The following is a 57,671-nucleotide window of genomic DNA, read 5'->3' as shown; positions in this document are numbered from 1 at the left end:
CAGCGTGAACATCGAGCTGCCCTCGGAGATGAGCTTGCAGAACCTGGCGCCGGAGAAAAATTATCAGGAAATCCTGACGCCGATGGCTCAGATTCGGGATGGTATCGTGCAGAATAAGGAGGAAAAGGCCCTGTTCAAGAAAGTGCCGCAGTTTGCCTCGGCCGGCCAGAGTACCCAGCTCATTGTGGGCGCTTCGGCGGAGAACGACCACCAGATCATTCAGCTCACCGACTCGCTCTACAAGGGCTACGGGCTGAAGCGCGTGTACTACTCCGGCTACATCCCCATCACCGACGATGCCCGCCTACCCCAGCTCACGCAGCCGCCCGTCATTCGGGAGCACCGCCTCTACCAAACCGACTGGCTGCTACGCTTCTACGGTTTCCAGGCCGACGAAATCCTGGACCCAGAGCATCCCTACCTCGACCTTGAAATAGACCCCAAGCTGGCCTGGGCGCTGCGCAACCGCCACATGTTCCCGGTGGACGTGAATACGGCTGACTACCAACTGATTCTGCGTGTGCCCGGCATTGGGGCCAAGTCGGCCAAGCGCATTGTGGCGGCGCGGCGCTTCACCTCCCTTTCCCTCGACAACCTGCACAAGTTTGGGGTAGTGCTGAAGCGGGCCAAGTACTTCATCACCTGCAAAGGCATGGCCCTGGAAAAGCGTGAGTACGACGAGCAAAGCATCCGTCGGCAAATCCTGTTCGGCGCGGGCTCCGTCCGTTCGGCCCTCGTCACCCAGCAGCTCGACTTGTTCGCGCAGGCTGGTTAATGAGGTGATGTGCTGAAAATCAACACATCAATTATCAGCACATCACCTCATTAGTCATCAGTACTTTACCTCATCAATAATCAGCACATCCATCACCAGCACATCAAAAACATGACCGTGTCACACCGTGCCCAAGTCCGACAGATGAAAGTAGCGCGCATGGCGTGCTGCTGCAAGTTGAGCGAGCTGCTGCCCCTGGTGCGCCAACTACACGAGCAAAGCCGGGCAGCATATTTGGCTAGCCAGACGCAGACTGGAAACCAGGAGCGTCCGGAGGCTGCTTAGGGTAGGGCAGTGCAACCTGCCGCGGCCATTGCGGTATAGGGTCGTATGACCTACTTGCTGGAACACTACACCGTGCCTACCAACGGGCAGCAGCTGCACGTGGTGCAGTGCGGCCCCGCCGACGGGCCGCTCGTCGTGCTGCTGCACGGCTTCCCCGATTTCTGGTACGGCTGGCAGCAGCAACTACAGGCGCTGGCCGAGGCGGGCTACCGCGTGTGGGCACCCGATCAGCGTGGCTATAACCGCAGCAGTAAGCCGCCCCGCATTCGCGACTACCGCATAGAAGAACTGGCCGCTGATGTGCTGGGTCTGCTGGCGGCAGCGGGTAAGGAGAAAGCCACCATCGTGGGCCACGACTGGGGCGCGGCTGTAGCCTGGTGGCTGGCTACCCACCGGCCTACCTTCGTGGAGCGAGTAGCGGTGCTGAATGTGCCCCACCCGGCCGTGCTGGCGCGGGCACTGCGGCACAACGGCCGGCAGCGCCGCAGAAGCTGGTATGTGTTCTTCTTCCAACTGCCCAGGCTGCCCGAGTGGTGGCTACGCCGTCGGCACTACAAAGCCTTGCGCCGGGTGCTGCAAGGCACCAGTCGGCCGGGCACTTTCGGGCACGACGATATGGCCGCGTATCAGGCTGCCTGGGCGCAGTCGCACGCGTTGCGCGGCATGGTGAACTGGTATCGGGCCGTGCGTTACCAGCGGCGCGGTGCGGCTTCCGCTACCCCGATTACGGTGCCGGTGCGCATTATTTGGGGTAGTAAAGATGTTTTTTTGCTACCCGAGCTTGCGCAGCAGAGCTTGGCGTATTGCGAGCAAGGTGAGCTGTTCTATTTGCCCGAAGCCAGCCACTGGGTGCAGCACGAAGAGCCCGCACGGGTAAACCAACTCCTACTAGAATTTTTAGAGCAGCCGAGCCGTACGTAAAGCTCGGTTAGACATTGGGCGTACTAGCCACGGGTAACGTGTAATGAAAATGCGTTTGGAGTACGGTGTCTATCTTCTCGCGGGTCAGCGGCTTACTCAGGAAATCGGCTACGTGTAACTGCTGGGCGCGGGCAATCTCCTGGGGCTGCAACGAGTTGGTGAGCATCACAATCACAAGGGCTTGCTGCTGGGCCGGTGGCAGTTGCCGGTATGCCTGCAAAAACTCCAAGCCGTTCATGACGGGCATGTTCACATCCAAGAGCACCAGGGCAGGGTAGGCCTCATGGTCTTCCGGCTGATGATGCTGTTGCAAAAGCGTAAAAGCTTCCTGTCCGTTCTGAGCGACCAGCAATTGGTCGGCTACTGCCAGATTTTCCAACAGATGCTGGTTCAGAAAGTTGTTTACCGGATCGTCGTCGACCAGTAGAATACACGGTAGTTTTTCCACAAATACAAAAGTAGCGTGCTGGAAGAAAATCTTTTGCTAAGCTGAACGGTAAAAGGAAGCCCGCCAGCCGTGCAGGATACGTAATAAAGTCGATAAGTAGCGCCTGTGAGTTTCTTATTCCTTCTGGTTCAGGCAGCTGAATAGTTGCTCATCAGATAGAATAGGGTGCTTTATGGTATTGTTATGAATGTTAAACAACAGATTATGAGCTTGGATTACGTGTATGACGGTTCATTTGACGGCCTGCTGACGGTGGTGCTGGAAATGTATGAGCGCCGGGCGGTGCCCAACAGCGTGCAGCCCGCAGGGAGCGTGCAGGGTGGCCTGTTTACGTCTGCCATACCCATTGATACCAGCGAGGAAAAAGCCACGCGGGTGTGGAACGGTCTGCTAAAGTATATGAACGAAGAGGCCCGGCGCCGGCTCTACCACACGTTCTTGTCGGAGAGGCCCGACCGGGAGTTGCTGATCTGCCGCTTCGTGCAGCAGGCCGTGGCGGCGCAGGGTAAGGTAGACGTATCCGAAAACCTGGCCGACGATACCGTGCGCCTCATTGCCCACATCAGTCAGCAATTGGGTAGGGAAAAGCACCGCATGGAAGCCTTCGTGCGCTTCGAGAAAACCCAAGACGAGCTGTTTCATGCCACCATTGAGCCGGATTTTGACGTGTTGCCGCTCATTGCGCCCCACTTCACCAAGCGCTACGCCGATCAGCGCTGGCTAATCTTCGACCGGCGCCGCGGCTACGGTCTTTACTACGACCTGCACCGCACCGACATCGTGCAGTTTGAAGCGCCTACCCCCCAGCGCCGCACCGACGTGTCGGCCACGGTGCTCGACGAGCGGGAGCCGCTGTTTCGGCTGCTCTGGCAAACCTACTTCGACCACGCCAACATCCCGGAGCGCCGCAACCTGAAGCTGCACCGCCGCCACGTGCCGCTACGCTACTGGCGCTACCTCAGCGAAAAGCAACCCCGCGAAACCCGCTTCACGCCCATCGACAACAAGCGCCCCGTGCAAAAACCGTAGCTGCATCAGAACGATGGCGCGGGGCTGTGCCCCGTGTCTGTTATTCGCAGGCCTCTGGCCTGCCTTCACCCGAACAATGCCAAAGGCGCGAACAATTGCAGGCCAGAGGCCTGCGAATAACAGACACGGGGCACAGCCCCGCGCCATTGATGTATCATCTATGTTGCCTCAAAACCTCTAATTTGCAGACCAACGGAGCTGCACTGGTGCAACTCTATTCGCTACGCTATTACTTCAGATGAGTACAACAGTAATTTTTGGTGCCTCCGGTCAGTTGGGGCAATGCTTGCAGCATGTAGCGCAGGAGCGCGGTCTTACCGGCATCGTTTTCTTACCCGAAGAACAAGCCGACATTTTGGATGTAGCTGGTTTGCAGGCTGTTTTTGCCGAGCATAAGCCGGCCTACTGCATCAACTGCGCCGCCTACACGGCCGTGGACAAGGCCGAGGATGAGGTAGATCTAGCCCGCCGCGTCAACCGCGACGGCGCCGAAAACCTAGCCCGCCTGTGCGCGCAGCACGGCACCACGCTGCTGCACGTTTCTACCGATTTTGTGTTTGCCGGCACCGGCAACGAGCCCCTAACCGAAACCGACCCAGCCGAGCCCATCAGCGTGTATGGCCTCACCAAGTTGGAAGGCGAGCAGGCCATTGCCGCCCACACCCAGCAATTTTTCATTCTGCGCACTAGCTGGTTGTATTCTGAATACGCCAACAACTTCGTGAAAACCATGCTGCGCCTGGGTCGCGAGCGGGACGAGTTGCGCGTGATTTGGGACCAGGCCGGCACTCCTACCTACGCCATCGACCTGGCGGGCTGCCTGCTCACCATCATCGAGCAGCAAAACCAGCAGTACGGCATCTACCACTACAGCAACGAGGGCCTCACCTCGTGGTACGATTTCGCCGTGGCTATTTTCGAGCTGGGCAAGGTAGACGTGCGCACGGTGCCCATCCGCACCGCCGAATATCCTACCAAAGCCACCCGCCCCGCCTACTCCGTGATGGACAAAAGCAGCGTGAAAAAGGCCTTGAACATCAGCATTCCGCACTGGCGCGAGAGCTTGCAAACGTGCATGGGGCGGTTGTAGGGTAGAGCCCCTTCTTTGCCGAGCAGCGCAGGTTTTCCGCGGCTGCAACTTCATTCTATAGATTACTTGCTGCGCAGTATAGCACGGAACAAATTTCCGCGCTATACTGCGCAGGTCGTTTCCTGTACCTCCAACTTCCCGCTCATGAAATTCCTTGTGCTCTTATCTTCTGCCGCTGCGTTACTGCTACCCTCTACCTCGTTTGACCAACCGCAGAAAGGTTGGGAGCCGCTGCTCGATAAAAACCTGAGCAAGTGGCGCACCTACGAAAGCTACCGGCACCAAAACGGTTACAAAGGGCAGCAGCCCGTCGATGCCGAAGGGAAGCCCCTAACGCCCATTGGCTACGATAAGAACGAAGCGAACGTGTTTTCGGTGGTGATGGAGCAGGGGCAGCCGGTGCTGCGTATCAGCGGCGAAATTTATGGCTGCGTGTTCACCAAGCAGGATTTCAAGAATTACGACTTGAAGCTGAAAGTGCGCTGGGGCAAGAAGAAGTGGACGCCCCGCCTGAACGAGCCCCTCGACAGCGGCATCCTCTACAACAGCCAGGGCGAATGCGGGGTAGACTACTGGCGGAGTTGGATGCTGGCCCAGGAATTTCAGGTGTCGGAGTACCGGGATGGTAATGCCATGGGTGACTTCTGGTGCATTGCCAACTCCTCGGCCGACATCCACGCAACTCACAATACCACCGAAAATACGCTGAAGTTCACGCCTGCCGCGCCGTTGCTCACCATGGGCAAAGAGGGCCGCAACTTCTGCCAAGCGTCTGCCAATTACGAGTCGCCCAACGGCGAGTGGACGGAGCTGGAATTGCTGAACGTGAACGGTCAGAGCGTACACCTCGTGAACGGGCACGTGGTACTGGCCGCCGAAAACTCCGGCTACCTCGCCAACGGTCAGCGCAACCCCTTGACGCACGGTAAAATACAGCTACAGAGCGAAGCCGCCGAGGTCTTCTATAAAGACATTATGATTAAGCCGCTGGCTGCCATGCCGGCCGCTTATAGCAAGTATTTCAAGTAGGGTATTCGGCCGGGCCAAAAGCAGAAGCCCTTTCTCTAATAAAGATCAAAGCACGTCCTTCCGACCAGCGAGGTTTCTCCCGCTGGTCGGAAGGACGTTCTTGCGTTCTATTGTCTCAAAACCGGTCGTCGTTCACTTCCACCCAAAAGCCGTCGGGGTCTTTGAGGTAGACTTGCTTGATACCGTCGGGGCGGGGCGTGGTTTGGTTCGCCTCGCCGGTCCAGCTGCCGTAGGGGATGTGCAGCTGCGTGAGACGGGCGGCAAACGCATCCAGGTCCTTCACATGGAAGGCCAGGTGAGCATTTTTGTCGTGGTCGATGACGCTGGTGGCACCTTGTATCAGGTGGAGCTGGGCGTGCGGACCAAGGCGGAGCCACACGTGCTTGCCATCGTGAAACGGCTCTGGAATTTCGGGTAGTTGCAGCACGTCTTTGTAGAACGCCACGCTCTTGGAGAGGTCGTATACATAGACGGCGATGTGGTTGATAGTAGGCGTGTTACGACTGGCGGTGCAGCCGCTGCCGAAGGCGGCTGCTACGAGGCTCAAGCCGCAACCGAGGCGCGTGAGGGTAGGGAGGGGCATACCAGAGAGAGGTAGGGTGGGAGAAAGAAATGAGTGCCGTGGATACGGTACGCAGTAAAGACACAAGATTTTGTGTCTCGTTGTCGAACGACTCACAATAGTCTCGTTCGGATAAATCATATCAGCAACAACAAGACACAAGATCTTGTGTCTCTACTACAAAACCTTTCTAAACATACGCATTTGCCGTTTGCCCGAGGCCGCATGAATACAAGGTCTGCGGTGCAACCATCAGCCCGGCCGGCGGTTCTTTAGCCGATCATTGGGCGGCGGCGCCCGAGTAACCCTGCGTGCGGTATGTGGATAGTTCGGTTGGCGCTAGCGCGCCCTTACACCTTTGTGGTCATGGCCCTGCTGATTTTGCTGGGCGGCATCATGACCATCCGCAGCATGGCGGTGGATATTTTCCCGGAGGTGAACATTCCGGTGGTGGGCGTGGTGTGGACCTACGCGGGCATGAGCCCCGAGGAAATGAACCGCCGCGTGGTGGTGATCAACCAGCGCGCCTACACCACCACCGTCAACAACATTGAGCACATGGAATCTCAATCCCTGAAGGGGGTAGGGATTATCAAGGTGTTTTTCCAGCCGGGCTCCGATCCGGCCGCCGGCGTGGCTCAGCTCACGGCCATCTGCCAAACGCTGCTGCGCATCATGCCGCCCGGCATCACGCCGCCCAACATCATCCGCTACTCGGCCTCCAACGTGCCCATTGCCCAGGCTAGCCTGTCGTCGGAAACGCTGGGCGAGTCGGACCTGTACGATGCCAACAACTCGTTTATCCGGCCGGGTCTGGCCATTGTGAAGGGTGCCTCGCTGCTCCTACCCAACGGCGGCAAGCCCAAGCAAGTGATGGTGGACCTCGACCCCGTGGCGCTGGCCGGTAAAGGACTGTCGGCCAACGATGTAGTGGCGGCCATCACCTCCCAGAATATCATCCTACCCGCCGGCACGGCCAAAATGGGCACCCGCGAGTACGACGTGCGCCTGAACAGCAGCCCCGAGGCCGTGGCCTCCCTCAACGACCTCCCTATCCGGCAGGTGAACGGTGCCACGGTGTACGTGCGCGACGTGGCGTTTGTGCACGAGGGCGCGGCCGTGCAGCAGAACATTGTGCGCCAGAACGGCCGCCGTACGGCCTTCGTGCCCATCATGAAAAGCGGCGGGGCCAGCACCCTCGACGTAATCGAAGGCATCAAGGAAGCCCTACCCAAAGTGCTGGCCAACGCCCCCGAGGGCCTCGATCTGAAACTGCTGTTCGACCAGTCGTTTTTCGTGCGCGCCAGCATCAAGGGCGTGGTGGTGGAGGCGTGCATTGCGGCGGCCCTCACCGGCCTGATGATTCTGCTATTCCTGGGTTCCTGGCGCTCTACCCTCATCATCGCGCTCAGCATTCCACTGTCGATTTTGGTGAGCATCATAGTGCTGAAGCTGCTGGGACAGACGCTGAACATCATGACGCTGAGCGGCTTGTCGCTGGCCGTGGGGATGCTGGTGGACGACGCCACAGTGGAAATCGAGAACATTCACCGCAACATGGGCCTGCGCAAGGGGCTGAAACGCTCCATTCTCGATGGTGCCCAGCAGATTGCTACCCCCGCGCTGGTGGCTACCCTCTCGATCTGCATTGTGTTTGTGCCGGTGTTTTTCCTGGCGGGCGTGGCGTCCTACATCTTCACGCCGCTGGCGCTGGCCGTGATATTCGCCATGCTGGCTTCCTACCTGCTTTCGCGCACGCTAGTGCCCACTATGGTGCAGTTTCTGCTGCGCAAAGAACTCCCGATTTACCACGCCGAGGGCGGTGCCCACCTGCCCACCGAATCGGTGCGCAACCACCAGTCCGTGAGTGAGGCCGAGGTTCGCCTAGACCAGCTTCGCCGCGAGCAGGCCGAGCGCGAGCATCCCAGCGGTACGGCCGAGGAAGAAGCCGAAGAGCCCATCACCGAAGCCGAGCGCAAAGCTGCCAAGAGTATCGAGCAGAGTTGGGTGTGGCGCCTGCACAAAGCCTTCGACCACCGATTCGAGCAGTTTCGGGCACACTACCACGACGCCCTGGACTGGTCTCTGGACAACCGCCGGGCGGTGGTGCTGTGCTTTGTGGTGCTGTTTGTGGGCTCGGGGTGCCTGTACCCGCTCATTGGCGAAAATTTCTTCCCGAAGGTAGACGCCGGCGAGCTGCGCTTGCACGTGCGCGCCCCCACTGGCACGCGCCTGGAGGAAACCGAGCGCCGCTTTGCGCAGGTGGAGCAGATTATCCGCTCGGTGATTCCGAAAGACGAGCTGGAGCTGATTCTGGATAATATCGGCCTACCCGTGGTGTCCTTGAATTTGCTGATGAGCGACAACCCGGTGATTGGGGCCGGCGACGGCGAAATTCTGGTGTCGATGAAGGAGGAGCACGGCCCCACGGCCGAGTACATCCGCGAAATCCGGCGCCGCATCAACAAGGAGCAACCCGACCTGACGGTGTTTTTCCAGCCAGCCGACATCGTGAACCAGACGCTCAACTTCGGCCTACCCGCGCCCATCGACATTCAGGTGACGGGCAAAAACGTGGAGGCCAACCAGAAGATTGCTGCCAAGATTAAGGCCGACATGAGCCGCGTGCCGGGTGTGGTGGATGCGTTCATCTACCAGGCCTTCGACCTACCCCAGATGCGCCTCGACGTGGACCGGGTGCGCGCCCAGCAGGCCGGCCTGGCTCAGCGCGATATTGCCAACAACGTATTGGTGAACCTGTCGTCGAGCACCCAAACCACGCCCAACCAGTGGCTAAATCCTCAAAATGGCGTGAACTACACGGTGGCCGTACAAACCCCGCCACGCAATTTATCGTCGCTGGATGCGCTGAATACCATTGGGGTAACTGGCGCCGGGCAAGCGAATCCGCAATTGCTGAGCAGCTTTACTACGAGCCGTCGCACCGCTACCTCGGCCCTCGCTTCGGATTACAACATCCAGCGTGTGGTAGACGTGTATGCCAGCGTGGAAGGTCGCGACCTGGGTAGTGTGAATACCGACATGACCAAAATCCTCGACAAATACCGCCAAGACCTACCCAAAGGCACCACCATCACGGTGCGCGGGCAGATCGACAGCATGCGCACCTCGTTTATCGGGCTGGGCATTGGGCTGATTGGCGCTATTTTGCTGGTGTATCTGCTGATGGTCGTAAATTTTCAGTCGTGGCTCGACCCGTTCATCATCATTATGGCGCTGCCGGGGGCGTTGTCGGGCATTCTGTGGATGCTATTTGTGACCCAAACCACGTTCTCGGTGCCCTCGCTGATGGGCGCCATTATGTGCATTGGGGTAGCCACAGCTAACAGTATTCTGCTGGTGACGTTTGCCAACGAGCGGCGCGAGGAAGACCCCGACCTCTCGCCCCGCGACGCGGCCCTGGATGCCGGCTTTACGCGCCTGCGGCCGGTGCTGATGACGGCTCTGGCCATGATTATCGGACTGCTACCCATGTCGCTAGGCATGGGCGAGGGCGGCGAGCAGAACGCTCCGCTGGGCCGCGCCGTGATTGGCGGCCTGCTGCTGGCCACGGTCACTACCCTGTTTTTCGTCCCGATTATGTTTAGCTACCTCAAGAAAAAAGAGCTGAATGCGGAGGCGGAAGCCGAAGTTGAACAGCAACAGGTAATCGCTTAATCTCGTCGTCCTTCCCAACTATTTCACCACGCGCCCTACCTTCTTGCGCTTCAGCCTACCCTATGGCTACTCCTCCCGAAGAACAAACGGATTTCATTACCGACGACGCCAACGCCCACCTCTCCAGCGAGGAGCGGGCGCGGCGTAAGCACGCGCACTTTGGCGAAAACCAGGTGGACCACCGTCCCGCCGCTACGCCACCAGCAGAGGCTGCCCCGGCCCGGCCGCGGAGTCGGCGCACGTTTTGGGTTGTGGTGCTGGTAGCCGTGGCCGTGTTTGCACTACTGCTGCTGATCGGGTTGCTACCCCGCCTCAAACAAAATAACGAGCGCAAAGAAGAAGCCCAAAGCGGAGCCAACGCCACGCCTACTGTGAGCGTGCTGCCCGCCGAGCAAGCCCCCGATACCATCCGCCTGGACCTGCCCGCCGACACCCGTTCCAACCGCGAAACCTACCTGTTTGCCCGTACCAACGGCTTTGTGCAAGCCTGGTACACCGATATTGGGACCAAGGTGAAGCGCGGCCAGTTGCTGGCCCTCATTGCCACGCCCGAGCTGGATCAGCAGATTGCTCAGGCTCGCGCCAACCTCACGCTGGCCCAGAGCAACTACCGTCGCCTCACGGGCATCAGCATGCCCGGCGCCATTTCCAAGCAGGAGCTGGACCAGGCCAAGGCCCAGTTCTCGGCCGAACAGGCCGTGGTGAATGGCCTGCTGGCCCAGCAGAGTTTCCGGCGGGTGGTGGCGCCATTCAGCGGCATCGTCACGCAGCGCAATGTGGAGGTAGGGTCGTTGGTGTCGCCGAGCAATGCGGCGGGTAGTCAGCTGTTTAAGGTAGAGCAGACCGACACGCTACGCGCCTTCGTGAATGTGCCGCAGAACTACGCCACCGCCATCCGGCCGGGCCTTATCACCCAGCTCATCGTGCCCGAATTTCCCAACCGCACCTTTGCCGGCCGCGTCGCTCGCGACGCCGGTGCCCTGAGCGAGGGCACGCGCACGCTGGAAACCATCGTGAAAATCTCGAACCGTGAGCAGCAGCTGCGGCCGGGCATCTTTGCCCAGGTGCGCTTCGAGCTGCCGCGCACCGCGCCCAGCGTCCTTATCTCCGCCAATACGCTGGTGCCGGGCGGCACCCAGCCCCGTGTGGTGGTCATTCAGAACGAGAAAGTGCACTACCAAGACATCACACCCGGCCGCGACTTCGGCGCGCAGGTGGAGGTGATTGGTGGGTTGAAAGGCGGCGAACTGCTGGTGGTAAACCCCGCCGAAACGCTAACGGAAGGTGAAACCGTAGCTGCCCGCCGCGCCAAGGTGGAGAAGAAAGCCGTTGCGCCTACACAGCCCGCCGCCCCCGAGCGCCTCTACGACCCTAATCGTCCCATCGTGTCGTCGCCGGCTGGGAAGTAGGGGAGGAGGGAAGCGTCTGTCATCCTTCGCTCTGCTCAGGATGACAGATGAAAAAAGACATACAGAGCAGCAGCTTCTGAAACAGCTCAGAGCTGACCGTCAACCAGTAGTATCCACCTGCATGAGTTTTTCGTTGCGATATTATTCTCTCTCGATACTGCTGCTGAGCACGCTGTTAACCAGTTGCGTGCGCGCACCGCGCTACCAGCCGCCCAGCGTAACGGCCCCCACAACCTGGAAAAACAGCACCGATACCACCTTTGCCGCGCCCCAAACCAACCCGGCACCCGCTAGTGCCGCCGCGGCCGAGCTACCCCGGCAGCCAACTGTGCCAGCGTGGTGGAGCATTTTTCAGGACGACGAGCTGGCACGGCTGGAGCAGCAAGTGCTAGCCGCCAACTACAGCCTGAAAGCTGCGGTGGCCCGCGTGGAGCAGGCCCGCGCCAACGTCACGCTGGTGAACTCCTACCGTTCGCCGGTGGTAGCGCTCAATCCGCAAGCCTACCGGCAGCGTCTATCAGCCTACCGGCCGCTGCCCATTGCCAGCACCAATGGCCCGCAGGCCATCAACCAAACGCAATTTTACCTACCCTTGAATGTGAGTTACGAGGTGGACGTATGGGGCCGCTTGCGCCGCAACGTACAAGCCGCCGAGGCCGACGAGCAAGCCGCCGAGGAAGATCTGCGCACTGTGCAACTGTCACTCACCGCCGATGCCGCCGCCTACTACTTCGACCTGCGCGGCCTCGACGCCGAGTTGCTGGTGCTAGACAGCGCCCGCCAGGCCCGGGTAGAAAGCCTGCAACTCACCCAAGCTCGCAACCAGGCCGGCGTCGACAACGAAATTGCCATGCGCCGCGCCGAAACGGAACTGGCCAACGTAGACGCGGGCATTGTGGAAGTGCGTCGCCAACGCGCCGGCTTAGAAGCAGCCCTGGCCACGCTCACGGGCCAGCCAGCCAGCCAGTTTGCCCTGGTGCCGCGTCCTGGCCCGCTGCTGATTCCGCGGGTACCGGCCGCCGTGCCCGCCTCCCTACTCGCCCGCCGCCCCGATTTGCGCCGCACCGAGCGCCAGTTGGCTGCCCTCAACGCCCGTGCCGACGCCGCCCGCCTGGCCCGCCTACCCACCGTGCAGCTCAACGGCTTCGTAGGACCGTTGTCGAGTGCGTTGGGTGACCTGCCCAAGGTAGCCGACAGCTACGCCTACTACGTGGGCGGAGGCATCTCCATCCCAATTTTCAACGGCGGCCGCTTGCGGGCTAACCAGCAGATTGTAGAACGCCAGTACGACGAGCAAGCCGCGCAGTACCGCCAAACAGCGCTGGTGGCATTTCAGGAAGTGGAAACTTCCTTGGCAAACGTGCAGCAAAGCGCTGCGCAACTCACGGTACAGCAACGCGCCCTACGCTCGGCCCGGCTGGCGGGCCTGCTTACCAAGGAACGTTACCGCGCCGGCCTCACCAGCTACTTTGAAGTAGTAGACGCCGACCGCCAAACGCTGGAAGCCGCTCGCTTAGTGGTGCAAAACCAGGCCAACGAGTTGAGCTACACCGTACAGCTAATTCGGGCGCTGGGCGGCGGTTGGGAGTAGGTAAGTAAAACGGATGGCGCGGGGCTGTGCCCCGTGTCTATTACTTAGCAGGCCTCTGGCCTGCGCTGTCAGAACGAGCTTTGGCCTGAGCTACCTAAGCAACCTGCCGAAACTTCCCGAATGGCGCGAACGGTCGCAGGCCAGAGGCCTGCCAATACATGACACGGGGCACAGCCCCGCGCCATCCTTATCTACTACATAACCCCAGGCCTGCGGAAACAGTAAGGGTAGGGCATCACCTATCCCTCCGCTCATGCCTACCCCCAAGCAGCCTACCCTTCCTAATTCTTCCGGTTTCGTGCGGGTGCGTGGGGCGCGGGAGCACAACCTGCGCCATGTAGACGTGGATATTCCGCGCGATGCGCTGGTGGTGTTTACGGGGGTGTCGGGGTCGGGGAAGTCGTCGCTGGCGTTTGGGACGCTGTATGCCGAGGCGCAGCGGCGCTACCTGGAATCGGTGTCGCCGTATGCGCGGCGGCTGTTTCACCAGATGGCCGTGCCCGCCGTTGATTCTATTGACGGGCTGCCGCCGGCAGTGGCCTTGCAACAGCAGCGCGGCACGCCTACCACGCGTTCCTCGGTGGGCTCTGTTACTACGCTTTCCAACCTGGTGCGGATGCTCTACTCGCGGGCCGGTGACTACCCGGCGGGCCAGGGCATTGTGTACGCCGAGGGCTTTTCGGCCAACACGCCTGAGGGCGCGTGCCCTACCTGCCACGGCCTGGGACGCATTTACGAGGCCACCGAAGAAACCATGGTGCCCGACCCTTCCCTCACCATTCGCGAGCGGGCCATTGCGGCCTGGCCCACGGCCTGGGGTGGTCAGAATCAGCGGGATATCTTGGTGTCGATGGGCTACGACGTGGACCGGCCCTGGCGCGAGCTGCCCCAGAAAGACCGCGACTGGATCCTGTTCACCGACGAGCAGCCGGTGGTGCCCGTGTATCCTGGCTACACGCCCGAGCAAACGCAGCGAGCCATCCGGCGCAAGGAAGAGCCCAACTACATGGGCACCTTCACGAGCGCCCGACGGCACGTGTTTCACTCCTTCGCCAACACCCAAAGCGCCCAGATGAAGAAGCGGGCCTTGCAGTTTATGCGCGGTACCGAGTGCCCCACCTGCCACGGCAAGCGCCTGCGGCAAGAGGCCTTGGCCGTCACGTTTGCCGGGCTCGATATTGCCGATTTCTCGGCCCTACCTCTGCAACGGGTGGCCGCCCTGCTGCAACCCTACGCCGAGGGCACCGCTCCCGGCCGCGCTGCCCAGGACGCGGCCCACCCCGAGCAGGCAGTAGTGGCCCAGCGCATCACGCAGGATCTGGTGGCGCGCCTGCGCGTGCTGCTCGATCTGGGGCTGGGCTACCTGTCGCTGGAGCGCAGCACGCCTACCCTGTCGCCGGGGGAGCTGCAACGGCTGCGGTTGGCTACGCAGCTGTATTCCAATCTGTTTGGGGTGGTGTATGTGCTCGATGAACCGTCTGCCGGCCTACACCCCGCCGATACGGAAGCGCTGCTGGCGGCGCTGGCTAGCCTGAAAAGCGCCGGTAACTCGCTGTTCGTTGTCGAGCATAATCTCGATGTGATTCGGCAAGCCGATTGGCTGGTAGACGTAGGGCCAGCTGCCGGCGAGCAGGGCGGGCAAGTGCTGTACAGCGGTCCGCCTGCTGGTCTGGCCGATGTGGCGGCATCTCAAACGCGCCACTTTCTATTTGCCGACGAGGCCACTGCGCCTACCGCCGCGCCGCGCCCGGCCCAGGGCTGGCTTCGGCTGGCGGGCGTCATGCGCAACAACCTGCGCGAGCTGGACGTCGCGTTTCCGCTGGGCGTGTTCACCACCGTTACGGGCGTGTCGGGATCGGGCAAATCGAGCTTGGTGAGCCAGGCGCTGGTGGAACTGGTGGGGGCGGCACTGGGCCAGGCCCTACCCGCCGCCGAGGAAGAAGGCGACACGTTGGAGACTGAGCCTTCGCCTGTGAGCGGCGGGCACATCACCGAAGGTATGGAGCACATCAACCGCTTGGTGCGCGTCGATCAGAAGCCCATCGGCCGCACGCCGCGCTCCAACATGGCTACCTACACCGGCCTGTTCGACCACGTGCGGAAGCTGTTTGCCGCTACGCCCGCCGCCCGCAAGCGCCGCTACGACGCCGGCCGTTTTTCCTTCAATGTGCCCAAAGGTCGCTGCGAGAACTGCCACGGCGAGGGCTTTGTGATGGTAGAACTGCTGTTTTTGCCCAGCGTATACTCGCCCTGCCCCGTGTGCCACGGCACCCGCTACAATGCCCAAACGCTGGAAATTCAGTACAAAGACAAGAACATTGCGGAGGTACTGAACCTGACTGTGGACGACGCCTGGGCCTTTTTTGACGAAGAACCCGCCGTGCAGCGAGCCCTCACGGTGCTGCGCGAGGTAGGGCTGGGCTACCTGCGCCTCGGCCAGCCTGCCACCGAGTTATCGGGCGGCGAAGCCCAGCGCATCAAGCTCGCCACCGAGTTGCAACGCCCGCCCCGCGGTCACTCTCTGTACGTGCTGGATGAGCCCACCACCGGTCTGCACCCCGCCGACGTGGAGCGCCTGCTGGTGCAACTGCACGCGCTGGTAACCGCCGGCAACACGGTAGTAGTAGTGGAGCACACCATGCGCGTGGCCGCTGCCAGCGACTGGGTACTCGACATCGGTCCTGGTGCCGGCGACGAGGGTGGCCAGCTGGTAGCTGCTGGGGTGCCCGCCGAGGTAGCGAAAGCACGGGCCAGCAAGACCGCGCCCTACCTGCGACGGGCGTTGGAGCGAGCGTAGAGACGCATATTTGCGTCTCGTCGTCCGCGCCGCGTGGCCGATGTCGTTCAACGATGAGACGCATATTTGCGTCTCTACATCGTTCGAGCAGCTTAGGCTAACCTTGTAACCGATGGCGTGTTTAGTAGCTATGGAAACCACTCATCCCGACCTGCAATACCCCATCGGCCGCGCCCCCGCCCGGCCCGAAACGCCCCTGACGCCCGCCGAGCGCGCCGCCTATATCGAGCAGATTGCCGTGCTGCCGGCCCAGCTCACGGCCGCCGCCCGGCAGGCAGGGGGCGTGCGCCTGGAGCAGCCCTACCGCCCCGGCGGCTGGACGGGCCGGCAGGTCATCCACCACGTGGCCGACGTGCACCTGAACTTCTACCTGCGCTACCGCCTGGCCCTCACCGAGGACAACCCCACTATCAAGCCCTTCGACCTGAACGCCTGGGCCGGGCTGCCCGATGTGTTGGCCACACCCGTTACGGTGTCGTTGGCGCTGCTGGAGGCATTGCATACGCGTTGGGTTACGCTGCTGTGGCATCTCACGGAGGAGCAATGGCAGCGCACATTCTACCACCCCGCCTACGACATCACTTACACGCTCGATCAGGCGCTGGTGCAGTATAGCTGGCACGGCCGGCACCACCTAGCCCATGTGGAGCTGTTGAGCCAAGCAATGTAGGGAGTAGCCAGCACTAGCTCTGCTGTACGTAGTGGTAAAAACTTCGTAATGAAGTGATTTGAGAAGGAGTGCCGCCAGACCGTTACGCAACATAACGGCCCGTAACACGCGTACACACAATGTATATGGCTGATACTACTTCCTCTTCTTTTACCAAAAAATGCCCCCACTGCCAGCAATGGTCGGCGTGGAACCAACGCCCCAACGACCGGTGCGAGCACTGCGGCGGATTCCTGGACCCGCGGGCGCAACGCCGCGTTGCGGAAGAAAACCGAAAAGCCATCGAACCAAAGGAGCCATCCCTGTTGGAAATTCAGTCGGACGACAACGTAATCGTGCGATTTTTCAAGCGCATTGGCCGCGTAGGGCAGGTAGTATTTGGGGCTATTCTGGCCTTCTTTATTGCGGTTATCACCTTTGTAGCGGGCTAGGGTGGGCGCGTGGCCTGACCTACGCCGGCCTTTGCTGGTAGGTAGCATGTTGCTTTACGCGGCGCTGTACCTCAACCGCCACGCGTGGCACTACCCGCTGCCGTCTTGGCTCTCGTCGCACGGCGCCGACCTGCTAGCTATGCCCATCCTGCTCAGCCTCACGCTGGCCGTACAGCGCTACCTGTTCCCGCAGTTCCGCCGGCTGGTGCTCCCCGATTCGTGGCTTCTAGGCGCCTGGCTGGCTGTGTCGGTATGGTTTGAGGGCATATTACCCTATTTCTCGGCCGTAGCCGTAGCCGATGCCCTAGACGTGGCAGCATACGGAGTAGGCACGCTGGCCTTCCGGCGCTGGCTCAACCGGCCCGACTAATGCCCTACCAGTTGCCCGGCAATATCGGATAGGGTAGGACCAGTGTAGGTGGGCGCGGGCGCCAGCGGGTACGTAGCCTGACCCGGCCGCGCAACGAAAGCCGCCTGCAAACCCGCCCGCAAGGCTCCGCCCGTGTCCCAGCCGTGGGCTGCCACCAGGAGTGCATCGGCGGGGACAACCCCTAGCTGCTGGCACGCAGTGAGGTAGGTATCAGGGTGAGGCTTGTAGCGCTTCACGTCATCAATGCTCAAGAGCTGCTCGAAGAAGGACGTTAGGCCAGCATACGCTATCTGCTTGCGCAGGGTAGAGCCGGGTGAGTTAGTGAGCGTCACCATCCGAAAGCCTGCTTGTTGGAGCATAGTCAGACCTTCCACTACATCGGGGTGAGGTGGCAACTCGGCAATGAGCGTGAGTAGCTCCTGCTTGCGAGTAGCCGGGCGAGCAGGCTGCCCCAGGCTTTGGGCCAGCATATCCAGGGCCGCATCGCCAATCTGCTTGAAATCGTGGTAGGCTTGCGTCACAGTGTCTACCAGCGAGTATTGAAGCAGCAGCGAAAACCACTGTTTGAACGCAAATTCAGAGTTGAATTCTTGATTGACGGCCTGTTGTAGCTTGCTCATATCGAGCAAGGTTTCGTTGACGTCGAACAACAGCAGCTTAGGGCGGGCAGGAGGGGTAGGCATGGAAAGAAGTTGGTAGTTGTCAGTTAGGAGTCGTCAATAACGTACGTGTGGGGCGGCGGAGCGGCCATAGGTTTGTAGCAGGTATAGCGTAAAACCGACTGCGCCGCGTAGCGGTGCAAGGATGTATAAGATACTCTTGCACTGCTACGCGGCACTTGGTTCTGACCACATCAGACAATACTACAAACTTGTAGCCGCTCCGCGGCCTCACACGTACCGTTACTGACAACTGACAACTACCAGAGCCCCGCCTGCCGAATCTGCTGGGCTAGCGCCGCAGTGCGGGGTGCCGGGCTGGCCAGCAAATCGGCGTAGACCACCAGCGGCGGGGCGCACTGCTCTGGATCAGGCAAGAACGGGGAAAAATACGGATTCAGCAATTCCACGGGTCCCCGCTGGCAGGGTACCAGTTGTAGGTGATGCGCCAGTTGAGCACGGGGTAGCGTGCTGTAAATTGTGAGCAAAGGCGGTGGATCGGCGGAGATGCCCAGCAGCCGTTGAGCGGCGGCCTCGCCGCTCCAGACGCACCCTGGGGGTAGGGGGTAGGGCCAGTCGGGCGGGGCGGCCGTCAGCCACCGGTAGCGTTGCGGGTTCAGGCGGTTGCGCAGGGTAGAGGCATAGTACCCTACCCAGTGCTCTACCACCGCCGGCCGCAGGGCTACCCACCCGGCAGGATCGGCCGACCACAGGGCATGCTCCTCCAAGTAGGCCAGCGTGCGCACCACCACCGAGGGCGAAAAGCGGGTGGTTTTGGCAATTTCCCGCACCGGACAAGCCACCAGTGCCGGCGTGCGCAACAGGTGAAATACCAGGCGCATACCGGCCACGTTCAGCCGGGCCGGGGGCGCGGTGGTAGGTGCTGTTGGCATGGGGGCTGCTGCCGGCGCTGGGGCTGCCTGCTGGTAGCCGCGCAGGGCCACGAGTAGGCCCGCCGCGTGCCGCAGCCAGGCGTTGCCGGCCGCATCGGCGTAGCAGATGCCCCGCGCCCGCAGATGCGTACGGGCCTGTTGCGATATGCGCTCGGCCACTACCAACAAGGGCGGGCCAGACTGTGTGAGGCGGTCGAGGGCGCCGGTCCAGGTGGTGTCGGCTACCAGGGGTAGGGCCACTACGCTAAAGCAGGCGCTAGCGCCCAACTGCCAGGTTTGCTGGGCTGCGCCGGCAGCCGGCCCCGCGCTGATACGGGTAGCCAATGCCTGCTGCAACCCCAACCGAACCTGCTCCAGCAGCACGGAAGCAGAGAATAGGGATGACAAAATACGGTACCGGCCCTACGTAGCCGGAATAATCAGTGGTAGAGGAAAGGAGAGAAAGCAGGTGCGGGAGTGGCCCTAAACAGCAAGACCGGCGCTGGTAGCCAGCCCCGGTCTTGCGTGTGCGTCGGCGCGGCAAAAGCCGTGCTTGCAGTAGGCTAGTAATCCGTGTTTTGCGGATCGAAGTTGGTCCAGCCAGTCAGCCAGTTATCGGCAGTGGTGCCCGTGCCCGAGAAGGCGCCGATGTAGCTCACTTTCGTGAAAAAGCTGTCCGTCACTTTGCTATCCGAGAAATCAGCGGCACTGCCAGCGGCAGTGGCGGCCGTAGCGGGCGAAGCGCTGCGAGGGATAAAGCTTGGCGCCGTTAGGTTGAAAGGATTGAGCAGCTGCACGTTATCGGAAGTAGTGTAACGCTTGTTGCCGCCGGCCTTCAGCCAGGTGAGCGGCCCTACTGCCGCGCCCCAAGCCGAGGAGTCGGAGGCCATAACGTTGTTTACCGTTAAGCTGCCGGCGCCACCGCTACCCCCAACGAAGATAATGCTGCGCTGACCAGCCGTGGAGTTGGAGCCCGTTAGGCTACCCGCCACAAGGTTATTCTTGAACTTAAGGTTGCCCGCGGCGGCGTTACCGGCCGTCAGGTTGTGGTCGATGAGTACGTTGGTCGGATAGCCCATAATAATCGAGTTCATAATGCTGATGCTCGAATTACGACGGATGTGCGCACCGGCCGTGTACTGGGGGCTGTAGTTGGCTCCGTTGGCATTGATGATGGGACCAACTGCCGTCACGTTGGAGAATACCGCCGAGGTCTGGGGAGTAGCCGGAGTGGCCTTGCTGTCGTTGTCCGACTCAAACGCCTTAGAGCCCGACTGGTCAGCCTGCAAGGGGTCGCGCAACGACACGGCAAACTGCACCTTGCCAGCGAAACCGTTGTCAGTGTCAAAGTCGTCGTCAAACGTACGGTGCGACACCAGGTATTTGGCATTCACCGTGCCACCAAACCACTCAAAGGCGTCGTCGCCGCTGAACGAAATCTGCACGTGGTCGATGGTAGTGCCGCTGCCTACACCGGCCAGCGTCAGGCCGTTCACCTCGTTGTCGGGCGAGAAGGCTACGCCGCCAAACTCGATGCGCACGTATTGCAGAGTACCAGAGTTGTCAGCTTTCTGGTCTCCGCCATATTTCGTGCGAGGGCCACCCTCAATCTGGGGCTGTGAGGTACCGGTGAGCGTATTCACCGGGGCATTGCCAGCAATGATGAGGCCGCCCCAGTCGCCGTAGTTGCGGGCGCCTTTGGGCTGATTGGAAGTGAATACAATGGGCTTTTCGGCCGTGCCCATCGCCATAATCTTCGCGCCGGGCTCGATAATGAGGGCACCCTTGGTGTCTTTGTCGCCTTTGATGATGGTGCCGGGCTCAATGGTGAGCGTCACGCCCGACTGCACGTACACATAGCCTTTCAGCAGGTACTTGTTGCTAGCCGTCCAGGTGGTGTTGGTCGTGATGGGCGCATCTACCGATACCGATTGCCCAGTGCTGGGGGTGGTGGGGGTGGTGGGGGTAGTGGTGCCGCCGCCTGTTTGGTTGGGGGCGGGGGTGGTGTCCTCCTTGCTGCAAGATGCGAGGCTAGCAAGTAAGGCGGCCGCCAGGGCCAGGGAACGAGTATGCTTTTTCATATGGGGTGAAATGAAAATGGGCAATAGGGAGTAGGGGAAGGCAGAGGTTGGTTACGGCACTGGGGTGAGCGGACGCGTGCGGGGCTCCAGGTTGAAGCGCAGGCCCAGCGTGTAGTAGGTGCCGCGGCGGTAGCCCGTCAGCGATGGGTCGGAGCTGGTGTACTTCTTATCGCGGTTGAAATCCTGCACCAGGTTCACCTTCTGGTTCAGCAGGTCCTGAATACCGGCGTTCAGCGTCAGGCGGTCGGTTATTGTCTTGGTCAGCGAGAGGTCCACGGTGTGGCGGGGTAGCTCCACTACGTCGGGGTAGTCGATGCTGCCGGCAAACAGGATGCGCGGGCCAAACACGTTGTACAGCGCCGACACCTGCCAGCTGTTGTCGGGCGTCTGGTAGTACAGGCCACCGTTGAACACGTAGGGCGACTGGCCTTGCAGGGCGCGGTTCCTATCCCAAGCCACAATGTTTTGGCCCAGCGATACTTCACTTTTGATCAGCGAAGCGTTGAACACGGCCGACAGGTTGCGCAGGCCCGTGGTGCCAAAGGCGTCGTCCAGGAAATTCAGGCTCTTTTTAATGTCTACTTCCACCCCGTAGGCGTAGGCGCTGGGCGCGTTGGCAAAGGTGTACGCCAGGTTGGTGGTCAGCACGGCCACGTTCTCGATGGGGTTCGTGAAGTGCTTGTAGAAGGCGCCCACGTGGATCAGCTCGCCGCTGCTGGGGTACAGCTCATAGCGCATATCGAAGTTGTCGATGGTGGCTACCTTCAAGGGCGAGTCGGGGTTCAGGTACAACGAGCCGTAGTTCAGCACGTTGAAGTCGAAATCGTAGAAGAAGAACGGCGCGGCTTCGCGGAACTCGGGGCGGTTCAGGCTACGACCGTAGGCCAGGCGCACCAGGTTTTTCTCGTTGAAGTTGTAGCTGAAGTTGGCCGAGGGCAGCACGAAGTTGGTGGTCACGTCCTGCTCTACCGGCTGCCCGTTGATGCCCGTGGCAATGGATTGCACGTTGCGCTCGTAGCGGGCGCCAGTCACCACTTTCAGCTTGGTAGTGAGTGGGATGTTGAACGACACATAACCAGCTTCCAGTTCGTTGGAGGCATTGTAGCGGTAGGTCGAGTTCAGGTCCTCATCCATGCGGAAGCCATCGGTGCCGATGTTCTGCGGATCGAAGATGTTGCCTACTGCCTCGTTGCGCAGGCCCTGAATACCGCTGGTGTTCAGCGAGTAACCAAATGCACGGGCGTTGAAGTCACGCTTGCGGTATTCCAGGTAGGTGCCAGCGCCGATTTCTACGGTGCGGTCGGCCACTACCACGTTGTGCTTCAGGTTGGCGTTCAGCGTGTAGCTATGCTCGCTCAGCTTCTGGTAGAGACGGCCAGCGTTGTTCACGTCTACCTGGCCGGTAGCCGGCGTCAATACCGTTTCGGTAGGCAACCCGCCGTCGGTAGTCGAGGGAATCGACTGGTAGGACACGCGGCGCAGGTCGGGCTCGTTGCGGCTGGAGTAGCCGTAGCCGCCTACCCAGTCCAGCTTCGTTTTTTCCTTGTTGAAGGAGTGCTGACCGGCCAGCTGACCCGTGTAGGTGGTGCGGCCCTGGTAGCCCAGCAGGTAGTTGTTGCGCACCCGCTGCCCGTTGTTGTCGAAGCCTTGGCGGGTAGTTACTTGGTTGCGGCCCTGCTGGTTGAACAGGTTACGGAACTCCAGTCGGTCGCCGTTGTCCAGCACCACGTTGAAGTTCTGAATAGCGCCCAGACGGATGCTGTTGGTTGATTGGTTGTCCTTGAACTGGTCGGTACGCTCGCCCGATACGTCGTACAGGTTGCGGTCAATCTGGAAGTTGGTGAAGGTGTTGGTGTAGTTCACCGACGTGATGCTACCAATCTTCAGGTTGCTCAGGTTGATCTGGTCCATGTAGGCCGCGTTGAAGCGGATGTCCGGCATGGCCTTCATCTTATAGATAGGGAAAGTGTTTTCGAGCTGGCGGGCGTAGAAATCACGCTCGTACTGTTGGTAGGCCGTGCCCAGGGTAGGGAAGCCGCCGGGCAGGCTGCGCTTCACTGCGCCAAAGCCAAAGGCGTCGCCGGCCTGGGTTTTGTCGCTGTAGAAGTTCTTGCCCGTGGTGCCGTCGCGGTAGCCCGAAGAGTAGTTCACCGTGAGTAGGCGCTCGTTGAAATTGGGCTTGCGCAGGTACACTTTCACTAGGCCACCGGCAAAATCGCCCGGCAGCTCCGGCGAGGGGTCTTTGAATACCAGCACGCGGTCGAGCAGGGAGCTGGGCACCACGTCGAAGGAAAACGACTTGCGGTCGGTTTCCGAGCTGGGGGCCGTCACGTCGTTCAGCCACACCGTATTATATCGGTCACTCAGGCCCCGAATCTGGATGAAGCGGTTGTCAACAATCGTCACGCCCGGAATGCGGCGTACTACCTCGGCCGCGTCGCGGTCCTGGGTTTTCACAATCTGCTCCGACGAAATACCGCTCACCACCACGTTGGCCTGGCGGATTTCCGTAATCACGGCCATTTCGGTGTTGGTGCGGCGCACGCCCGTTACCACCACCTCACTGAGCTGCTTGTTATCCGACTCCAACGTGGTAGTAATCACCGTCGTTTTGTCGGCTACCACTGCCACTTTCTGTACCGTGGTGGGCTTATAGGAAACCGAGGTTACTACCAGGGTATACTCCCCAACAGGTACTTTCTCCAAGATAAAATCACCGTCTACCCCGGTGGGACCACCGAAGGTAGTGCCTTCCAGGTGTACGGTGCCCCCAATCAGAGGCTCCTGCGTGGTAGCGTCCTTCACAGTGCCCCGAACGGTGCCCGTTTGGGCCAGGGCTGCGAGGCTGCTCAGGTTGAGCAGCAGAAAAAATAGTAGAGTAAGAGGGTGCCGCATAGGTTTGAATTATGCTGCAAAGCTCCCCCGGCTAGATTGCCCTATTTTGTCCCGATTGTTAAGTGATTGTTATGGAATGCGCAGGTATATGACGCCTGTATTATCTACTGAATAAGTCAGATTAATCGAAGATGATGGTTTTGTTGCGGTGCACGAACACATGCTCGTTGAAGACCAATTGCAGGGAGCGGGCCAGCACAATTTTCTCCACGTCGCGGCCGGCTTGGGCCATGTCCTGGGCGCTGCGGGTGTGGTCGATGGGGATGACGCTTTGGGCAATGATGGGGCCCTGGTCGAGCTGCTCGTTGACGAAGTGCGCCGTGGCCCCAATGATTTTCACGCCCCGCTCGTAGGCCTGCGCATAGGGGCTGGCCCCCACGAAAGCGGGCAGGAACGAATGATGAATATTGATGAGGCGGTTAGGGTAGGCCGCCACAAAGTCCGACGACAAAATCCGCATGTACTTGGCCAGCACCACAAAATCGGGTTGGTAGCCGGCCAGCACGGCTAGTACCTCGGCCTCGTGGGCCTCGCGGGTGCGGTCGGTGTGGGGCAGGTGATGGAAGGGAATGCCGAACTGCTGCGTGAGGGTGCCCAGCACCTCGTGGTTGCTCACCACGGCCAGAATCTCGGCATTCAGCTCCCCAAAGGCGTGACGCACTAGCAGCTCGCCCAGGCAGTGGTACTCGCGGGTAGCCAGCAGCACTATGCGCTTGGGGCGATTATCGGAGAGGCGCAACACCGCCGTGGGCGGCAGCACGGCCCGCAGCTCCTGTTGCAGCGCCTCGGCTTCGAAAGTGCCGGCAAACTCTGTGCGCATGAAGAAGTGGTTGTCGTGGCGCTCCACAAACTCGCCGTTGCGCAGGATGTTGAGGCCGTGCTTAAACAGCACGCCGGTAATCTTATAGACGAGGCCCGGCGCGTCCGGGCAATGAATCAGCAGGGTATTAGCCATAGAAGGGTAGGGTAGCGCCACAAGAATACAGAATGACGGCCACAAAAAAGCCACAGTAGAAGCTAGGGCTACAGAGCTGCCTACCTGTTACCGAACAATCAGCCAACGCAGCCTACCAATACGCCCCTCTCATGCTGAGCAAGCCGTATTGTTCGGCCAAAGCGCTCAGCAGCACACTGGGTAGGGTGGAAAAGGCCGAAAGTTACACTCGTCGTGGCCTAACCCAAAGGCGCTGGTGCCCGTTTGAAGGGCTATGAACGAAGAAAATAAACTGAGTCGTCGTCAGATAATCAGTGGGTTAGGCGCCAGTCTGGCCGTAGCTGCCGCGGCGCCGATGCTGTCGGCCGAAGCCGCTACCGCTACCGATAAGGCTGCTCCCGTTGTCCTCAAAGATCCTACTACCGCCTACCCCAAACCGCCTTTCAAGGCGCAAGAGCAACCCTGGCCAGCCTTGGCTAGCAAAATGGAGCCGCGCCCCGACCACGGCGAAACCAGCTATAAAGGTTCTGGCCGCCTGAAAGGCCTCAAAGCCCTCATCACGGGCGGCGACTCTGGCATGGGCCGCGCCGCCGCCATTGCCTACGCTCGCGAAGGGGCCGATGTGGCCATCAACTACCTACCCGCCGAGGAAGCCGACGCCAAGGAAGTTATCGACCTGATCAAGAAAGCGGGCCAGAAAGGCGTAGCTATTCCCGGCGACCTGCGCGACGAGGCCTTTTGCAAGAAGCTGGTAGATGACGCCGTGCGCCAGCTCGGCGGCCTGGATATCCTGGTGAGCAACGCGGCCCGGCAACAGTCGCACGAGTCGATTGCCGACATCAGCACCGAGCAGTTCGACTGGACCATCAAGACCAACATCTACGCGCCGTTTTGGCTGATGAAGGCGGCTCTACCTCACCTCAAGCCCGGCGCCAGCATCATCGGCACTACCTCCGTGCAGGCCACCGACCCCTCGGCCAACCTGTTCGACTACGCCCTGACCAAGGCGGCCACCACCAACTTCGTTCGTTCGCTGGCCAAGCAGCTCGGGCCGAAGGGCATCCGCGTGAACGGCGTGGCGCCCGGCCCCATCTGGACGCCCTTGCAGGTAGCCAAAGGTGGCTCTACGCCCGAGAAACAGAAAACCTTCGGCGAAGATACGCCCCTGGGCCGCCCCGGCCAGCCAGCGGAGCTAGGCTCTATCTACGTGCAGCTCGCCGACCCATTGGCCAGTTATTCTACAGGTCAGATCTTTGGTGCGGCCGGCGGCAACGGGTTGCCATAGCCATATAGCATATAGTTGTAATGAAAACGCCCCAGCGGATGCTGGGGCGTTTTCATTACAACGGGTTGTTCACTTTTAGTGCCTGAAATAGTCGCCCTGCTCCAGGTCGGCCAGAAGGGATTTGTGAGTAGGCTGCCAGCCCAGGCGCTGCTGCGTGAGGGCGCTGGAAGCAGCCAAGTCGAGGCCCGCGAAGCCCGCCATCCAGCCGAAATGCGCGCCAGCTTCTTCCGGCGACTTACTCACAACGGGCACGCCCAAGTGGCGGCCGATTACTTCAGCAATGGTCCGTATCGGAATACCTTCGTCGGCTACGCCGTGGTAGCGGGCGCCTGCCACGCCTTTTTCCAGCGCCAGCCGGTAGAGCCGGGCCGCATCGAGGCGGTGCACGGCGGGCCAGCGGTTATGGCCGTCGCCCACGTAAGCCGCTTCGCCCTTTTCGCGGGCAATGCTGATGAGGGTAGGCACAAAGCCGTGGTCGCCGGCATCGTGCACCGAGGCCGCCAGGCGTAGCACCATGGCCCGCACGCCCTGGGGCACCAGCGCTAGCGCCGCGTCTTCTGAGTGGCGCATGGCGGGCACCTTGGCGTCACGGGCATCCTCTTCGGTCAGCAACTCACCTTGCTGTGTGAGGCCAGCGAAGCCAGACGTAGCAATAAAGGGCCGGTTTGAGCCCGCCAAGGCAGCGCCCATGGCTTCAATGGCACGGCGGTCTGCTTCGGCCGCGGCGGCGTACTGCGTAAAGTCATGAATAAACGCGCAGTGAATGACCCCATCGGTTTCGGCGACGGCGCGTTGCAGGCTGTCGAGGTCGTTGAGAGAGCCGCGGTGTGCCTGAGCACCGGCAGCAGTTAAGGCCTGGACGGCTTCTTCGGAGCGAGCGAGGCCGAGCACCTGGTGGCCCGCGCCAAGTAGTTCCTGTACAACGGCCGAGCCTACGAAGCCCGTCGCGCCGGTAACGAAAATGCGCATATGTGTGGTTGTGTGAAGTGTGATGCTGATGACTCCACAAAAGTCCGGCAAGCAGAGCGTAGCACGTCTGCGCGGATCAAACCATCTACTGAAGAATTCAAACAAAGGAGAAGGGCGTTCTAAGAAAAAGCAGCCCGTCACGTCGAGCTGGTCGAGACGTGACGGGCTGCTTTTTGATGGGCCTCTTTCTTCCTACCCTTCTACCCCCGAAAGGCCCCTGGCACTAGCCCGGTCTGGCGCTTGAAGAAGTTGCAGAAGTGCGCCACATCGGCGAAGCCCAGGCTGTCGGCAATTTCCGAGACGGTCCAGGTGGTTTGTTTTAGCAGCATACGGGCTTCTTGGGCTACCCGGTTGCTGATGAGGGTGGTCGTGGTGTGGCCGGTAGTATCCTTAAGTGCCCGGTTGAGGTGGTTGACGTGCACGGCCAGGGCGTCGGCGTAGTCTTTGGCTGTGCGCAGGGGTAGCTGCTGCTGCGGGGTAGCCAGCGGAAACTGCCGCTCCAGCAGGTCAGTGAACAGCGCTGCTACTCGCGCCGAGGCGTTGTGCGCAGGCGTTTGGATAGGAACCGGCTGAAGTTTCTGCCCCGCATGAATCAGCTCCAATAAGTAAGCACGCAGCAGGTCATACTTGTAGGTATACGTGGAAGCCATCTCACGCTCCATTTTCTCGAAAATAGGAGCCAATGCAGCATGTTCGTCGGGGCTGAGGGGTAGCAACGGGCAACCGCCCGGTTGAAAAACGGGGAGTTCCTCCACAGCCAGCGCACCTTTCACAGGAAGTAGAAATTCTTCGGTGAAGATGCAGAAATGCCCCGTTTGGTTCTGGTCGTGGGGAAGCCAGCGGTAGGGCACTCGCGAGGTGGCAAACCACAGAGCCGGTCCCGCCACCTCCACGGCTTGATCGGCGTATTCGATGCGGCTGCGGCCCTGAATCAGGCTGATTTTGTAGAAGGCACGCCGGTCAAAGGTCATCGGCGGCCGCTCGTGACGCCGCCGCATCAGTACGGCCACGTTGAACACATTGAAATGGCCGATTTCCCGCTGCAAATCCGCTGGCGGCATCACGCCTGCGGCCCCATTATCCTGCTCCGCAATCTTGGTATAAAAGGCTTCGAGAGAGTTGGGGTCCATAACCAATGGTTGTAAAAATCAAAGGTAATGGTTTAGGCTGTACGAGTGGGTAGTAGCGACGAAGCGATAGATATAGTAGCAGGACGAATAGGTTCCCTAGGTTTTATCAGGCGGCGTAGTATCGGTTTGTCACTGGCGCGGCAGCGAAGACTCTAAGAATCTGTTTGCGTTAGTTGTTGCACGATGTAGAGACACATATGTGCGTCTCGTCGTTGAACGGTTTCGGCCACGAGGAGCAGACAACGAGACGCACATATGCGGCTCTACATCCTTTAAACGGTTATCCAATTTAACGCAACTAACGTCTTAAATACCTTCAATAGGTAAGTGTTGATTATCTGATGCTTACTTGAAATAAGGACACTTACAGCGCTAGTAGCGCCAGCTTACCATCGGCGCTGCTAACGAGCACGCCGCGGCCCAGCACGAGGCGGGGCGTGTTCACCATATCTTCGCCCAGAGCATACCGCCAGCGCACCTGCCGCGTGGTCTTGTCTATGGCAACCACCTGCCCAAACGTGGTACCGAATACCACCAACTCGCCGCCCACCACCGGCATGGAAGCTGAAAAGTCCTGCCCGAAGCCTGCATCCAGGCTCCAGGCCGGCTGGGGTGCCGCACCGGGGCGGGTGTGCCAAGCTACCACACTGTCCTGCATGGTCTTGGCAACGAGTAGGCCGCCTTGCGCATCACCGCCGAGCGACTCACGCACGCGCCAGCGGCCATCAGCGGCTACCGGTTGGCCGGTGTGCAGATCGAAGCCGTGTAGCTGCTCGTCGGGGGCCACGGTGTAAACGACGCCTTGCTGGATAACGGGCGTGCACATGGCCGGCGAGTAGTAGTGGCTGCGCTGCTCGTTGCGCCACTGCCAGGCCAGGGTGCCATCGGCTGCGTTCAGGGCGTAGAGCGTTTTGTTCCAGGTACCAAATACGATTTTGCCATCGGCCAGCGCCGGGGTGGCGGGTGGAAAGCCCGCCAGCTGGGTGTGCGTCCAGCGCACCTTACCGGTAGCCAGATCAAGGGCACGGAAGGTCAAGTCGCTACTGCCGATATAGACTGTGTTGTGGTCGATGAGGGGCGAAGCCAGCACGGCCCCGCCGGTTTTCACCCGCCACAGTACCCGGCCGGTGCGGGCGTGCAAGCAGTAGATCGTGCTATCGGCCGAGCCGAATACCACGCGCTGACCCGCCACGGCCGGTGAAGAGTAAATGGACTGCCGACTTTTAAACGTCCAGTTGGGGGTAGCATCACGCAAGGAAAGCGACTTAAACTCACCTAACAAGTTGCCGATCAACACCGAGTTCTTCCACACGGCGGGCTTGGCCACCAGGTTGCCGCGGTCCTGGTATTGCCAAATGGCTTTGCCCGAAGGGTAGGCTGGGGTAGGCAGTACGGGCGCTGCCGCTTGAGTTGCTACTCTGGGCGGCCGGCCCGCGGCAAACCGTGCCCACGGGGCCAGCGCCGGCTGCCCTGGCTGCACCATGCGCAGATGCACCGAGTCGGGCGTGACGGCTACCACGTTATAGGCCACGTTGCCTTCGCGCTGCTGCGCCGTGCGGGTCATGGCGCCGGGCAGGCCGCCGAAGTCAAACACCTGGTTCACGTGCCCGTGGCCGCAGAAAATAGCCTGCGTCCGGAAGTGGTGGAGCTGCGCGAGCACGGCGGGCGCATTACTTAGTTGGTCGTTGAGGGGGTAGTGCGCGAAAAACAGCACTGGTTGGGTAGGCGGTGTAGCGCGGGCCAGACTATCGAGCCAACGTAGCTGGTCCTGGGGAACGTAGCCGCGGCTCATGCGGCCATACGGGCCGGTACTCACGCCCACCAGGCGCACGCCCTGCACGTCGGCCACAAACTTCTGATCGTGCCACAACTGGTTGAAGGCCAGTCCGCCACTGGCCGACCAGCCGGTATCGTGGTTGCCGGGCAGGCAATAGTAGGGCTTGTTGAGCTGATCGAGCAGGGCTTTGGCTTGTTGGAGTTGATCGGTGAGGCCGAAGTCGCTCACATCACCCGTCACCACCACAAAGCGGATGCGCGGGTTGCGGTTGATATCGGCCACAATGCGCGCCAGGCTCTTGTCGTTGCCGGCCTTGCCAATGTGGGTATCGGTAATCAGGGCAAAGCGGAGGGTGTCAGCCGGGGTGGATTGCGCCAACGCGCCGGCACTCGGCCAAAGCAGGCAGATAGTCAGCAGGCGAAACAGGAAACGAATAGACATAGGTAGGAGCGAGTCGTAAACAGAAGGGCTGCCGAACCGTGGCAGCCCTTTGTCAGCGTGAGTGGTTGAAGAACAGGTATTTCAGTAGCTGATACCTACTTCGAAAAGCGCAGCTCGGCTACCACCGGGCGGTGGTCCGACGCGTAGGTTTCGGCCACTACCTGGTGGCTCACCACCTGAAAGCGGGCCTGCGGGGCGAACGTGATGAAGTCGATGGCCTTGGTGGGCGTCACCACCGGGATGGTAGGCGCGCACGACTGACAGGTAGGCTTGAGAGCAGTAACCACCTGCTGCATCACCGGCGAACTGGCCTCCGCGTTGAAGTCGCCGGCTACCACGAACGGCAGCTTCTCCGCCTGCGCCAACCGCACCAGTTCCGCCGCTTGCAGCTGGCGGTTCTGGTCGGTGCGCTGGGCGTCGAAGTGGGTGCAGCCGACGCGGATTTTCTGGCCCGAGGGTAGGGAAATGGTGGCCGCAGCCAACACGCGCGGCTCGCCGTTGGTGCCGTCCTGGGTAGGCAGGCGGTGCACAATGGTGTCCTGCAAGGGGTAGCGCGAAAGCAGCGCCACGCCATAGGCGCCGCCGTCGTGCGGAATGGCCCTGCCGAAGTAGGCGTGCATGTGCAGTTGCTCGGCCAACTCGCGGGCCTGGTGGCTGCCGGTGCCCGAGCGGCCGGTGTGCACGTCTATTTCCTGGAGCATCACCACATCGGGGTGTTGGGCCTCAATGGTGCGCGCAATGGCGGGTAGGTCGATGACGCCGGGGCGGCTGGGCGGGCTGCAATGGTGCACGTTGTAGCTCATCACGCGCAGGGTAGGGGCCGGCGCCACGGGTGCAGGGGCCAGTGGGGTAGGTGTTGGGTCGGCCGATTTGGTGGCGCTGCACGCCAGCAGTAGCGGCAGGAGGCAGGAAAATAGGTTCTTCATACTACCAGCCAGGATTCTGGCCCAGGTTTGGGTTGCGCTCCAGCTGCACCAGCGGCATAGGCCACAGATAGTTGCGCGAAGCTGTGAAGGTGCGGTTGCGGTTGACGATGATGAAGCCGTTGGCATCGGTGGGCTGGTTGGCAACGTCAGCGGCCGAGCGTGCCCAGGCTTTCTTCATGCCCTTCACGTCCTCGGCCAATAGGTTGCCCTGCTGCCAGCGCAGGATATCGAAGTAGCGCTGACCTTCCAGCGCCAGCTCCACGCGCCGCTCGCGGCGTAGCTCGGTGCGCACGTCCAGGCCGTTGGTGGTCAGCTCCGCGAGGTTCATGGCGCGCATGCCCACGCGCTGTCGTAACTTGTTGATGGTCAGGTCCACATCGGCCTGCGTGAGCTTGTTTTGCTCCAGGCGGGCTTCGGCGTAGATCAGCAGCACCTCGGCCAGGCGAATCAGGTGAATATCGTTGGCGTCGCGGCTAACCTGCCCTACCGTGCTCAGCTCCACGTACTTGGTGAAGTAGTAGCCGGTGATGGTGACCGAGCCGCGGCGGTCGGAGCGGAACTTGGGCGTGGTATACACGGCCGGGTTGGTGTTCTGCGGATTGCCGTCGAAGCGGCCGCCCCAGGCCGCGCCGGGCTGCAAGATGGTTTGCACCATGCGCGGGTCGCGGTTCTTGAACACGTCGGCATACGTGGTATCCTTATACAGCGGCGACTTGTCGATGGGTAGGCCATCACTGCACAAATAGCTATCCACCAACGATTTCGTGGGGTTCCAGCGGGCGTTTTGGTCGGGCACCTGAATCTCGCGGCTTAGGTTGTGCATCGAAATGTCGGCCAGGTGGGTGCGGGCCAGAATGGTTTCCTTGTTGGCGCCGGCCGCCAGCTTGCCAGCGTAGGTGAACAAGTTGCGGTAGGCGTTGGCGGTGCCGCCAGCGGTGTAGAGCTGGTATACGCCCAGGTCCATCACGGCTTTGGCGGCCTGCTCGGCCGCGGCGTAGCGCTGGTTTTGCAGGGCCACGCGGGCCTTCAGGGCCAATGCCGCGCCCCGGCTAATGCGGCCCAGATTGGCTCCCGTAGGAATGGCGGCGGGTAGGGCGGCCGCGGCTTCGTCCAGCTCTTTCAGCATGAAGTCGACCACCTCGGCGCGGGGCGTGCGGGTGCCGTACACCAGCGGGTCATCGATTTCCAGCGGGGTTGTCACCAGCTGCACGTCGCCGTAGAAGGCCGTGAGGTAGCTGTAGAGATAGGCCCGAATCACGCGCACCTCGGCGGCCAGGGCTTCCTTGCGGGCGGGGTCGGTCACTTCGGCGCGCTGGTAGTTGGCCAGAAAGGCGTTGCAGCGGCGGATACCGTCGTAGCTACCCGTCCACTCGTTGTTGAGGGCGCCTATGTCGTTGGTGAAGTTGCCGCTGGCAATGCGCTGGTAGTCCGTGACAGAAGGCCAGATGGTGTTATCGCCCAGATTCTCCATGTCTACCGTGTTCTTGGCTTTCAGGTAGGCGTAGCAGGCATCGGTGGCTAGGCGTAGCTGTTCTTCGTTTTCCCAGTAGGTTTCGTCCACCAGCTCGTCCAGCGGCACGCGGTCCAGAAAATCATCCTGGCAGGCGCTGGTCAATAAGCTCAGGCCTAGTAGGCTGTATACTACAAAACGTTTCATATCAAGAAGAAGGAAAAGACTATTGAAGCGTGACATTGAGGCCGAACACCACCGTTTTCACCTGGGGGTAGAAGCCGCCCTGGCTCACCGGCGACTCGGGGTCGTAGCCGTAAAAGAAATCCGAGCGCGTGAAGAGGTTGTCGGCCGAGGCGTAGAGGCGCAGGCGGCTGACGCGCACCCGCTGGGTGAGGGAGGCGGGTAGGGTGTAGCCCACCTGCACGTTTTTCAGACGCAGGTAGCTGGCGTCTTCCAGCCAGTAAGTAGACAAGCGCTGGTTGTGCGACTGTTGGTAGGTGAGGCGCGGGTAGGAGCCGCCGGTGTTCTCGGGCGTCCAACGGTCCAGGTGAATCTCCTGGGGCAGGCTACCCTCGCTGATGTAGGCGTGGCGGGCAGGCCCGTAGATGTACCCATCGGCCTGGCCTACCCCCTGAAAGAAGATGGTGGCGTCTATCCCGTGCCAGGCGGCGTTGGCCCGCACGCCGTAGGTGTAGCGCGGAATGGCGCTGCCAATTACCTTCCGGTCTTGGTCAAGGGAAATCACACCGTCGCCGTTCAAGTCCTTGTAAATCAGGTCGCCGGGCTGCACCGGGTCGCCGGCAAGTACCGGGAAGCGCGGCGTGTAGCGGTTGGTGCCGGCGTCGAGGTCGAAGTCGGAGGTCTGCGCAATGCGGTCGGCCACCAGACCGTAGAAGGCGTCGATGGGCTCGCCCAGGAAGCGCACCCGGTCGCCGAAGGTAGGCGGCGTGCCGCCCAGGCTCACTACTTTGTTGCGCACGTCGGAGAGGTTGCCCGACAGACCGTAGGTGAATTGGCCTACTTGGTCGCGCCAGCTGGCCTGCACTTCCCAGCCTTTGTTTTCCACCTTGCCGGCGTTCTGCGACGGCTCGGTGGCGCCCAGCACGTCGGGCAGCGCCACGCGCAAGAGAATATCGTTGGTGCGGTTGATGAAATAATCCCCGCTCACTGTCAAACGGTTGCGCAGCAGGCCCAGGTCAATACCTACATCGGTTTTCTGCACCGATTCCCAGGTGAGAAGCGTATTAGGGATGTCGGTTTGGGCGTAGCCCAGCGTTTGCTGGTTGCCGATGGGCATGGTGCTCACCGGCCCAATGGTAGCCAAGTAGGGATAGTCGCTTCCTACCAGGTCGTTGCCCTGGGTGCCGTACGACGCCCGGATTTTGGCCAGCGGCACCACGTCCCGCAGCCCCGCAAAGAAGGCTTCCTCCGAGAAAATCCAGCCCACGGAACCCGAGCCGAACAGGTTCCAGCGCACATCGGGCGAAAAGCGTGAAGAGCCATCGTAGCGGAAGTTGCCTTCCAGCAGGTAGCGGTCCTTGAAAATGTAGTTGGCCCGGCCAAACACCGAGCGCAGCGCGTTCTGGTAGGCCTGCCCGTTATTCAGCTGATTTTCAGTGCCCAAATTAATGGCACCCACGCTTTGCGTCGGCAACGATTGGCGGCTGGCCGTTAGGTCTTCCCCTACCGTCGATTCCTGCGAGGCAGCCAGCAGCAGCTTCACGTCGTGCTGATCGGCAAATCGCTTCTCGTACTCGGCCATCCCGATAAAGGTCTGGTAGGTACGCATGTAATTGGCCCCGCTGATGGTGTTTTTGGCGTTAGTCTGATAAATCAGCGAGTTATCGAGGGGGCTGTAGTAGTTGATGGTCTTGGAAAAAATGTTGCGCTTGGAGCTGTAGGTCACCAGCCCGTACTGCCCGCGCAGCCGAAAGCCGTCGAACAAACGCAGGGTGCCGCGCATGTTGGCCGTTAGTTCCTGGGAGCGGAAGTTGTTGGTGCCGCCGTCGGTGGTGACAGCCACGGGGTTGCGCTGCCCACCAATGTAGCCCCAGCCCCCGGTGGTGAAGCGCACCGGCACCAGCGGCAGAATCTGCAACGTGGCGTATAGCGGCCCCGAGTTCGACCCTACACCCTCCGACGAGCCCTGCACTTCGCGGTTGATATAGCCCAGGTTGGCGTCCAGGTCCAGGCGGTCGGCTAGAGTGGTGCTCAGGCGCACGCGCACGTTGTTGCGCCGGGCCTGGTAGTTGTCGCCGGTGATGAGGCCGCCCTCTTTGAGGTTGCCGTAGGACAGGTAGTAAGTCAGGTTTTTGGCCCCGCCGTTCAGGCTCACGTTGTGGTTTTGCTGGGGGGCGCTTTTCTTATATATCTCGTCAATCCAGTTGGTGTTGGCGAAGTAGTTGGGGTCGGAGCCATTGCGGGCCGTTTCTATTTCGGCGTCGGTGTAGGTAGGCACCCGGCCCACGTTGCGCTGGGCCTCGTTCAGCAGGGTCATGTAGTCCACCGAGCCTAGGGTCTTGGGAAGGGCGGTGGGCGTCTGAAAACCGATGTAGTTGGTGTAGGTGAGGGCCGGGGCCGCGCCTTCTTTGCCGCGCTTAGTGGTCACCAAAATTACCCCGTTGGCCCCGCGCACCCCGTAGATAGACGACGAAGCCGCATCCTTCAGCACCGAAATCGACTCGATGTCATTGGGATTCAGAATGTCCAGGTCACCGCCCGGCACGCCGTCAATCACCACCAGCGGGTTGGCATTGCCCAGCGTGCCTATCCCCCGAATACGAATGGAGTTGCCGTTACTACCCGGTAGGGCCGAGGAGTTGACCACCGTTACGCCCGGCATCAGGCCTTGCAGGGCCGAGGTAGGGTTGGTGATGGGGCGGTCGGCAATGTCAGTGGCGCTGATGTTGCTCACGGCCCCGGTCAGGTTCACCTTTTTCTGGGTGCCGTAGCCGACCACCACCACCTCCTCCAATGACTTGGTATCGGGCGCCAGCCGGATGTTGACGGTGGCGCGGTTATCCAGCGCCACTTCCTGCGTCAGATAGCCAATGAAGGAGTACACCAGCGTGGTCGCGCCGTCGGACACCGTCAGCTGGTAGCGGCCCTGGGCGTCCGTCACGGTGCCGGTGGTGGTGCCCTTCACCAGCACGTTCACGCCGGGCAGGCCGCCGCCCGCCTGGGCATCCAGCACGGTACCTTCTACCACGCTGGCCGGGGCGGCGCTGGTAGATTTGGTGATGGGTAGGGGCTCCACCAGGATGCGCTCGGCCACCACGCGGTAGCGCAACTGCAAGGGTTGTAGCACCCGGTTCAGCACGTCGTCGAGCTGCTCGTTGGTGGCCTCCACCGTCACTTTGCGGTCCAGGGGTAGGGTGTTGGCGTAGGCAATGGGCACGTGGGCCACAGTGCTGAGCTTCTGCAAGGTCTGGCGCAGCGTCTTGCCTTGTAGCTGCACGCTAACCCGCTGATGAATATTGAGTTGTGCCTGCTCGGGCGAGGTCCACGCTACCAGCGTCAGGCTCAGCAGGCCCAGGCAAACCGGTCGCGTCAAGACGCACCGAGCCGCCCCCATGCGGGAGTAGAAATTTTTCAGCATACTTTTGAAAGGTTTGTTTTTAGATGATTCCGCGGCGGCTATGTCCAGTAGCTGCCGGGGCAGGCCAGGGGCCGGGCGTGTTTGCCGCACGTCCGGCTCTTTTTTTAGGGGTAGGGAAAAGGTTGAAGCGCGTAAGCAGGTGAGAAAAACAAATCAACAGCCTGCACCCTGTAGGATAACATGCTGTTCTTGAAGTGTATAAGTGCTGCCCGTAAGGGCGGAGAGAATTTCTAACGCATCGGTCAACGGCTCCTGGCCAAATTCCACCGTGAGCCGGCACCGCAGCAGTTGCTCCGAGTTCAGCGTGATGCGGACGCCGTAGCGCTGCCCCAGCTTGTCCACGATTTCGGGCAGCGCAGCTTGGTCGAATACCAGGCGGCCCTGCTGCCAGGCAATGCTTTGGGCGGGGGTAGGGGCCGGCTCCACCGTCAGCCAGTACGCGGCCAGCACCGCCTTTTGCGCGGGGCGCAGCGTCACGGCCCGCGTACTGGCTGAGTCCTGTACTACCACTTTGCCCGTTAGCACCGTCACTTCCTGCTGCCGGGCGTGGGGGTAGGCATACACGTTGAAGCTGGTACCCACCACACGGGTGCGCAGCCGGCCACTGTGAATAATGAAGGGATGCGCTGGGTCTTTGGCCACTTCGAAATACGCCTCGCCGCGCAGCTGCACCTCCCGGGTGTTTCCCTCGAAAGTGGTGGGGTAGGACAAAGTGCTGTTGCCGTTGAGGTGCACCACGCTGCCATCGGCCAGCACCAGGCGGGCTCTCTGGCCAGCGGCTGTGTGCTGCTGCCGGTAGTCCACAGTAGGCGTTGGGCGGGCGCTCCGCAGCCAGTACGCCGCCCCGGCCACCAGCAGCAGGGCCACCATAGCCGCCACGGATAGCCACCGCATCGGGCGGCGCGCTACGGCAGGTGCCGGGATAGGGGCCAGCGCATTCAGGCGGGCCTCTAGGGCGGCTACGGCCGCCGGCGCCGGATGCTGGGGTAGGCGGTGGCGCTGCAACGCGGCGTAGTGGTCCAGCACTTCCTCTAGCTGCGCCGGGGTGGCATGCAGCAGCCACTGCCGAAAGGCCAGGTGCTCGGCCTCCGTGTGCCGGCCCGCCGCGTATTTTTCCAGGAAGGCGTGATAGTGGTGCGCGTCCATACAGCTGATTTCGCCCTTAAGACGAACAACTGCGGCCCGCGGCCCCTTTGATCACAAAAAGGTAATATGCGGTGTGGGCTGGTTTAAAGCGTATACAGCGCCCACCAGAACGACAACGACTGCCAGGAGACTGTTTGCCTTAGCTAAAAGGCCGCTGGAACGGTGTAGAGACGCATAGCGTCTCGTCGTTGAACTATACGGCGCGGACGGCAAGACGCGAATACGCGTCTCTACACCGTGCAATCAATAACGCAAACAGCTTCTTAAAAAACGCTCGGCAGTAGCCCGCAGATAGCCAGCTGCACCACGGCATCGCTGTGCAGCAGCAGGTTTTTCTTCACGTAGTCGATGGCGGCGTACAGCTGCTTCTTCACCACCGATTTAGAGATATCCAGCCGCTGCGCAATTTCGTCCAGCGACAGTTCTTCCTGGGTACGCAACAGGAAAATCTGCCGGCGCTTGGTGGGCAATTGCCGGATCAGGGCCTGGGCCTGCTCGTGGTATTGCTGGTTGATGAGTGCCTGATCGGCGGGCTGCCCGCAGGGGGTAGCGGCCGCGTGCACCTCGGCGTAGGCACTGAGCTGCCGCTGCTGCTGTCGCACCTCGTCGTACACCAAATTCTTGGCGGCGCGGTACAGATACTGCCGAAAGCTGGCAATGGCCGGCAGCTGCGCCCGCCGCTCCCAGATGGCGATAAATACTTGCTGCGCCAACTCCTGCGCCGTTTCCTCGGAGCGCGTGAAGAGAAAAATATAGCGCTGCAACCCATGCAGATACGTGCTGTAGAGCTGCGTAAAGGCCCGTCGGTCACCGGTGGCTACGGCCGCGAGCAGCCTACTCTCTTCGTGTGGAAAGTTCATGCCCGTAGTTTTTACGAAGATACTCGACAGGGTAGGGTAGGAGTGGTTACTGAATCGTTACCAGATTGTTATTCCTTATCGGGGTGGTCGTTGCCCGGCGGGATAGCACTATGCAGCTTGCGCCCGCGAGGTAGGGAGGAAATCCTACCGTATTGGCTGCTTAACTGTCCTGCCGCTCTCTCCTCGGCGCGGCGGGCTGGTGCGCGCCTTCTGGTCGGAGCTGCCTCGGCACAGCCGCGCGAGTGCGTGCGTTCTATCGCTGTAAGAAATTCTATAATACTCTACTAATCATTTGATAATACGCTGCTCCTACTTTTGGCTTTCCGTGCTAATTCTTCAGTTGCTATGGCCAAAAAAACTACTTCTATAACGATTACCCGCCGGGAGTTTATCAAGCATACCGCTGTGGTTTCGGGCGGGGTGGCGCTGTTGCCAACCCTACTCAGCAGCTGCAACGACGACAACGAGGACCTGCTAAACTATACCGGCGACTTTGGTTTCCGGGAAGGCGTGGCCAGCTTCGACCCCAGCCAGAACAACGTCATCATCTGGACCCGCTACACCCCGGCCGACAACGAAACCGGCGACGCGACCATCCGCTGGGAAGTGGCCGAAGACGGCGGCTTTGCCACGGTGAAAGCCTCGGGCAACCTCACCGCCACGGCCGCCAATGACTACACCGTGTGGACCGATGTGCCGGCGCTGACGGCGTATAAGAAGTATTACTACCGCTTCCGCAACGACCAAACCCGCGCCGAATCGGTGGTGGGTGAGACCCGCACGCTACCCGGCAACGGGCAGGCCAGCAGCGTGAAGCTGGCGGTGGTGTCGTGCGCCAACTACCAGGCTGGGCTATTTAACGTGTATGGCGCGGTGGCCGAGTCGGATGCCGATGCGGTAGTGCACCTGGGCGACTACATATACGAATATGGCGCGGGCGGCTACGGCACCAACAGCAGCACGGCTACGCTCAACCGCGCCCACCTGCCGGCCACCGAAATCCTGTCGCTCAGCGACTACCGCACGCGCTATCGGCAATATCGCTCCGACAAGCAGTTGCAGCGCGTGCATCAGCTCAAGCCTTTTATTGCGGTGTGGGACGACCACGAGGTAACCAACGATGCCTACACCGACGGGGCCGAAAACCACCAGGCCAACGAGGGCAGCTTTGCGCAGCGCAAGCAGTTTGCCCAGCAAGTGTGGCACGAGTACCTGCCGGCCCGCGTGAGCGACAAAACCAAAATCTACCGCCGTTTCGACCTGGGCGGCTTGGCCAACCTGCTGATGCTCGACACCCGCCTGGTAGGCCGCAACCAGCAGCTGAACCTGGGTAGCTACTTTAGCAGCACCGGCGCCTTCAATAGCGCGGCCTTCGGGTCGGCGTGGCTGAACCCGACCCGCACGATGTTGGGTACGGAACAACGCAGCTGGCTGACGGCAGCCCTAGCCGGCAGCACAGCCAAATGGCAGGTGCTAGGCTCGCAGGTGCTGATGGGTAAGATGTATATTCCGGCCGAGTTGCTGCCGCTGGTGGCCCAGCTCACGAGCGGTGCTACCCCCGCCTTGCTGACGCAATACGCCACCGTAGCGGCCCAGCTGCTCGCCATCAAAAGGCGCATCGCGGCCAGCGACCCTATCGTAACGGCCGCCGAGCGGGCCCGCGTGGAAACGGTGCTACCCTACAACCTTGATGCCTGGGACGGCTACCCCGCCGAGCGGGAAGCCATTCTGGGGGCCGTGGGCAGCGGCAAGAAGCTGGTATCGCTGGCTGGCGACACGCACAACGCTTGGCACAGCGACCTGCGCACTAGCGGCGGCACGGTGGTAGGGATGGAGTTTGCTTGCTCGTCGGTATCGTCGCCGGGGTTTGAGGCATTCCTGGGCTCCGATCCGGCTACCATTGGTGCTTTCGAGCAGCTCAACACGGCCCTCATCAACGACTTGCACTACCTCGACGCCTCGCACCGGGGCTTCGTGGAAGTAAGCTTCACGGCCACCAACGCCACCTCTACCTGGAAATACGTGGAGGGGCTAGCCACCGAAAGCACGGCGACTACCGTGGGACGAACCGTTACGGTATCGTAGCAGCGTGTTCTCGCTAGGGTAGGTTGCCAGGCGGTTGCTCCCGATGGGGGCATCTCGTGGGGCTCAGTGGCATTGCTGCGCCCGCATGGCACGGCGGTGCTGCACGTCCGCGCCATTGGCCTGCACACTCGCCCGGCTACGAGCATCTGGCGCTACACCAGGCAGCATGGCTACGACTTGCCAACCAAAGACAAGGGCTTTCCGCCCTGCGTGGTAGCCATGCAACATGCACAGGTACCAGTAGCCAAACTGGACGAATTCCTATTAGCCCAGCTGCCGCAGTTGCAAGAGTTTCTAGCAAAGCCACAGACGGAGTTTGGGGTGCTGGTGCTGTGGTTGGGGTAGGCATGTAAATTTCAGCTCAGATGCCGGTAGGCTTACCGTCGATGCTGCGGGCGTTGCGGGTGTGCCAATACTGCGCTACCTGCTCGGGGCCGCGCTGTTCCATGTAGTCGTTCAACTCGTCGCGCTCGGCCCGGTAGTCGAAGAACGGCACGGCCATGCCGCAGGAGGTCTGCACGAGGTCCACCTCGACTACTACTATCTGCCGGGAGCCAGGCAGGGGCGGGAACAGGGGGAGCAGCTCGGTCCACTCCGCGTCGCGGGGGTGGTACACGGTGGCGGTGCCGTAGAGGCGCAGGATGTTGGGCTTGCCCTCGAAGGCGCACCACATCAGGGTAATGCGGTTTACCTCCAGCAGGTGTGCGGCGGTTTCGTTGCCGCTGCCGGTCAGGTTCAGCCAGGCCACGCGGTTGACATCGAGCACGCGCAGGGTATCCTGGCCCTTGGGCGAGATATTGACGCGCCCATCCGCGGCGGCTGTGCCCACGAAGAACACGTGTTGCCGCTCGATAAAGGCCTGGGTTTCGGCGCTGATGGCGGGGTATTGCTTGCCCATGCAGGGAAGGAATTTAGCTGGATAACAAGGTAGAATCCTTAGTTATAGAGGCCAAGCCTTGTTTCAAGGTTAGTCACGCATTGCAATAGGCATGTGCTTACGTAGTTAGTCTCTGCCAATATAACTGAAGAGGTTTTATTCTTAAAATATGCTGAATAATTCAATCATATGTTAATTATTAGGGACTTGATAAGTATATATATTTGTTGTTAAAGAAGGGAAGGCTTTTTCCACTAGACTGTTAAACTTCTCTTTGTCATGCTGTGCGCGGTATAAGCTGCTATTCTTAACAATATATCGGAACATATTTCTCCAAATTCTCTGTAAAACAGATGTTTTTGATGATATTATGTATTTAATAAATTCAAGCATAATCAGTGTTATGAAAAATAAATTTTCATTTTGTCCTAAGATTTTCTTTGTATAATAAGATGTAAATGGTATCACTATGATAATAATAAATATATCAATTGCTCTAGTATAAAAAAGGGTACTTTTTAATATACGCAAAATTTCTTGATTTTGCATGTTGAGCATGTTGTCAAAATCATTATTGCGTTTTCTTGCTGCATCTAAAGTAGAACTTAAATCTTCTACTTTTTTATCCATTTCTGTTGTGGCAAACTCTTTGAACGATACATGCTTTATATCACTGTCTTCTATTTTAGCATCCAAGTATCTTTTGTCAATGTATGCTTTAATTATATCAATTGCTCTGTCAGAATCAGATGTTACACTCTGTAAGCTACTGACAAACCTTAGAATTTCTTTGCCTGCATATTTGTATGCAGTAGTTCTCTTCTTTAAAAAGCTAGCGAAAGTTGAAAAGTCAATTGCAGAAGCTTCACCAGATAAACAGCTATGTAATAAATAGAGCTGGCTTGGAAGGATAGTTTCAGCAATACGGCTATTAGTGTCGAGTATCTGATTTAATGATTTATCTGTTGTTAGATAGAAAGACTTGACGTCGGCATAGTTGTGGTTATTAGAACCTCTAAGGTTTTGCACACTCAATATGTTGTTTGCATCAACTTCAGAAGCTTCGCGTGTGTAATAGCTTCTTGTTTTGTGTTTTTCATTCCATATAGCGTCTGAAATACTTTTTATTTTGCCAGCCTCGAATTTCATTTCCTTTTGCTCAATATTGTATTTTTTGCAAAAAGCACTGAAATCAGCTAATAATTGCGTATCATATAAAGATGGTTTTGATACTATGCCAGCGGCTTGATATGCTAAATAGTGGGAAACAAAATCTTGATTGAAGCGAATGCTGTTGTCAGAAAAAACTTCTTGTGCAAGTTTTGTATCAACCCCGTATAGAACTTTTTCTAAAAATTGAGCAGACTTCGATAGTTTTTTTCTGAACTCCTTATTAGTGTGATTGGTTATTATAAATTTTATTCCTTGATGATGGCACATGTCAAAGAGCTGCTCTAGATTGGCCTTTCTTTCTGGTCCTCCAACACCAAGATATCTAAATATGACATTAGTATCTATTAAGTAAGTTTTATTAGAAAAAATATTAGCAGAAAAATTCTTTACTCCCTTGCCAGAAGTTACAATGGCAAATTCGACTGCTTTAAGGAAGTGCTTAAATAGAACATTGTTTTTCTCTGTATCCTTTTCGTCCAGAAAATCATTGAAAAGTTTAATGTTTTCTAATGAAAATTTTGTATCTAAATTTTTTGATATTATAGATTTTATATTTTCGGATGCAAATGAATTTATGTTTTCGTAAACAGAAATGTTTAGCATCTCAAGTAGGACAGGTCCTACTCCTTGATCATAATTTTTTGAATGTAAAAATTTATTTATTTGTTTAGATATATCATTTTCTGCTAAATTTCTGTTTATATCTTCTCGCTTTGTTCCTGACAAACTCAAGTATACTAATTCAACATCTGCCCTTTTTTGAATATTTTGGGATTTGTCTACAATTGGTAAAAATTGCTCTAAATGAATTGGTATTCCTAGATAAGTACTGGTATAACTGTAAACATCACTGACAGTAACTTCATCCTCTTGATCAAACAAGAAGTCAATAACTACAGATTCAACTACTTGATTAAAGTTAGCTGCCGTACTATCTTCCAGCATGCAGTTAAGTCGAAACAAGTCGAATCCTGTAGCCACCTGTTGAGTACTTTGTGTGATTTTCATTCTATTTCTAAAAAGATCTACAGAATAGCAATTTCTATAAAATTTTCTTGTTAAGACTTTGTAAATACTATTGATTTTAGTGTATTTTATGACTATGCCAATGTGAATAGCATATTGGAAGAATTGAATATTTTATTGGTGGCTACTCCCGCTTCAGCGCCTCCCGAATCCCGCTCAACCCACCGGCAATGCTTTCCAGCTTATCCAGTATTTGAAGGAGCTGGCCGGCGCCGGAGTTGCGGAGGTTGTTGCGGAAGGTGGCTTTGATTTCCTGCCAGCGGATTTGCTCGGCGGGGGTGAGCCAGCCCAGCAACTCGCGCAGCTTGAGCAGGTTGGCTTCGGTGGCGCTGGTGAGGGTTTGAGCTTCGCTGGCGTAGTGGGCGGCCAGTAGGTCTGTTATTTCCTGGTCGTTCATCACGGGGCGCACCTTCTCGGCCAGCTTGTTCATGTTGCGGTAGGAGCCTTGCAGCTTGAAGGGCGGCTCGGTGCGGTAGGCGTCGGCCTGGGCGGCGCTGGCAATGTAGGCGGCATTCACCTGGGCCACCACGTCGCGCAGGCGCAGCAGCTTTTGCAGCACGGCCACGTACTCGTTCAGCTCCTCGGGCGAGTGGTTGCCCTCCAGGCTCAGGCCGTCTTGCTGCCCGGTTTCGGCGAGGCGGATGAGGGCGGGCACGTCCTGGGGGCTTTGGGTGGCGAGGCGGCTGAGGGCGGCGTTGCTGGTAAGGGCGTTTTCGAGGTAGGAGAGGCGGAAGGCTTCCTCGGAGCCCGCGGTCAGGATGTCGCCGAGGTTGTAGATGTCGGCGCGGTTGGCCAGCATGTCGGGCAGCTGAAACACGTCGCCGCTTTCGGTGTAGGGGTTGCCGGCCATCACCACCGCCACCTTGCGGCCGCGGAAGTCGTAGGTGCGGGCGCGGCCCTCGTACACGCCCTCAATCTTGCGCTGGGCGTCGCAGAGCGAGATAAACTTCTGCAAAAACTCGGGGTGGCAGTGCTGAATGTCGTCCACGTAAATCATCACGTTGTCGCCCATCTCGAAGGCCAGGTTTAGCTTTTCCAGCTCCTGCCGCGCTCCGGCGTTGGGCGCCTGGGCGGGGTCTACGCTGGTCACGGCGTGCCCAATGGCTGGCCCGTTGATCTTCATGAAAATGAGGCCCAGCCGATTCGCCACGTACTCCATGAGGGTAGTCTTGCCGTAGCCGGGCGGCGAAATCAGCAGCAGCAGGCCCATGAGGTCGGTACGCTTGCCCTCGCCCGCCGTCCCGATCTGCTTGGCCAGGTTGGCCCCGATGAGGGGTAGGTACACTTTATCAATCAGCTGATTGCGCACAAACGACGTGAGTACCCTCGGGCGGAAATCTTCCAGGCGCATGTCCTGGGCAGCCCGCACCAGGAGCTGCTTCTTCAACTCCTGAAACTGCTCGAACTGCGGTACCAGCACCCGGTCGTAGTGCAGCAGCCGGCGACGGAAGTTGGGGAAGTTGAGGAGGTAGGTACGGTCGTCGGAGAGACGCGGGTGCGTGCCCTGGAAATCGGCGAGGACTTCGCGGGTAGGCGTGTGGATGACGCGAGTGGGGTCGAACGTGCCAGTGAGTAGGAGGACGGCTACCTCACCCCCCGACCCCCTCTCCTCGGGGAGAGGGGGAGCCAGACGATTGTTGTTCGACGGTTGTTGATTTTCTCCTTGAACTTGGGTTTGTGATACACCAGTGCCGTTTGCTGACGTCTGACTCCCCCCTCTCCCCGAGGAGAGGGGGGCTGGGGGGGTGAGGTCCACCGCCTGCACCCACTGCCGCACCAGCTGGAACTGCGCTACCGGCTGGTCCTGGAGTTGGCCGATGGACTGCTGGAACAGCTCTGTGGCCTGGCGCTCCTGTAGCTGCTTCTGAAACTGCTGGTACAGCTCGGCGACTTCCTGGGAGATGATGAAGGGGTTTTTGGGTTTTGGTTCTTGGTTTTTGGTCAGTTCTGATGTTGGAGAAGCACTACTTACCTGCGTCAGCGAAGCAAACAGGTAGTCGCCGGCTTCGGCTACCTGGTCTGGCGTAAACAGGCCGGTTTCGCGGGCGAAGGTTTCCACGGCGGCTTGCAGCTCGGTTTTCAACTGGTCGAACTCCTGCGAATCGGGAAAGACTTGCAGCAGCACGCCGATGCCCTGTAGCTGCCGCTCCCAGTGGGCGCGCTGGTCGGGGTCGGCGAAGCGCAGCCAGTAGAGGGCCGCGGCGGCGCGGGTGTCGGCGGGGTAGCGGAGTAGGCCGGCTGTGCGGGCGAGGCGCACCAGGGCCGTGAGCAGCAGGGCCGCATCGTGGTCGTGCACGCCTTTGAGGTAGCCTTCCTGGTAGCGCGCAGCCATAAACTGCTGCACGTAGGCCAATAGCTCCGCGTTGCTGAGGCGGCCTAGCTCAGTTACCGACAGCACGGCCGGACGACCGGCTTCGGGGTTGGCGGGGGTAGGGCGCTGAGCCGCTTGCAGAATGCGCCAGGCCAGAAACTCGGCCCGGTACACGTCCTGATTTTCCGATACCACCGTTTGCTCCCACACGGGCTTGGCCGCCAGCAGGGTAGGGTCGGTTATTTTCTGGAAAAAGTTGGTGCCCGTGAGGTGGTAGTGCAGGGCGTCGTCGCGCAGCACCACGGTCAGCTCCAGGGGCTGGGTGTTCACGGTGAAAGCGTGGGGACCAAATTTGAGGGTCTGGCCGCCGTCGGCGAACAAGTCAGCCCGGTCGCGGAGCTGGCGTACGGCGTCTTCGCGCAGGGTTTTCAGCCGGCTCTGCACGTCGTCGGCCTTCACCGAGTCGCCGAGGTTCAGCAGCTCCTGGGCGGTGTGGCGCACCTTCTCCACCATCACATCGGCGGCAAAGTACCCATTGATGTCCGCCACCGATTCCAGGCGGGCGAGGCGGCTTTGCACCGCTTTCAGCAGCCGCTCCGCCGATTGCAGCAAGGCAGTGGCGCGCTGGTTGCGGGCGGCCACCAGGGACGTTTTCTTCGCCTCGAAAGCTTCCACTACCTGCTCGCGCCGGGTGGTGAGCTGCTCGATAAACTGGTCGAAGTCGGGGAAACGACCTTCCAATTCTTCGAGCTGCACCATGAGCTTGGTCAGGTACTCGTCGCATTTGGCGGGCGTGTCGGCCAGGTCGAGGTAGTTGGTGAGGGCCTGTTCCAACAGCTTGAGCTGGGCCGTAAACTCCGCCTGAGCCTCGGTACCGGCCAGGGCCTGCCGCCTTCTTTTCAGGGCAGCCCGAATCTGATTGAAGCGGGCGTACACCGTCGAGATGTTGTCGATGATGGCCGTGGTCTGGGTAGGGTCGGGAATGGGCAGGTTGCTCACTACCTCAATCAGCAGCTCCAACTCTTGGGCCACGGCGGTGGCCTCCTGCTCGCGCTGGTCGGCCTCCACGGTTTTCTGCACCAGCTCCACACCGTCGGCAATAGCCTGCACGCGCTGGGCATAGGGTAGGAGGGCATCGGGCCGAAGTAGGAAGTCCACGGTTTGGGTGGCCACTTCCTTGCTCAACTCTTCCAGCTCGGCGGCGTGTTGTTCCACGGCCGGCAGCTCCACGTAGCGCAGTTCTTTCAACGAAATCACCGCGCCCCGCACCCCGCGCAGTTCACCCAGCAGCTGCACAAATTCCGTGACAGTATCGGGCGCCAAGCGGCGGATGCGGCTGGTTAGCTCGTCGGCCTTCTGGAAGACGGTTTGGATTTGCTGGGCGGTGTTTTTGCGGATGCTCTGCACCTTCTCAAACTCCTCCACTGCCGCCGTGGCCGTCTGACGAATGTCGCCCAACGGCTCAGCCAAGGCCTGGGCCGCAGGCTCGCGCAGCCAGTGGTAGGCGTCGGTGAGGGCGGTGGTCTGGCGAATCAGGTCGAGGTAGAGGCCGGCGTAGGAGTCGTCCTTGCTGGTCAGCGTCAGGACCTCCTGTACCTCACTCATGGCCCGCACTATCTCCTTGTTGCCCAGCTTGTAGAGGTAGGAATCGGAGGTGACGGGTAGCTCGAAATCCGGGGCCGTGTAGGGCGTTTGCCAGATCTGCACGGCGTGGTGCTTCTTGGGCTCGTCGTCGGCCCGGAAGTAGCACAGCTCCCCATTCTCGAACAGGGCGTAGCCGTGGCACACAATGGGGTTATCCACGCGCTGGGCAATGCGGTTGTAGCTCAGCAGCAGGTAGGTGCCGTGGTCTTTGTTGTAGAACACGTACAGGAAATCTTCACCGTTCGGCGACACTACCCGCTTCTCAAACAGCATCTCCCGCAAGCCGTTGTCGAACAGCTTGTTGTCGCCGGTTTGCAGGTAGAAGCCGTGCGGAAAAATCAGGCCCTGCCCGTCGGGCAGCAGCACGCAGGCATCGGCGAGGGCATCGAGGCGCTGGGCGGTTTTGAGCCGGTGATTGAAAATGAAGTAGCGGTACTGCTGCTCCTGGTAGGGCCTGATTTTCAACAGAATCAGGTTGCCCACCACGGCAAAGTAGATTTCCGAGTCGTCGAGGGTCTGGTCCTTGTCGTCCACCGGCTCGCTCAAAATTCCCTGTCCGGTGGCGGTGTTGTCTTCTACCTTGATGGTCAGGTCGCCGCCGATGGTTTCCACGAACACCTTGTCCTCAATGCTCACGTGCGGGTGCTTGCCCGTGCGCTGCATGTCGCGGGTGGCGCGCTGCCACTGGAACTCGTGCTGGGGCGGGAAGGTGTACTCGTGGTCGGAGCGGTTGTCGAGGTAGGTGAGGGTGTCGCCCTGCATCAGCCACTTAAACGTCTTCACATCGGAGGCGCTTTTCCCTACCCGAAACACCATAAACAGATGCACGCCCAGCACCGCAAACTTCACGAACTGGGTGTTCTTGTAGTAGCGGTACAGGTTACGGAACTCCTCCAGAAACTGCGGATTCTGCAAGAGCTCCAGTCCCAGCGGCCGGAAATCGTGCTCGGCGTATTCGTACACGCCAAACACATCGGCTAGGTCGGGCTCCGCTTTCAGGCCCAGCACCACGTTATAGCCAAAGATGAACTGCTGCCCCACCGGTACCATGTCCCAGGCCAAGCAGTTGTTTTCCGTGGTGATGCGGCCGGTGCCCAGCAGGCGCGTATCCACCGCCCCGAATACCTGCTTGCGCTCGGTGTTGAGCGCGTCGAGGCGCTGGCGCAGGCCAGTGCTGCTTTTTTGCAGGCGGTTGCGCAGAATTTCGTAGGTGCCGGTTTCGAGTTGGTTCATGGCGGGACCCCACCCCCCAGCCCCCTCCCCTCCGGGAGAGGGGGAGCCTGACGTTAGGTGGATGATTTTTATGTTAGGGGCGCTTGGGTTACCCTTGGTAAGGTAGGAGTAGCAGTTTTAGGTGCTCGGTAATAGTTTGCAGAACTTGTGGCGTGTTGTGTAGCACATCTTCGTTGGTGAAGCGCAGCACTAAAAAGCCCGCCTCCTGCAAATTATGCGTGCGGCCGCCATCATATTCGGCTTGTTCGGTCTCATTATGAATGCTACCATCCACTTCGATGATCAGCCAAGCTTCCAAGCAGACGAAATCGACGATAAACTGCTGAATGGCGTGCTGACGGCGAAACTGCACGCCCAACTTGTGGGCGCGTAGTTCTTGCCATAAATGATCTTCAGCGGGAGTAGGGTTCTTGCGGTTGGCACGAGCATACTCTTTCAGGCTTCTAGTCCACCGCTTCGCATCAGTGGTGTACATGCGGTAAGGCTCGTTCAACTCTGGGACCCCACCCCCCGACCCCCTCCCCTCCGGGAGAGGGGGAGCCTGAGGAGTCTCGTTCAGGTTTTCAGGATTATAATAGGTATTCATAGAGCTGTATACATAGAGTGGCATACCATATTAAAAGTATATTCTTCGCGCCGCCAGGCTCCCCCTCTCCCGGAGGGGAGGGGGCTGGGGGGTGGGGTTACTTCAACTCCAGCATCTTCGCCGGCTTATCACTAATCCCCAGCGCGGTAGCCGTGCCAGCCAGCTGCGTAATCGTTGCCCGCGTGGCATCATCACCAGCTTGGTTCATCATCTTCAGCAGCAGGGCCGAGACGCTGAGGTTCTTCATGTCCTCACTGCTCAGGCCGAACTGATCCACGAAGCGGCGCAAGTTGGTTTTGAAGTCGCCACCGCCGTTACCGTCGATGGAGAAGAAAGCGTCCTTCACGGTGCCCAGCACTTCACTGTTGTGCACGGCGCGGTCCACCATTTTACCCTTCGTAATGGAGCCGATGATCTGGTCGAAAAACATCGTTTCGCCACCCACGATGTCGATTTTGGCGGCTTTGAGCGCCTCGCCAATCACGTCGGCCTGCGAAGCAGCAATGTCCTTCTGAATGCTGATTTGGGCCAGCTCCACCGACTTCTCCTTGTCCAGGCGCAACTTGAACTCCTCGTGGTCCTTGCCTACCCCGTCGAGCTTCTTCATGGCATCGGCCTTGGCCTCGATGCCCTTGGCTTCCACCGCAAATTTTTGCTCCGATACGGCCGCTTCGGCCAGTCCTTTCTTCTGGTCGGCGTCGGCGCGGGCCTGGATGATGTCGGCGTCGGCGAGGCCTTTTTCGCGGTTGATTTTGGCGGCTACCAGACCCAGCTTTTCGTCAGCCTCGGCCTGCGCACCGGCTTTCGATTGGATAGCCTGGGCCTCGGCGGCAGCAGTGAGCTGCAATACAGTGGCTTCGGTTTCTCCTTCTTTCTGGCGGGCAGTAGCTTTGGCCTGCATCACCTGGGCTTCGGCCAAGCCTACGGCAGCGGCTTTGCTGGCTTCGGCTTCGGCCAGTGTCCGGATGGCCTGAGCCTTGAACTCGGCGGAAGCCTTCTCGGCTTCGGCGTCAATCAGGGCCTGCTTAGCGCGGAACTCGGCGGCTTGGCGCTCCATGTCGGCGTTGCCGACCATAGCTACCGTAGCGGCTTCGGTTTCCTGCTTGGCGGCCGTGAGGGCTACTAGCTTGTCGCGCTCGGCCAGGGCCTGGGCGCGGGTGTCCTTGATCTTTTCTTCCTCCTGAACGGTGGCTTTTTCTACCACAATTCGCTCCCGGATAATCGTCTGGATGTTCTTTTTCTCTTCTTCCAGCGCCTTTTCCTTTTCAATCTGGGCCAGTGCCACAATCCGCTCGCGCTCGTTGGCTTCCAAGGCTTTAGCCTGAGCCACGCGCTCAGTTTCCACGGCGTCGGTGCGCTGCTTGTTGCGCTCGGCTACCAGCACCTGCCGGTCGCGGTTTTGCTGGGCAATGCCTACCTCTTCCTCGGTGGCAATGCGGGCGCGCTCCGATTTCAGCTTTTCTTCCTGCTGCACCTTCTCGGTTTCGGCCAGCTCGCGGGCCTTGATGTTGGCAATTTCGCGCTTCTGCTTTTCCTGGTTCTCAACGAGTTGTTTATCAAGTTGCAGAATGGTTTCCTGGGCTTCCACGTCCTGCTTCTTGATGGTTTTTTGCATCTCGCGGGCAATGGAGTTGGCCTGGATTTTCTGCTCCGAAGTCAAAGCCACAATCTTCTTGATACCCTCAGCGTCGAGAATATTATCCTGGTTGAGCGAGGCCAGCGGCGTTTGCTCGAGGTAGTCGATGGCGCAGTCGTCGAGCACATAGCCGTTCAGATCGGTGCCGATGATGCGCAGAATTTCCAGTTTAAACTGTTCGCGCGAGTTGTATAATTCGATGAAATCGAACTGCTTGCCTACCGTCTTCAATGCCTCTGAGAACTTGGCATCGAACAGGTTTTCCAGCGCGGCTGGGTCAGAAGCGCGGCGCGTACCGATGCTCTGCGCCACCTGTACCACGTCGTCGTGCGTCTTGTTGACACGCACGTAGAAATTGACCTTTAAATCAGCCCGTAGGTTGTCTTTGCACACCAATCCTTCGGAACCAGCCCGCTGAATGACGATGGTCTTCAAGGTGATGTCCATCACCTCCAGCTTGTGCAATACGGGCACCACAAAGATGCCGGAGAAGGATACCTTCGTGTCGCCGAGGCCGGTGCGCACAAGGGCTTCGCCCTGCACGGCCTTTTGATACATTTTGACGAGCAGCGCGAACAAGCCCAGCAGCAAAAAGCCGATAATGAGCAGCACTGCCCACGATAATTGAGCAACCATAGAAGTAGGGAGTAAGAGTAGGGAAATAAATTCGGGGAAAAGATTAATCAAAGAGGGTATCCAACAGGCCCTCTACCAAAGATTCGGCCACGGACTCGTTGAGCCATTGCCAAGAGCGTTTCAACCGATGAAGCATGGTGCTAGCCCACCTGAATCTGTGGGTTCACTTGCCGCAACGCTTCAATGAAATTCGCCTTATCGCGGGGCGACACTAGAATTTCATCGTAGCGATTGTAATGGATGGCCAGCCGGTCAAGCGAAAGGGCTGCTGAGCTCATAGGATTGTGGGTAGGCTCCACCCGTGTAATGCTATCTACCGGCATCTGCACTCGCCACGGCCCGCATCGCACCAACAGATGGGTTTGCGTTATCGTGTAGTGCGTAGTGCGCATTAGGTAAAGAAAAAAGGCAACAACCGACAGATTCACGAGGGTAGCTATGAAATGGCCTGTTGTTTTCTGCCAGTGTAAAAAAGGTAGTACTAGCAACAATAATAGTATCGGCCCAAACAGCCACCAACTGATTTTGGAAGGAAAGAGGTGCTTCATTGTGGTTAGAAATCGGCTAAAAAATTAAAAAGCAAAACCAGCGCGTGCCCTGCGAGGCGCAAGCCTTTCCATAGCAATATTCCTACATCCAGAAGCAATTCTAGAGCGCCGGTCCACCCCTCCTGTGTTCGTTTGTTGCGCGACATTAGAGTGTGGAGCAGCTTGCTACTCTTCGTAGGGCTCAATTAAATAGCAGCGCCGTTGCGCGTCGAAGTCGATGACCAGGGCCGAGTCGCCCTTGCGTAGCTCGGTGACCGAGGCGGCGCGCACGTTGAGTACCAATGGCGCGCCGCTGGTTTGCGGTACCGCTGCTTGGCCCATGCGCTCGTGCGTGGTAGATAGGAGCACGGTGCATATCTTGCCCAGCGGTTGCCCGCCGGCATCGTGGTCTTTTTCCAGTGCCGCGAAGAGTTTAACGAAGGGCATAGTAAGCACCTTCGCCAGAAAAAGGCTTCCTACGAGCAATGGAAGCAGGAAAACTATACCTAATAACCAAAAAGTATTCTGCGTATAGTAATTGAGCAGGATGCTGCCAGCCCACAAGGGTAGGGCCACGAAGCTTAGAAACACCATCAGCGGCACGCGGCCCAGGTTGAAAAAGGCCAAGGCATTGTTCAACCAATCTACCCCTAGCTCGCCGTGGTGCAGGTGCGGCCCGGTGTGTGCGTCGAGGTCAACATCTGCGTCGGTGGCTACGTCCACGTCCAGCGCATCAATATGCACCAGCCCTACCACAACCGTGAGCCAGTAGAGCAGCACGAACACCAGCAGCCCGGTAGGGACCAAGTTGGGCGGCGAAACGGCGGCTTGTAGTAGCTCAGTCATGATGAAGGAAGAAAAAAGCCAAAGGGTACTTGCGCAGAAGCTGCGTTCTGTACTCAGACGTTAGATTGGGGTAGTAGAGAGTTGCCGCTTTAACTCGTTATTCTCAGCACGAAGGCGACGCGTGTAGCGACCAAAGGCTATGGTATATAATATGAGGCCCGCTGGAAATAGTCGAACCGCAGCAGTGGAATCGAGCCAACCAAACCAGTGTGAAAGAATAACAGCACTCAGTATAGCGGCACCGCTCCAATGAAATAGCTTCTCTTTGGCAGTCATCGATAGAAAGCGTAAAAAATTATAGCTGTTGATGCTGAGTTAGCTGCTCCTCCAACTCTATGTTGCGCTGGGCCAGCCGGCCCGCATACTGGGCGTACACCCTATTCGTCAGAATGCTACAGAGTAGTATCGCAATCATGCCCCAACCGGGGTCGAGCAGGTGAAACAGGCGCAATCCAACCACCACAATAACGATCAGCGAAGCGGCGTAGTAAAGAAACTTTTCGGTGGTAGTCATGAGAAGGAAATGGTTGGTTTGCTAGCTGTTAAGACAGATTACGTCGCCCTTTTTTCTACTCCGTGAGGCCCAGTTTCGCCTTCAGCGCCTGTACATTGGCAGCGGCTTGGCTGGTGCTGCTGCCAGCCAGGGCTTTGTCAATCTCGCCGTCGATGCTTTTGCTTTCGTTGGCGATTTGCCCGTACGATTCGGCTAGTGCTTCTTCCACGGCTACCTTTTCCTTCATGCGCTCCAGCAGCGCCACCGTGCCCGACGAATCGAGCTGGGCCAACTGTTTGTTGATGGTTTTGGTGGCGGTGCTCACCGTCTGACGGGCCTTTAGGGTCTTCAGCTCGTTTTCCCACTGCGAAATGGTCTGCTTGAGCTGCTGCACGTTCTCGCTCAGCTGCGCCGCCGACTTCTCAAATTGCTCCTGATCCTGAGTGGCGCGGGTGGTTTGGGCTTCGTTTTCTCCTTTTTTGAGCAATGCTTCGCCAGCTAGTCGGTCGGCTTCGGCGCTGTCCAAATCGCCCTTGTGTGCGCGTTGTAGTAGGAGCACAGCCTTGTTTTCGTAGTCGAGTGCCTTGGAGCGGAAGTTTTCGCCCTCGTTGCGCGCCCGAATGGCCATGGCTTTTACCTCGGCCAGCGCTTGCAGGCTCTTGTCGAGGTCCTGGCGCAGGTCGCGCAGGCCTTGCTCGGTGAGGTGAATGGGGTTTTCGAGCTGGTCGACAGCGGCGTGGGCTTCCGATTGCCCAATTTTGAAGAGGCGGGATAAAATGTTCATGTTGTTGATTTTTAATAGGTTAACTATTGATTTATTCTCTATGTCTCTGTCATCCTGAGCAGAGCGAAGGACCTTCTCACATCTGCCCGACAGGCGTACCAACGACTCGTTCTCTCGTGAGAAGGTCCTTCGCTCTGCTCAGGATGACAGAGACTCTTACAGGACGACAGAAATTCTTAACCCTTCGCGAAGCCAATCAGCTCCTCCGAATATTCGCTCAGCAGCAAACCCAGGGAGTTGAGCACGGCTTCCAGCTCCTGCCGGTCAAGGGTTTCGATTTGCAGCGTATCGCGGAAAATCACCTTGCGGCCCGATTCATCCAGGGCAAAAGCGCCGTGAATGATGTCGCGGTTTTTCTGGAGCAATTGCTGGTACACCTCGCACGAGGGCGCGGGCAGCTCCAGCAGGTATTGCTCCAGCAGCAGCAGCGGATCGGCGCAGCCAATCACCAGATTGCGAATGCCTAGCTCCGGCTTATCGACCACTAGGATGCCATCGGCTTCCACGGCCCGGCGAATGTCGAAGCCCAGCTCTAGCAGGTAGTTTTGGATGGTAGGGAAGTAGCAATTTTTCATAGCAAGAGAAGGAAAAGCATCCATAACGTTGGCAACTTAACCAGATAGAGCCACCGCCGGAAACCGGAACATTTTTCTGGTGGTAGCCCAGGCTCAAAAAAATAGCAGTTGTAAAAATGCTTCTAGTTGTATTGTAGTAGCTTTACGCTACAAGAATACTAAAAGTTGAAGATAAGCTCAAAGTTTGAGCATAAATATTTTTTCGCGCATGACTTACATCGGAAAGAACATCCGCAAAATAAGAACTGTTAAGAAGCTGAGTCAGGCGGCTTTCGCTGATTTATTTGGTCTAGCTCGGCCCAGTGTTGGGGCTTACGAAGAAGGAAGATCGGAGCCGAAAATGGAGACGCTGATCCAGATTGCTCAGCATTTTGGCTTATCAGTAGACTTGCTACTAACGAAAGAGCTAACCGTAAACGAGCTCTACAATTTTGATATTTTTCAGGAAGCATTGAAGGAAGCTCCTGTGGAAGAAGCCGCTTCCGAAGCCGACCGTCAAGCTCTGCTGACGCCGTTGGTGCCTGCCCGGCGCATACTGGAATATATTGTAAACTACCACGATAAGAGTTTTATCGATGGGTTGCAGCCGCTCACGTTTCCGCACACGCTGGGGCCGGTAACGCGAGCTTTTGAAATCAGCGGGGCCGATATGCAGCCTACCTTGCGCCACCAGGATGTGGTGCTGTGCTGCCGCGTAGACAAGGCTGTGCCGGTGCTGCACGTGGGGCGGCTCTATGCGTTTGTCACACAGAGCCGGCTGCTGGTGCGCCGCCTTGCCGAGCGCCTACCCAACGATGTGCTCAAACTACGAGCCGACAACCGCGACTATCCTGCGCAGGATTTTGCGCTCAGTCAAGCGCTGGAAATCTGGGAAATCAAAGCGCAGTTTACAACGCACTTGCACACGCCTACCTTGCTAGAAGATCGGGTGCAGGTATTGGAGCGTCAAGTGGAAGAATTGCTGGCCCGCATTGAGGGCTCGTGAGAGAGCCGTTTCGCACGGAATTAGAGAAGTAAAAAAGGGAGTTAACAGGAGTCTGTTCATATAACTGAACTTCCCTGTTAACTCCCTTTTTTACTTCTCTAACTCTGTGTGGAATGGAATTATTCGGCGTTGTGCGTCTGGCCCTGGTGGTGAGGAAAGCCAAACAGCCAAGACGTGAGGATGGGTACCAAGAAGATAGCGACCGTTAGGACCGTGAGGCCTACCTCGGCGGCAGTGCTGGCCAGAAACTCGCTGACGGGGTGTTGGGGTAGGAAGTGCTCAAACAAAGAGAACAATAGCTTCAGACCCAAAATGACGATGATGAGGAACGCGGCCGTTTCAAGAAAAGGGTATTTGCCCATGAGCACCACGAACGACTGCGCCACCAGTCGCATGGCCAGAATGCCGATAAACACGCCCGCACAAATCAGAATCAGATTGTTGGTGAAGGCCACGACGGCAAATACGTTGTCGATAGAGAAAGCCAGGTCCATCAGCTCGATAAGGGCCACGGTGGCCCAAAAGCCTCCCAGCAAGCGCTTGGTGGTGCGGTATATCCAACTCTTTTCCTTTTCGACGGTTTCGGCCTCATCCTCTTCCGCGGTGGGTTTCTTGCGGAAATGGTCGTAGGCAAGATACAGCAGGTAGAGGCCGCCAATGGGCTTCAAAAACCAGAATTGAATCAGGAACGAGGCAAAAACAATGCACAGCGCCCGGAACACGTAGGCGCCAAAAATGCCGTAGCGTAGCGCCTTCACACGCTGGTCGCGGGGCAGGTCGCTGACCATAGTAGCCAACACAGCAGCATTATCGATGGACAGTAAGCTCTCGATAATCACCAAGTTGCCTACGATAGCCAGCGAGGGTAGGGGGTGCGCGAGGATGTCTTGTAGGTGCGGAAGAAACATAGAGAAAAAGCAGTGCGAAGCGCCAAGGTAAGGAAGCTAGCGCAATGGTTAGAAGGTAGCGTGCGTGGCGGCCAGCTCGCGTAATAACGCACGCAGGTCGGTGGGCGTGTGCAGTTGCCGGGCTACCTGGGCCAGATAATCCGCTTCGGTGCGCAGCTGGCGCTTGAGCTGGCGCAGGCCGGCCTCCTGCTTTTTAGGCGTACTCCCCAGGAAGCTCCACGGGCCAAACTTCACTTCGTTGAGCTGCTGGCGCAGGTCGTGGAGCTGGCGGCGCAGGGCTTCGGTGTAGCGGATAAGTAGGGAGTCGTCGGTGGGCTCGGTTTCGTCTTCGGCCAGCAAATGCAGCAGCGTGTAGAGGTCGTGGGCCTCGTAGGCTTGCGTGATGCGCTGCATGCGGGTGGTTTTTTCGGCGGCCCGGGCGGGGTCGCGCTCTAGGTCGGGGTGGTTGGCGCGGGCCAGGCGGCGATACACGGTTTTGGCATTCACCAGCAGGCTTTGCTGATCTTGCTCTGCTTGTAGGGCCTCGGCGGCAGCGGCGCGCTCGGCTTTGGTCTGCCGCCGCCGGGGGCGTTCGGGCTCAGCGGCTGGCGTAGCAGCCTCCACCGTTTCGGACTGCTGGGGAGGGGCGTATTTCAGCAAAATATCCAGGGTTTCTACCCCAAAGCGCTCCTGTAAATCCTGGGCATTGGCTACTAGCAGCTCCGTAATTTGGCGCTCCTCGTCCCGGCTGAACGCGTTCCACAGCAAGGCATCTTCCAACGGCGCAAACAACGCTTGGCGGGCCGTCACCACGGCGTCGGCCAGCGGGCCTACCTGCTGCCAGTACCGGCGCCGGGCTTCTGCCTGCGTCGTTTCGGCCCGGCGCAGCTGCTCGCGCAGATTTTCTACCTCCACCAACGCCCGCTGGAAGGCTTGCTGGGTGAACATATTGGCCGTGAACGGACCATTGGAAGGCGTAAAAGAAAGCGGAGCCGACATGCGCGGGTACTAAATCAATGAATTCAACGAGACTACTCTATAAAGCCGCAACCCGGCCGGATGGTTCGGGGAAATACGGAGTAGGCGGGCCTTTGAATGAGGTAAAGTGATTTTCATAGCTGTTCTTAAATAGATATGCCGATTACCCCACCCCCAGCCCACACTCGCTTGATGCGCGATATCCTCCGGGAGAGGGGTGCCAGACGAAAGGTGAACTTGTGAAGAGTAAATGATTTACCGTTCACCATTTACAACCT

44 protein-coding genes (1 of these 44 running past the window's edge) are annotated in these 57,671 nt (G+C 59.0%); 17 read left to right on the top strand and 27 right to left on the bottom strand.

The annotated features are described in order from the left end of the window. The 3 genes from KYK14_RS07835 to KYK14_RS07825 all read left to right on the top strand — a co-directional run. On the top strand, positions 1 to 775 hold the 3' portion of the coding sequence (locus KYK14_RS07835) for a putative DNA modification/repair radical SAM protein (protein ID WP_185280527.1). Its footprint begins 491 nt before the window's first position; the window shows 775 of its 1,266 coding nt (coding positions 492-1,266); its start codon lies beyond the left edge, outside the window; its stop codon occupies positions 773 to 775. 111 nt (positions 776 to 886) lie between these two features. Then, the gene (locus KYK14_RS07830) at positions 887 to 1,060 is read left to right on the top strand and encodes a hypothetical protein (protein WP_185280526.1); all 174 of its coding nucleotides are present in this window, start codon (positions 887 to 889) and stop codon (positions 1,058 to 1,060) included. A gap of 45 nt (positions 1,061 to 1,105) precedes the next feature. Beyond that, entirely contained in the window at positions 1,106 to 1,981 is an 876-nt protein-coding gene (locus KYK14_RS07825) for an alpha/beta fold hydrolase (RefSeq protein WP_219158288.1), read from the top strand. A gap of 7 nt (positions 1,982 to 1,988) precedes the next feature. Here KYK14_RS07825 and KYK14_RS07820 read toward each other — a convergent pair whose 3' ends face one another. Then, entirely contained in the window at positions 1,989 to 2,429 is a 441-nt protein-coding gene (locus KYK14_RS07820; RefSeq protein ID WP_219158286.1) for a response regulator, read from the bottom strand. A 183-nt stretch (positions 2,430 to 2,612) separates the two neighbouring features. On the opposite strand from KYK14_RS07820, the gene KYK14_RS07815 reads away from it, so the two are divergent. The 3 genes from KYK14_RS07815 (at position 2,613) to KYK14_RS07805 (ending at position 5,577) form a co-directional block, all read left to right on the top strand. Further along, a complete protein-coding gene (locus KYK14_RS07815; protein ID WP_246601735.1) occupies positions 2,613 to 3,458 on the top strand; it encodes a TIGR03915 family putative DNA repair protein in 846 nt (281 codons plus the stop codon). 238 nt (positions 3,459 to 3,696) lie between these two features. Continuing rightward, the gene (gene rfbD / locus KYK14_RS07810) at positions 3,697 to 4,548 is read left to right on the top strand and encodes a dTDP-4-dehydrorhamnose reductase (RefSeq protein ID WP_185280522.1); all 852 of its coding nucleotides are present in this window, start codon (positions 3,697 to 3,699) and stop codon (positions 4,546 to 4,548) included. A 156-nt stretch (positions 4,549 to 4,704) separates the two neighbouring features. Further along, positions 4,705 to 5,577, top strand: a complete 873-nt coding sequence (locus tag KYK14_RS07805; RefSeq protein ID WP_343217071.1) for a 3-keto-disaccharide hydrolase — start codon at positions 4,705 to 4,707, stop codon at positions 5,575 to 5,577. Between the two features lie 115 nt (positions 5,578 to 5,692). Here KYK14_RS07805 and KYK14_RS07800 read toward each other — a convergent pair whose 3' ends face one another. Beyond that, complete coding sequence (locus tag KYK14_RS07800; RefSeq protein ID WP_185280520.1) at positions 5,693 to 6,160, bottom strand: VOC family protein; 468 nt, start codon at positions 6,158 to 6,160, stop codon at positions 5,693 to 5,695. Positions 6,161 to 6,457: 297 nt separating this feature from the next. On the opposite strand from KYK14_RS07800, the gene KYK14_RS07795 reads away from it, so the two are divergent. From KYK14_RS07795 to KYK14_RS07765, 7 genes are all read left to right on the top strand, one after another. Beyond that, a complete protein-coding gene (locus KYK14_RS07795; RefSeq protein WP_219158282.1) occupies positions 6,458 to 9,817 on the top strand; it encodes an efflux RND transporter permease subunit in 3,360 nt (1,119 codons plus the stop codon). 62 nt (positions 9,818 to 9,879) lie between these two features. Then, a complete protein-coding gene (locus tag KYK14_RS07790) occupies positions 9,880 to 11,226 on the top strand; it encodes an efflux RND transporter periplasmic adaptor subunit (RefSeq protein WP_219158280.1) in 1,347 nt (448 codons plus the stop codon). 121 nt (positions 11,227 to 11,347) lie between these two features. Then, complete coding sequence (locus KYK14_RS07785; RefSeq protein ID WP_219158278.1) at positions 11,348 to 12,817, top strand: efflux transporter outer membrane subunit; 1,470 nt, start codon at positions 11,348 to 11,350, stop codon at positions 12,815 to 12,817. A 253-nt stretch (positions 12,818 to 13,070) separates the two neighbouring features. Beyond that, entirely contained in the window at positions 13,071 to 15,614 is a 2,544-nt protein-coding gene (gene uvrA / locus KYK14_RS07780; protein ID WP_219158276.1) for an excinuclease ABC subunit UvrA, read from the top strand. Between the two features lie 112 nt (positions 15,615 to 15,726). After that, positions 15,727 to 16,284, top strand: a complete 558-nt coding sequence (locus KYK14_RS07775; protein ID WP_246601734.1) for a YfiT family bacillithiol transferase — start codon at positions 15,727 to 15,729, stop codon at positions 16,282 to 16,284. A 125-nt stretch (positions 16,285 to 16,409) separates the two neighbouring features. Then, a complete protein-coding gene (locus KYK14_RS07770) occupies positions 16,410 to 16,715 on the top strand; it encodes a hypothetical protein (protein WP_219158274.1) in 306 nt (101 codons plus the stop codon). 46 nt (positions 16,716 to 16,761) lie between these two features. Then, positions 16,762 to 17,085 (top strand): hypothetical protein, encoded by a 324-nt coding sequence (locus tag KYK14_RS07765; RefSeq protein WP_219158272.1) that lies wholly within the window; start codon positions 16,762 to 16,764, stop codon positions 17,083 to 17,085. Here the strand turns inward: KYK14_RS07765 and KYK14_RS07760 are convergent. The 5 genes from KYK14_RS07760 to purU all read right to left on the bottom strand — a co-directional run bounded on the left by KYK14_RS07760 (position 17,082) and on the right by purU (position 24,547). Continuing rightward, positions 17,082 to 17,768 (bottom strand): haloacid dehalogenase type II, encoded by a 687-nt coding sequence (locus tag KYK14_RS07760; RefSeq protein ID WP_185284162.1) that lies wholly within the window; start codon positions 17,766 to 17,768, stop codon positions 17,082 to 17,084. The genes KYK14_RS07765 and KYK14_RS07760 overlap by 4 nt on opposite strands. Before the next feature lie 236 nt (positions 17,769 to 18,004). Beyond that, positions 18,005 to 19,024: a type IV toxin-antitoxin system AbiEi family antitoxin gene (locus tag KYK14_RS07755; RefSeq protein WP_219158270.1), complete on the bottom strand. Its 1,020-nt coding sequence runs from the start codon at positions 19,022 to 19,024 to the stop codon at positions 18,005 to 18,007. Between the two features lie 155 nt (positions 19,025 to 19,179). Beyond that, complete coding sequence (locus KYK14_RS07750) at positions 19,180 to 20,697, bottom strand: T9SS C-terminal target domain-containing protein (RefSeq protein ID WP_219158268.1); 1,518 nt, start codon at positions 20,695 to 20,697, stop codon at positions 19,180 to 19,182. A 51-nt stretch (positions 20,698 to 20,748) separates the two neighbouring features. Further along, complete coding sequence (locus KYK14_RS07745; RefSeq protein ID WP_219158266.1) at positions 20,749 to 23,592, bottom strand: TonB-dependent receptor; 2,844 nt, start codon at positions 23,590 to 23,592, stop codon at positions 20,749 to 20,751. Positions 23,593 to 23,713: 121 nt separating this feature from the next. Further along, entirely contained in the window at positions 23,714 to 24,547 is an 834-nt protein-coding gene (gene purU, locus KYK14_RS07740) for a formyltetrahydrofolate deformylase (RefSeq protein WP_219158264.1), read from the bottom strand. 253 nt (positions 24,548 to 24,800) lie between these two features. Here purU and KYK14_RS07735 point away from each other — a divergent pair, with 253 nt between their 5' ends. Beyond that, on the top strand, positions 24,801 to 25,811 hold the full coding sequence (locus KYK14_RS07735) for an SDR family oxidoreductase (protein ID WP_185284157.1): 1,011 nt from the start codon (positions 24,801 to 24,803) through the stop codon (positions 25,809 to 25,811). A 75-nt stretch (positions 25,812 to 25,886) separates the two neighbouring features. On the opposite strand, the gene KYK14_RS07730 is transcribed toward KYK14_RS07735, so the two are convergent. The 8 genes from KYK14_RS07730 to KYK14_RS07695 form a co-directional block, all read right to left on the bottom strand. Beyond that, the gene (locus KYK14_RS07730) at positions 25,887 to 26,780 is read right to left on the bottom strand and encodes an SDR family oxidoreductase (RefSeq protein WP_219158262.1); all 894 of its coding nucleotides are present in this window, start codon (positions 26,778 to 26,780) and stop codon (positions 25,887 to 25,889) included. A gap of 200 nt (positions 26,781 to 26,980) precedes the next feature. After that, positions 26,981 to 27,910 carry a helix-turn-helix domain-containing protein gene (locus KYK14_RS07725; protein ID WP_219158260.1) on the bottom strand — a complete coding sequence of 310 codons (930 nt, stop codon included), beginning with the start codon at positions 27,908 to 27,910 and terminating at the stop codon, positions 26,981 to 26,983. A gap of 364 nt (positions 27,911 to 28,274) precedes the next feature. Further along, positions 28,275 to 30,128, bottom strand: a complete 1,854-nt coding sequence (locus tag KYK14_RS07720) for an outer membrane protein assembly factor BamB family protein (RefSeq protein WP_219158258.1) — start codon at positions 30,126 to 30,128, stop codon at positions 28,275 to 28,277. Positions 30,129 to 30,223: 95 nt separating this feature from the next. Then, positions 30,224 to 31,054 carry an endonuclease/exonuclease/phosphatase family protein gene (locus tag KYK14_RS07715; RefSeq protein ID WP_219158256.1) on the bottom strand — a complete coding sequence of 277 codons (831 nt, stop codon included), beginning with the start codon at positions 31,052 to 31,054 and terminating at the stop codon, positions 30,224 to 30,226. Between the two features lies 1 nt (position 31,055). Next, positions 31,056 to 32,711 (bottom strand): RagB/SusD family nutrient uptake outer membrane protein, encoded by a 1,656-nt coding sequence (locus KYK14_RS07710; protein ID WP_219158254.1) that lies wholly within the window; start codon positions 32,709 to 32,711, stop codon positions 31,056 to 31,058. A gap of 19 nt (positions 32,712 to 32,730) precedes the next feature. Then, positions 32,731 to 36,105 carry a SusC/RagA family TonB-linked outer membrane protein gene (locus tag KYK14_RS07705; protein WP_219158252.1) on the bottom strand — a complete coding sequence of 1,125 codons (3,375 nt, stop codon included), beginning with the start codon at positions 36,103 to 36,105 and terminating at the stop codon, positions 32,731 to 32,733. A 153-nt stretch (positions 36,106 to 36,258) separates the two neighbouring features. Next, entirely contained in the window at positions 36,259 to 37,251 is a 993-nt protein-coding gene (locus KYK14_RS07700; RefSeq protein ID WP_219158250.1) for a FecR family protein, read from the bottom strand. A gap of 263 nt (positions 37,252 to 37,514) precedes the next feature. Further along, on the bottom strand, positions 37,515 to 38,111 hold the full coding sequence (locus KYK14_RS07695; protein WP_185284150.1) for an RNA polymerase sigma factor: 597 nt from the start codon (positions 38,109 to 38,111) through the stop codon (positions 37,515 to 37,517). Between the two features lie 345 nt (positions 38,112 to 38,456). On the opposite strand from KYK14_RS07695, the gene KYK14_RS07690 reads away from it, so the two are divergent. After that, positions 38,457 to 40,196 (top strand): alkaline phosphatase D family protein, encoded by a 1,740-nt coding sequence (locus KYK14_RS07690; protein ID WP_219158248.1) that lies wholly within the window; start codon positions 38,457 to 38,459, stop codon positions 40,194 to 40,196. A 51-nt stretch (positions 40,197 to 40,247) separates the two neighbouring features. Next, positions 40,248 to 40,541 (top strand): DUF5615 family PIN-like protein, encoded by a 294-nt coding sequence (locus KYK14_RS07685; protein WP_343217072.1) that lies wholly within the window; start codon positions 40,248 to 40,250, stop codon positions 40,539 to 40,541. Between the two features lie 16 nt (positions 40,542 to 40,557). On the opposite strand, the gene KYK14_RS07680 is transcribed toward KYK14_RS07685, so the two are convergent. The 10 genes from KYK14_RS07680 to KYK14_RS07635 all read right to left on the bottom strand — a co-directional run bounded on the left by KYK14_RS07680 (position 40,558) and on the right by KYK14_RS07635 (position 54,543). Then, positions 40,558 to 41,094: a pyridoxamine 5'-phosphate oxidase family protein gene (locus KYK14_RS07680; RefSeq protein ID WP_219158244.1), complete on the bottom strand. Its 537-nt coding sequence runs from the start codon at positions 41,092 to 41,094 to the stop codon at positions 40,558 to 40,560. 171 nt (positions 41,095 to 41,265) lie between these two features. After that, a complete protein-coding gene (locus tag KYK14_RS07675) occupies positions 41,266 to 43,254 on the bottom strand; it encodes a hypothetical protein (RefSeq protein WP_219158242.1) in 1,989 nt (662 codons plus the stop codon). 142 nt (positions 43,255 to 43,396) lie between these two features. Then, the gene (locus KYK14_RS07670; RefSeq protein ID WP_219158240.1) at positions 43,397 to 48,460 is read right to left on the bottom strand and encodes a DNA repair ATPase; all 5,064 of its coding nucleotides are present in this window, start codon (positions 48,458 to 48,460) and stop codon (positions 43,397 to 43,399) included. A gap of 88 nt (positions 48,461 to 48,548) precedes the next feature. Next, complete coding sequence (locus KYK14_RS07665) at positions 48,549 to 48,935, bottom strand: endonuclease domain-containing protein (protein WP_208307013.1); 387 nt, start codon at positions 48,933 to 48,935, stop codon at positions 48,549 to 48,551. A gap of 208 nt (positions 48,936 to 49,143) precedes the next feature. Further along, entirely contained in the window at positions 49,144 to 51,318 is a 2,175-nt protein-coding gene (locus KYK14_RS07660) for a flotillin family protein (protein WP_219158237.1), read from the bottom strand. Between the two features lie 140 nt (positions 51,319 to 51,458). Beyond that, positions 51,459 to 51,710 carry a PH domain-containing protein gene (locus tag KYK14_RS07655; RefSeq protein ID WP_219158234.1) on the bottom strand — a complete coding sequence of 84 codons (252 nt, stop codon included), beginning with the start codon at positions 51,708 to 51,710 and terminating at the stop codon, positions 51,459 to 51,461. Between the two features lie 321 nt (positions 51,711 to 52,031). After that, the gene (locus tag KYK14_RS07650; RefSeq protein WP_219158232.1) at positions 52,032 to 52,691 is read right to left on the bottom strand and encodes a hypothetical protein; all 660 of its coding nucleotides are present in this window, start codon (positions 52,689 to 52,691) and stop codon (positions 52,032 to 52,034) included. 295 nt (positions 52,692 to 52,986) lie between these two features. Beyond that, positions 52,987 to 53,205 carry a hypothetical protein gene (locus KYK14_RS07645; protein WP_185284140.1) on the bottom strand — a complete coding sequence of 73 codons (219 nt, stop codon included), beginning with the start codon at positions 53,203 to 53,205 and terminating at the stop codon, positions 52,987 to 52,989. Between the two features lie 55 nt (positions 53,206 to 53,260). Then, complete coding sequence (locus tag KYK14_RS07640) at positions 53,261 to 53,968, bottom strand: PspA/IM30 family protein (RefSeq protein ID WP_219158230.1); 708 nt, start codon at positions 53,966 to 53,968, stop codon at positions 53,261 to 53,263. Positions 53,969 to 54,144: 176 nt separating this feature from the next. Further along, a complete protein-coding gene (locus KYK14_RS07635; protein ID WP_208307008.1) occupies positions 54,145 to 54,543 on the bottom strand; it encodes a YbjN domain-containing protein in 399 nt (132 codons plus the stop codon). A gap of 208 nt (positions 54,544 to 54,751) precedes the next feature. On the opposite strand from KYK14_RS07635, the gene KYK14_RS07630 reads away from it, so the two are divergent. After that, entirely contained in the window at positions 54,752 to 55,528 is a 777-nt protein-coding gene (locus KYK14_RS07630) for an XRE family transcriptional regulator (RefSeq protein WP_219158228.1), read from the top strand. 119 nt (positions 55,529 to 55,647) lie between these two features. On the opposite strand, the gene KYK14_RS07625 is transcribed toward KYK14_RS07630, so the two are convergent. Both KYK14_RS07625 and KYK14_RS07620 read right to left on the bottom strand, forming a co-directional pair. Continuing rightward, entirely contained in the window at positions 55,648 to 56,436 is a 789-nt protein-coding gene (locus tag KYK14_RS07625; RefSeq protein WP_185284137.1) for a TerC family protein, read from the bottom strand. 48 nt (positions 56,437 to 56,484) lie between these two features. After that, positions 56,485 to 57,414 (bottom strand): J domain-containing protein, encoded by a 930-nt coding sequence (locus tag KYK14_RS07620; protein WP_219158225.1) that lies wholly within the window; start codon positions 57,412 to 57,414, stop codon positions 56,485 to 56,487. Positions 57,415 to 57,671 lie beyond the last annotated feature (257 nt).

The sequence above is a fragment of the Hymenobacter profundi genome (assembly GCF_019334315.1).
In the GTDB taxonomy this organism is placed as follows: domain Bacteria; phylum Bacteroidota; class Bacteroidia; order Cytophagales; family Hymenobacteraceae; genus Hymenobacter; species Hymenobacter profundi.
The sequence above is the reverse complement of the archived record's forward strand: the minus strand, read 5'-3'. Positions and strand labels throughout refer to the sequence as shown.

Bases quoted from the DNA above. Each gene is read 5' to 3' on its own strand.
- KYK14_RS07830 (WP_185280526.1), top strand. From the start codon at position 887: ATGACCGTGTCACACCGTGCCCAAGTCCGACAGATGAAAGTAGCGCGC.
- KYK14_RS07825 (WP_219158288.1), top strand. From the start codon at position 1,106: ATGACCTACTTGCTGGAACACTACACCGTGCCTACCAACGGGCAGCAG.
- KYK14_RS07815 (WP_246601735.1), top strand. From the start codon at position 2,613: ATGAATGTTAAACAACAGATTATGAGCTTGGATTACGTGTATGACGGT.
- rfbD (WP_185280522.1), top strand. From the start codon at position 3,697: ATGAGTACAACAGTAATTTTTGGTGCCTCCGGTCAGTTGGGGCAATGC.
- KYK14_RS07800 (WP_185280520.1), bottom strand. From the start codon at position 6,160: ATGCCCCTCCCTACCCTCACGCGCCTCGGTTGCGGCTTGAGCCTCGTA.
- KYK14_RS07795 (WP_219158282.1), top strand. From the start codon at position 6,458: ATGTGGATAGTTCGGTTGGCGCTAGCGCGCCCTTACACCTTTGTGGTC.
- KYK14_RS07790 (WP_219158280.1), top strand. From the start codon at position 9,880: ATGGCTACTCCTCCCGAAGAACAAACGGATTTCATTACCGACGACGCC.
- KYK14_RS07785 (WP_219158278.1), top strand. From the start codon at position 11,348: ATGAGTTTTTCGTTGCGATATTATTCTCTCTCGATACTGCTGCTGAGC.
- uvrA (WP_219158276.1), top strand. From the start codon at position 13,071: ATGCCTACCCCCAAGCAGCCTACCCTTCCTAATTCTTCCGGTTTCGTG.
- KYK14_RS07775 (WP_246601734.1), top strand. From the start codon at position 15,727: ATGGCGTGTTTAGTAGCTATGGAAACCACTCATCCCGACCTGCAATAC.
- KYK14_RS07770 (WP_219158274.1), top strand. From the start codon at position 16,410: ATGGCTGATACTACTTCCTCTTCTTTTACCAAAAAATGCCCCCACTGC.
- KYK14_RS07765 (WP_219158272.1), top strand. From the start codon at position 16,762: ATGTTGCTTTACGCGGCGCTGTACCTCAACCGCCACGCGTGGCACTAC.
- KYK14_RS07760 (WP_185284162.1), bottom strand. From the start codon at position 17,768: ATGCCTACCCCTCCTGCCCGCCCTAAGCTGCTGTTGTTCGACGTCAAC.
- KYK14_RS07750 (WP_219158268.1), bottom strand. From the start codon at position 20,697: ATGAAAAAGCATACTCGTTCCCTGGCCCTGGCGGCCGCCTTACTTGCT.
- KYK14_RS07745 (WP_219158266.1), bottom strand. From the start codon at position 23,592: ATGCGGCACCCTCTTACTCTACTATTTTTTCTGCTGCTCAACCTGAGC.
- purU (WP_219158264.1), bottom strand. From the start codon at position 24,547: ATGGCTAATACCCTGCTGATTCATTGCCCGGACGCGCCGGGCCTCGTC.
- KYK14_RS07735 (WP_185284157.1), top strand. From the start codon at position 24,801: ATGAACGAAGAAAATAAACTGAGTCGTCGTCAGATAATCAGTGGGTTA.
- KYK14_RS07730 (WP_219158262.1), bottom strand. From the start codon at position 26,780: ATGCGCATTTTCGTTACCGGCGCGACGGGCTTCGTAGGCTCGGCCGTT.
- KYK14_RS07725 (WP_219158260.1), bottom strand. From the start codon at position 27,910: ATGGACCCCAACTCTCTCGAAGCCTTTTATACCAAGATTGCGGAGCAG.
- KYK14_RS07720 (WP_219158258.1), bottom strand. From the start codon at position 30,128: ATGTCTATTCGTTTCCTGTTTCGCCTGCTGACTATCTGCCTGCTTTGG.
- KYK14_RS07715 (WP_219158256.1), bottom strand. From the start codon at position 31,054: ATGAAGAACCTATTTTCCTGCCTCCTGCCGCTACTGCTGGCGTGCAGC.
- KYK14_RS07710 (WP_219158254.1), bottom strand. From the start codon at position 32,711: ATGAAACGTTTTGTAGTATACAGCCTACTAGGCCTGAGCTTATTGACC.
- KYK14_RS07705 (WP_219158252.1), bottom strand. From the start codon at position 36,105: ATGCTGAAAAATTTCTACTCCCGCATGGGGGCGGCTCGGTGCGTCTTG.
- KYK14_RS07700 (WP_219158250.1), bottom strand. From the start codon at position 37,251: ATGGACGCGCACCACTATCACGCCTTCCTGGAAAAATACGCGGCGGGC.
- KYK14_RS07695 (WP_185284150.1), bottom strand. From the start codon at position 38,111: ATGAACTTTCCACACGAAGAGAGTAGGCTGCTCGCGGCCGTAGCCACC.
- KYK14_RS07690 (WP_219158248.1), top strand. From the start codon at position 38,457: ATGGCCAAAAAAACTACTTCTATAACGATTACCCGCCGGGAGTTTATC.
- KYK14_RS07680 (WP_219158244.1), bottom strand. From the start codon at position 41,094: ATGGGCAAGCAATACCCCGCCATCAGCGCCGAAACCCAGGCCTTTATC.
- KYK14_RS07675 (WP_219158242.1), bottom strand. From the start codon at position 43,254: ATGAAAATCACACAAAGTACTCAACAGGTGGCTACAGGATTCGACTTG.
- KYK14_RS07670 (WP_219158240.1), bottom strand. From the start codon at position 48,460: ATGAACCAACTCGAAACCGGCACCTACGAAATTCTGCGCAACCGCCTG.
- KYK14_RS07665 (WP_208307013.1), bottom strand. From the start codon at position 48,935: ATGTACACCACTGATGCGAAGCGGTGGACTAGAAGCCTGAAAGAGTAT.
- KYK14_RS07660 (WP_219158237.1), bottom strand. From the start codon at position 51,318: ATGGTTGCTCAATTATCGTGGGCAGTGCTGCTCATTATCGGCTTTTTG.
- KYK14_RS07655 (WP_219158234.1), bottom strand. From the start codon at position 51,710: ATGCGCACTACGCACTACACGATAACGCAAACCCATCTGTTGGTGCGA.
- KYK14_RS07650 (WP_219158232.1), bottom strand. From the start codon at position 52,691: ATGACTGAGCTACTACAAGCCGCCGTTTCGCCGCCCAACTTGGTCCCT.
- KYK14_RS07645 (WP_185284140.1), bottom strand. From the start codon at position 53,205: ATGACTACCACCGAAAAGTTTCTTTACTACGCCGCTTCGCTGATCGTT.
- KYK14_RS07640 (WP_219158230.1), bottom strand. From the start codon at position 53,968: ATGAACATTTTATCCCGCCTCTTCAAAATTGGGCAATCGGAAGCCCAC.
- KYK14_RS07635 (WP_208307008.1), bottom strand. From the start codon at position 54,543: ATGAAAAATTGCTACTTCCCTACCATCCAAAACTACCTGCTAGAGCTG.
- KYK14_RS07630 (WP_219158228.1), top strand. From the start codon at position 54,752: ATGACTTACATCGGAAAGAACATCCGCAAAATAAGAACTGTTAAGAAG.
- KYK14_RS07625 (WP_185284137.1), bottom strand. From the start codon at position 56,436: ATGTTTCTTCCGCACCTACAAGACATCCTCGCGCACCCCCTACCCTCG.
- KYK14_RS07620 (WP_219158225.1), bottom strand. From the start codon at position 57,414: ATGTCGGCTCCGCTTTCTTTTACGCCTTCCAATGGTCCGTTCACGGCC.